The sequence below is a fragment of the Acidovorax sp. Root267 genome (genome assembly GCF_001429215.1).
Taxonomy (GTDB): domain Bacteria; phylum Pseudomonadota; class Gammaproteobacteria; order Burkholderiales; family Burkholderiaceae_C; genus Acidovorax; species Acidovorax radicis.
Genome location: NZ_LMJC01000008.1, coordinates 1 through 57,671, shown reverse-complemented (window position 1 = coordinate 57,671; position 57,671 = coordinate 1). Strand labels below are relative to the sequence as shown.

43 protein-coding genes and 1 tRNA gene (1 of these 44 running past the window's edge) are annotated in these 57,671 nt (G+C 62.8%); 14 read left to right on the top strand and 30 right to left on the bottom strand.

Annotation, left to right across the window (positions count from 1 at the left end):
- On the bottom strand, window positions 1-1,276 hold the 5' portion of the coding sequence (gene sbcB, locus ASE39_RS08740) for an exodeoxyribonuclease I (RefSeq protein WP_057270881.1). Its footprint begins 167 nt before the window's first position; 1,276 of the gene's 1,443 nt are visible here — the first part of the coding sequence; it begins with the start codon at window positions 1,274-1,276; the stop codon falls past the left edge of the window.
- Between the two features lie 213 nt (window positions 1,277-1,489).
- Between sbcB and ASE39_RS08735 the strand changes: the two genes are divergently transcribed.
- Window positions 1,490-2,860, top strand: coding sequence for a lytic murein transglycosylase (locus tag ASE39_RS08735; RefSeq protein WP_057270894.1), 1,371 nt, complete (start codon window positions 1,490-1,492; stop codon window positions 2,858-2,860).
- A 30-nt stretch (window positions 2,861-2,890) separates the two neighbouring features.
- Here the strand turns inward: ASE39_RS08735 and ASE39_RS27085 are convergent, their stop codons facing one another.
- The 4 genes from ASE39_RS27085 to dnaE form a co-directional block, all read right to left on the bottom strand.
- A complete protein-coding gene (locus ASE39_RS27085) occupies window positions 2,891-4,036 on the bottom strand; it encodes a hypothetical protein (RefSeq protein WP_010465496.1) in 1,146 nt (381 codons plus the stop codon).
- Window positions 4,037-4,336: 300 nt separating this feature from the next.
- The gene (gene clpA, locus ASE39_RS08725; RefSeq protein WP_010465500.1) at window positions 4,337-6,685 is read right to left on the bottom strand and encodes an ATP-dependent Clp protease ATP-binding subunit ClpA; all 2,349 of its coding nucleotides are present in this window, start codon (window positions 6,683-6,685) and stop codon (window positions 4,337-4,339) included.
- 57 nt (window positions 6,686-6,742) lie between these two features.
- Window positions 6,743-7,111, bottom strand: a complete 369-nt coding sequence (clpS, locus tag ASE39_RS08720) for an ATP-dependent Clp protease adapter ClpS (RefSeq protein ID WP_029414237.1) — start codon at window positions 7,109-7,111, stop codon at window positions 6,743-6,745.
- 97 nt (window positions 7,112-7,208) lie between these two features.
- Window positions 7,209-10,742, bottom strand: a complete 3,534-nt coding sequence (gene dnaE, locus ASE39_RS08715; RefSeq protein WP_057270880.1) for a DNA polymerase III subunit alpha — start codon at window positions 10,740-10,742, stop codon at window positions 7,209-7,211.
- 188 nt (window positions 10,743-10,930) lie between these two features.
- Here dnaE and ASE39_RS08710 point away from each other — a divergent pair, with 188 nt between their 5' ends.
- Window positions 10,931-11,728 carry an outer membrane protein assembly factor BamD gene (locus tag ASE39_RS08710; RefSeq protein ID WP_057224718.1) on the top strand — a complete coding sequence of 266 codons (798 nt, stop codon included), beginning with the start codon at window positions 10,931-10,933 and terminating at the stop codon, window positions 11,726-11,728.
- Here the strand turns inward: ASE39_RS08710 and ASE39_RS08705 are convergent.
- Both ASE39_RS08705 and ASE39_RS25760 read right to left on the bottom strand, forming a co-directional pair.
- Window positions 11,691-13,739: an ATP-dependent DNA helicase gene (locus ASE39_RS08705; RefSeq protein WP_057270879.1), complete on the bottom strand. Its 2,049-nt coding sequence runs from the start codon at window positions 13,737-13,739 to the stop codon at window positions 11,691-11,693. The genes ASE39_RS08710 and ASE39_RS08705 overlap by 38 nt on opposite strands.
- Window positions 13,739-13,942: a YdcH family protein gene (locus tag ASE39_RS25760; protein WP_081474686.1), complete on the bottom strand. Its 204-nt coding sequence runs from the start codon at window positions 13,940-13,942 to the stop codon at window positions 13,739-13,741. The genes ASE39_RS08705 and ASE39_RS25760 overlap by 1 nt, the downstream gene beginning before the upstream one ends.
- 105 nt (window positions 13,943-14,047) lie before the next feature.
- On the opposite strand from ASE39_RS25760, the gene ASE39_RS08695 reads away from it, so the two are divergent.
- Window positions 14,048-14,854 carry a protein phosphatase 2C domain-containing protein gene (locus ASE39_RS08695; RefSeq protein WP_010465509.1) on the top strand — a complete coding sequence of 269 codons (807 nt, stop codon included), beginning with the start codon at window positions 14,048-14,050 and terminating at the stop codon, window positions 14,852-14,854.
- Between the two features lie 155 nt (window positions 14,855-15,009).
- Here ASE39_RS08695 and ASE39_RS08690 read toward each other — a convergent pair whose 3' ends face one another.
- The 5 genes from ASE39_RS08690 to ASE39_RS08670 form a co-directional block, all read right to left on the bottom strand.
- Window positions 15,010-15,714 carry a hypothetical protein gene (locus ASE39_RS08690; RefSeq protein ID WP_057224722.1) on the bottom strand — a complete coding sequence of 235 codons (705 nt, stop codon included), beginning with the start codon at window positions 15,712-15,714 and terminating at the stop codon, window positions 15,010-15,012.
- A complete protein-coding gene (gene zapE / locus ASE39_RS08685) occupies window positions 15,711-16,808 on the bottom strand; it encodes a cell division protein ZapE (RefSeq protein ID WP_010465513.1) in 1,098 nt (365 codons plus the stop codon). The genes ASE39_RS08690 and zapE overlap by 4 nt, the downstream gene beginning before the upstream one ends.
- Before the next feature lie 85 nt (window positions 16,809-16,893).
- Window positions 16,894-18,321: a dihydrolipoyl dehydrogenase gene (gene lpdA / locus ASE39_RS08680; RefSeq protein ID WP_057270878.1), complete on the bottom strand. Its 1,428-nt coding sequence runs from the start codon at window positions 18,319-18,321 to the stop codon at window positions 16,894-16,896.
- 90 nt (window positions 18,322-18,411) lie between these two features.
- Complete coding sequence (odhB, locus tag ASE39_RS08675; protein ID WP_057270877.1) at window positions 18,412-19,686, bottom strand: 2-oxoglutarate dehydrogenase complex dihydrolipoyllysine-residue succinyltransferase; 1,275 nt, start codon at window positions 19,684-19,686, stop codon at window positions 18,412-18,414.
- A gap of 51 nt (window positions 19,687-19,737) precedes the next feature.
- A complete protein-coding gene (locus tag ASE39_RS08670; RefSeq protein WP_010465520.1) occupies window positions 19,738-22,617 on the bottom strand; it encodes a 2-oxoglutarate dehydrogenase E1 component in 2,880 nt (959 codons plus the stop codon).
- Window positions 22,618-22,861: 244 nt separating this feature from the next.
- On the opposite strand from ASE39_RS08670, the gene ASE39_RS08665 reads away from it, so the two are divergent.
- Window positions 22,862-23,920 carry an AI-2E family transporter gene (locus ASE39_RS08665; protein WP_057270876.1) on the top strand — a complete coding sequence of 353 codons (1,059 nt, stop codon included), beginning with the start codon at window positions 22,862-22,864 and terminating at the stop codon, window positions 23,918-23,920.
- Between the two features lie 142 nt (window positions 23,921-24,062).
- Here the strand turns inward: ASE39_RS08665 and ASE39_RS08660 are convergent.
- From ASE39_RS08660 to tolB, 5 genes are all read right to left on the bottom strand, one after another.
- Window positions 24,063-24,138, bottom strand: a tRNA-Lys gene (locus ASE39_RS08660).
- Window positions 24,139-24,182: 44 nt separating this feature from the next.
- Window positions 24,183-25,022 (bottom strand): tRNA threonylcarbamoyladenosine dehydratase, encoded by an 840-nt coding sequence (locus ASE39_RS08655; RefSeq protein WP_057270875.1) that lies wholly within the window; start codon window positions 25,020-25,022, stop codon window positions 24,183-24,185.
- Window positions 25,022-25,813: a tol-pal system protein YbgF gene (gene ybgF / locus ASE39_RS08650; RefSeq protein ID WP_057270874.1), complete on the bottom strand. Its 792-nt coding sequence runs from the start codon at window positions 25,811-25,813 to the stop codon at window positions 25,022-25,024. Before ybgF ends, ASE39_RS08655 begins: the two co-directional genes overlap by 1 nt.
- Window positions 25,813-26,352 (bottom strand): peptidoglycan-associated lipoprotein Pal, encoded by a 540-nt coding sequence (pal, locus tag ASE39_RS08645; protein WP_010465528.1) that lies wholly within the window; start codon window positions 26,350-26,352, stop codon window positions 25,813-25,815. The genes ybgF and pal overlap by 1 nt, the downstream gene beginning before the upstream one ends.
- 44 nt (window positions 26,353-26,396) lie before the next feature.
- A complete protein-coding gene (gene tolB / locus ASE39_RS08640) occupies window positions 26,397-27,716 on the bottom strand; it encodes a Tol-Pal system beta propeller repeat protein TolB (protein WP_057270873.1) in 1,320 nt (439 codons plus the stop codon).
- Window positions 27,717-27,903: 187 nt separating this feature from the next.
- Between tolB and msbA the strand changes: the two genes are divergently transcribed.
- Window positions 27,904-29,709 (top strand): lipid A export permease/ATP-binding protein MsbA, encoded by a 1,806-nt coding sequence (gene msbA / locus ASE39_RS08635; protein WP_057224733.1) that lies wholly within the window; start codon window positions 27,904-27,906, stop codon window positions 29,707-29,709.
- Between the two features lie 45 nt (window positions 29,710-29,754).
- Here msbA and ASE39_RS08630 read toward each other — a convergent pair whose 3' ends face one another.
- The 6 genes from ASE39_RS08630 to mltG all read right to left on the bottom strand — a co-directional run bounded on the left by ASE39_RS08630 (window position 29,755) and on the right by mltG (window position 34,530).
- Window positions 29,755-30,429 carry an ankyrin repeat domain-containing protein gene (locus ASE39_RS08630; RefSeq protein ID WP_057270872.1) on the bottom strand — a complete coding sequence of 225 codons (675 nt, stop codon included), beginning with the start codon at window positions 30,427-30,429 and terminating at the stop codon, window positions 29,755-29,757.
- A complete protein-coding gene (locus ASE39_RS08625; protein ID WP_057224737.1) occupies window positions 30,426-31,232 on the bottom strand; it encodes a TatD family hydrolase in 807 nt (268 codons plus the stop codon). The genes ASE39_RS08630 and ASE39_RS08625 overlap by 4 nt, the downstream gene beginning before the upstream one ends.
- A gap of 154 nt (window positions 31,233-31,386) precedes the next feature.
- Window positions 31,387-31,746, bottom strand: a complete 360-nt coding sequence (locus ASE39_RS08620; RefSeq protein ID WP_010465538.1) for a PilZ domain-containing protein — start codon at window positions 31,744-31,746, stop codon at window positions 31,387-31,389.
- 16 nt (window positions 31,747-31,762) lie between these two features.
- Complete coding sequence (locus tag ASE39_RS08615; protein ID WP_057270871.1) at window positions 31,763-32,773, bottom strand: DNA polymerase; 1,011 nt, start codon at window positions 32,771-32,773, stop codon at window positions 31,763-31,765.
- Window positions 32,770-33,447, bottom strand: coding sequence for a dTMP kinase (gene tmk, locus ASE39_RS08610; protein WP_057224741.1), 678 nt, complete (start codon window positions 33,445-33,447; stop codon window positions 32,770-32,772). The genes ASE39_RS08615 and tmk overlap by 4 nt, the downstream gene beginning before the upstream one ends.
- Window positions 33,448-33,507: 60 nt before the next feature.
- Entirely contained in the window at window positions 33,508-34,530 is a 1,023-nt protein-coding gene (mltG, locus tag ASE39_RS08605; RefSeq protein ID WP_199864258.1) for an endolytic transglycosylase MltG, read from the bottom strand.
- Window positions 34,531-34,539: 9 nt separating this feature from the next.
- Between mltG and ASE39_RS08600 the strand changes: the two genes are divergently transcribed.
- Complete coding sequence (locus ASE39_RS08600) at window positions 34,540-35,451, top strand: folate-binding protein YgfZ (RefSeq protein WP_057270869.1); 912 nt, start codon at window positions 34,540-34,542, stop codon at window positions 35,449-35,451.
- A gap of 64 nt (window positions 35,452-35,515) precedes the next feature.
- On the opposite strand, the gene ASE39_RS08595 is transcribed toward ASE39_RS08600, so the two are convergent.
- The 3 genes from ASE39_RS08595 to ASE39_RS08585 form a co-directional block, all read right to left on the bottom strand.
- On the bottom strand, window positions 35,516-36,373 hold the full coding sequence (locus ASE39_RS08595) for a YbgC/FadM family acyl-CoA thioesterase (protein WP_057270893.1): 858 nt from the start codon (window positions 36,371-36,373) through the stop codon (window positions 35,516-35,518).
- Window positions 36,374-36,381: 8 nt separating this feature from the next.
- Window positions 36,382-37,302 carry an alpha/beta hydrolase gene (locus ASE39_RS08590; protein ID WP_242421391.1) on the bottom strand — a complete coding sequence of 307 codons (921 nt, stop codon included), beginning with the start codon at window positions 37,300-37,302 and terminating at the stop codon, window positions 36,382-36,384.
- Between the two features lie 101 nt (window positions 37,303-37,403).
- Window positions 37,404-38,273 carry a fumarylacetoacetate hydrolase gene (locus ASE39_RS08585; protein WP_010465550.1) on the bottom strand — a complete coding sequence of 290 codons (870 nt, stop codon included), beginning with the start codon at window positions 38,271-38,273 and terminating at the stop codon, window positions 37,404-37,406.
- Window positions 38,274-38,472: 199 nt separating this feature from the next.
- Between ASE39_RS08585 and ASE39_RS08580 the strand changes: the two genes are divergently transcribed.
- Both ASE39_RS08580 and ASE39_RS08575 read left to right on the top strand, forming a co-directional pair.
- Window positions 38,473-39,609, top strand: coding sequence for an iron-containing alcohol dehydrogenase (locus ASE39_RS08580; RefSeq protein ID WP_057270867.1), 1,137 nt, complete (start codon window positions 38,473-38,475; stop codon window positions 39,607-39,609).
- Between the two features lie 515 nt (window positions 39,610-40,124).
- Entirely contained in the window at window positions 40,125-42,959 is a 2,835-nt protein-coding gene (locus ASE39_RS08575; protein WP_057270866.1) for an EAL domain-containing protein, read from the top strand.
- A 23-nt stretch (window positions 42,960-42,982) separates the two neighbouring features.
- Here ASE39_RS08575 and ASE39_RS08570 read toward each other — a convergent pair whose 3' ends face one another.
- The 3 genes from ASE39_RS08570 to ASE39_RS08560 form a co-directional block, all read right to left on the bottom strand.
- A complete protein-coding gene (locus ASE39_RS08570; RefSeq protein ID WP_057270865.1) occupies window positions 42,983-44,176 on the bottom strand; it encodes a phospholipase in 1,194 nt (397 codons plus the stop codon).
- 49 nt (window positions 44,177-44,225) lie between these two features.
- Window positions 44,226-45,053 (bottom strand): HDOD domain-containing protein, encoded by an 828-nt coding sequence (locus ASE39_RS08565; RefSeq protein WP_010465558.1) that lies wholly within the window; start codon window positions 45,051-45,053, stop codon window positions 44,226-44,228.
- Between the two features lie 71 nt (window positions 45,054-45,124).
- On the bottom strand, window positions 45,125-47,494 hold the full coding sequence (locus tag ASE39_RS08560) for a Tex family protein (protein ID WP_057270864.1): 2,370 nt from the start codon (window positions 47,492-47,494) through the stop codon (window positions 45,125-45,127).
- A gap of 364 nt (window positions 47,495-47,858) precedes the next feature.
- On the opposite strand from ASE39_RS08560, the gene ASE39_RS08555 reads away from it, so the two are divergent.
- From ASE39_RS08555 to ASE39_RS26865, 6 genes are all read left to right on the top strand, one after another.
- Window positions 47,859-49,523 (top strand): IPTL-CTERM sorting domain-containing protein, encoded by a 1,665-nt coding sequence (locus ASE39_RS08555; RefSeq protein WP_057270863.1) that lies wholly within the window; start codon window positions 47,859-47,861, stop codon window positions 49,521-49,523.
- Between the two features lie 233 nt (window positions 49,524-49,756).
- Complete coding sequence (locus ASE39_RS08550; protein WP_057270862.1) at window positions 49,757-50,167, top strand: hypothetical protein; 411 nt, start codon at window positions 49,757-49,759, stop codon at window positions 50,165-50,167.
- Window positions 50,168-50,208: 41 nt separating this feature from the next.
- Window positions 50,209-51,333: a DUF72 domain-containing protein gene (locus ASE39_RS08545; RefSeq protein WP_057270861.1), complete on the top strand. Its 1,125-nt coding sequence runs from the start codon at window positions 50,209-50,211 to the stop codon at window positions 51,331-51,333.
- A gap of 4,042 nt (window positions 51,334-55,375) precedes the next feature.
- Window positions 55,376-55,861: an RHS repeat-associated core domain-containing protein gene (locus ASE39_RS08535; RefSeq protein WP_242421388.1), complete on the top strand. Its 486-nt coding sequence runs from the start codon at window positions 55,376-55,378 to the stop codon at window positions 55,859-55,861.
- Window positions 55,764-56,444: an RHS repeat-associated core domain-containing protein gene (locus ASE39_RS27080; RefSeq protein ID WP_242421390.1), complete on the top strand. Its 681-nt coding sequence runs from the start codon at window positions 55,764-55,766 to the stop codon at window positions 56,442-56,444. The genes ASE39_RS08535 and ASE39_RS27080 overlap by 98 nt, the downstream gene beginning before the upstream one ends.
- Window positions 56,444-56,845 carry a hypothetical protein gene (locus tag ASE39_RS26865; protein ID WP_010465572.1) on the top strand — a complete coding sequence of 134 codons (402 nt, stop codon included), beginning with the start codon at window positions 56,444-56,446 and terminating at the stop codon, window positions 56,843-56,845. The genes ASE39_RS27080 and ASE39_RS26865 overlap by 1 nt, the downstream gene beginning before the upstream one ends.
- Here the strand turns inward: ASE39_RS26865 and ASE39_RS25745 are convergent.
- Window positions 56,758-57,357, bottom strand: a complete 600-nt coding sequence (locus ASE39_RS25745) for an RNA 2'-phosphotransferase (RefSeq protein ID WP_100199509.1) — start codon at window positions 57,355-57,357, stop codon at window positions 56,758-56,760. The genes ASE39_RS26865 and ASE39_RS25745 overlap by 88 nt on opposite strands.
- Between the last annotated feature and the right edge of the window lie 314 nt (window positions 57,358-57,671).

Genomic DNA, 57,671 nt, shown 5'->3' with positions numbered 1-57,671 from the left:
AGCGCTCTGCATCTTCGGGCGACAGCGTTTGCGGAAAGTTGCGCGCCCGGTAGCGCCAGAGCAGCTCTGCGAGGCGCGGGTCATCAAAATTCGCCCGGGCCTTGGCCAGCTTGTCGCCGCCCAGGGTGCGCAGGTCGTTCAGCAAACGCCGGTCGTTGTTGCCCACAAAACCGCCATACAGATCCTGGTCCACATCCGGTGCAGGTTCTTGCGGGCGGGCAAACACGGCGGGCCAGATGCCACTCATGTCGGGCAACGCGTGCGCCACCTCGGCGTGCTGGGCGGCCTGCGCCAGGTCGATGCCCCAGCGCTGCGCCAGCGCGGGCGTGAGCGTGTTCACATTGCCCACCACCATGGGTGACTTGTTCAGGTGGATGGTCTTGACCGGCAGACGTGTCACGCCCTCGGGCAACGCATCGGCCTTGCTGAACATGCGCAGGCGGATCTCGTCGGGGCCCATGGTGGCAAGGGGTGCGGGGTCATGGGCCAGGTCCCAGGCGATGAGTTCATTCTTGTTCGTGGGGTGGCTGGCCAGCGGCCACATGACAGCCAGGCAACCTCGTTCGGCAGGGAACATGCCGGACACATGCAGGAACGGTCGTGCCGTGATGGCGGTGGCAGGCAGGCGCAGTTCAGCCGCCACACGGTCCTTCTTGTGCAGGCTGAGTGCAAAGTCAAACAGTTTGGTGTTGTGCTGGCGAATGAGCCGTGCCAGCGCAATGGTGGCGCGCACATCCGACAGCGCATCGTGCGCCGCCTCGTGCAGCAGGCCGTTGGCTTTGGACAGATGCTCCAGCTTGAAGCTGGGCGAGCCGTCTTCTTTTTTGGGCCAGGTGATGCCGTCGGGCCGCAGCGCGTAGGTCATGCGCACCACGTCCAGCAGGTCCCAGCGCCCACACTGGTTCTGCCACTCGCGCGCATAGGGGTCAATGAGATTGCGCCAGAACATGAAGCGCGTGATCTCGTCATCGAACCGGATGGTGTTGTAGCCCACACCGATGGTGCCAGGCTGGGCAAATTCAGCTTCGATGCGCGCAGCGAACTGGTGCTCGGGCACCCCCCTCTCCAGGCAGAGCTGCGGCGTGATGCCGGTGATCAGGCACGAGACGGGATCAGGCAGGTAGTCGTTGGCGGGCTGGCAATAGAACATCAGCGGCTCGCCGATCTCATTGAGCTCAGCGTCGGTCCGGATGGCCGCGAACTGCGCAGGCCGGTCACGGCGCGTGTTGGCACCAAAGGTTTCGTAGTCGTGCCAGAGGAAGGTATGGGAGGCCATGGTCGGTGGGCAAACAGGGGCGGGACAAGGGCAAGGCAAGGAAGACATCGAACTGTAACCTGATTCGCAGGCATTTTTGGCCCCTAGCGCATACTGTTAAAGCGCTAGCAGCTATTGATTTTATAGCAAATGCACATTACCACCCTGGCAGCCCTTTCACGCAGTGATACACCTGCGGCAGGGCTCGGGCACCGCCGCGCAGGACAATGGCGCATGCAACGTACCCCTCCAGAAGATTCCTCGGTCCCACGGCCCTCCCCTTCCCTGGCGTTCTCGCTCCCGCTGGTAGCGTGGGTGGCGGCTTTGGCCCTGGCGGGCTGCGCCTCAGCCCCACCGCCCACCCCTCGCCCGGAAGCGGTAAAAGCACCCTTGCCACCCACCGCGCCACCTGCAACGGCTGGTGCACCGAGCCTGGATGCGCCCGCATCCACGGGCGGCCCAGTCATGGGCGTGGACCATGTTGCGGGTTTTGCTGCATGGCGCGACGCATTTTCGGCGCAGGCCTTGCAGGCAGGTATCCAGCCTCGCACGGTGCGCGATGTGCTGGGTCGGGCGCAATGGCAACCGCGCGTGGTGGAGCTTGACCGGGCCCAGCCCGAATTCACGCGCGCACCCTGGACCTACCTTGACAGCGCGGTCTCGCCACAGCGCATTGCCCAGGGGCAGGCCAAGCTGGCCGAGCACAGCGCCACGCTGGAGGCCGCGGCCGCCCGCTATGGCGTGCCGACCACCGTGGTCACCGCCATCTGGGGCATGGAGAGCAACTACGGCAGCAACTTCGGGACATTCCGCACCGTGGACGCACTGTCCACGCTGGCCTATGAAGGCCGCCGCCGTACCTGGGCGCAGACCGAACTGCTTGCCGCGCTGCGCATCGTGGACCAGGGCGACATCGCAGCGGACCGCATGCTCGGCTCCTGGGCGGGCGCCATGGGGCACACGCAGTTCCTGCCCTCGGTGTTTCTGGCCTACGCCGTGGATGCCGATGGCGACGGCCACCGCGACATCTGGGGCAGTGTCCCCGATGTGGCGGCATCCACAGCCCACTTTCTGGCTCGGTCTGGCTGGCAAGCCCACGAAACCTGGGGCGCCGAAGTGCTACTGCCGCCCTCGTTTGACCATGCCCGGGCAGACCCGGGCACGCGCCAAACCACGGCGCAATGGGAAGCAGAAGGCGTGAAGGCCACCGACGGCCAAGCGCTGCCGACCCTGAGCGGGGCTTTCATCGTGAGCCCCGCAGGCGCACGCGGCCCGGCCTTCTTGGTGGGAGCCAACTTCCGGGCCATCCTGCGCTACAACAATTCGGTCAACTACGCGCTGGCCGTGGCACTGCTGTCACGCCAGATCGGCGGCGGCGGACCGGTGGTTGCCGCATGGCCCCGCGACCTCGCGCCCCTGTCGCGGCAGCAACTGCAGGAGCTGCAGGAGGCACTCAACCGCAAAGGGTTTGCGGCCGGCACCCCGGATGGCGTGATGGGCCCCGCCACCCGCGCAGGGCTGCGGGGCTATCAGCGCAGCATGGGCGTCGTGGCGGACGGCTATCCCACCGTGGAACTGCTGGAGCGGCTTACGGCGCCCGAATAAACAGCGCGACGGCCTCCCCAGCAGGCGGCCTTACGGCGTCACCAGCCCGTCCATGCGCACAACCTCAAAGTCACGGCCCAACACCTGCCGCAGCTCGGATTTCAGGCGGTCGTTGTTCCAGCGCTCATCCGGCGCCCCGCTCAGGTACCAGTTGGAGCCGTTGTCGGCCACCATCATCCCGTGGGTCTTGAGGGCGGTGAGGATGGCGCGTGTCTCGGCAGAGAAACCTGCCGGGATCGCATAGCCCGCCTTCAGGCGCACGCGCATGCCCATGGGAGGAAGGTTGAGGCTGGTATTGCTCGACGCCCAGTGGGTGGCGGGCGGCACGTAGGCGCGTCGGGTCTGGCTGACGGTGAAGCGCAGCGCGTGGCGGATGCCACCGGGGCCCAGCGAAGCCTCGTCATAGCGCACCAGGCCCGGGAAGATCGGCAGGCCCGCGGCGTCCGCGCTGGTCCATCGCGGCTGCGCGGTCGGGCGCACGTTGTTGTTGTCCAGGTGAAAAACGGCACCACCTGACGCACGCCAGCTGCCATCGGGCTGCGGGTAGCTGTTGCCGGTTTCATACAGGCGGTTGTTGTCGCGGTCGATCACGATCACGTGTCTGTCACCCGCGCTGGAAGGGCCGCCTTCGATAGGCGCGTTGGGCGGAATCGGGTACGGGCCTGCATCACTCTCGTCGCCGTAGTCGGTGAACTGCACAGCCACACGTGGCTGGGTACCCGCCACCACCACATAGGGAATACCGATGGGCGCGCCTTCCCACAGGCCCGCGCCGAAGTCCGGAAACAAGCCCCGGGTGAGGCCGATGCTGGCGATGAGGTTATCGGAGTTGGGGTCCACCGCGCGCATGGTGACGTCCGCGTTCCAGGCATTGTCGGCAGGGAACGGCAGTGCGCCATTCAGCGGTGCGCCCACGCCCAGGGTTGCGCCCCGCACATCACCATAGACATTGACCCCAGGGGCTGGTGCGGGTGCAGGCGCGGGTGCGCCTGGCGCTGGCGAAACGGGAGGCGCCGAAACCGGCGACGCGTCACCCTCTCCGCCTCCACCACAACCGGCCACCACCGCGCCCAAACTGGCGATGGCGATGCACCGGCTGATCGCGCCCAGACGCTGCGCGCGAAAGGCGGCACCCTGGACAATCGGGGCGGAGGGTGTCGGGGTGGGAATGGTCATGGGTTGTCTCCTGAATGAGCTCGCAGTATCCCGCCCCGACCCCCTCAGCCTGCTGCAGAACTGTACGAAAACGTTTCAAAGACCTTGGGACTGCGCACGGCGTCCGCACCCACCGATTCGCTGACGCGGCGGATCAATGCCTGTCCCTGCAGGTTTCGCAACCAAGCTGCAGATGCAGCATGACGGATGGCGAAACCGGTGCGCGACGCAGGGGCGAAAAAAAGCCAGCCATCGCAATGATGGCTGGCTTCGGGAAGGGGCCGTTGCGTGTTGCCAAAGCGCCAGCGGCGCCAATGCCCATCAGTCTGCCGTGGCTTCCTCAGGCTCGGCGGGCTCGGACTTCGCGGAGCGCTCCTTCTTGGCCAGCGGCTGGATATCCAGCAATACCTCGGAGGTTTCCACGCCCTTGTCGTCGGTCTTCAGCTCGATATCGACCGTCAGGCGTCCACCTTCCGTCAGGCGACCGAACAGCAACTCATCGGCCAGCGCACGGCGGATCGTGTCCTGGATCAGGCGTTGCATAGGGCGGGCACCCATCAGCGGATCGAAGCCCTTCTTGGCCAGGTGCTTGCGCAGCGTGTCGGTGAAGGTGACTTCCACCTTCTTCTCGGCCAGTTGCGTCTCCAGCTGCAGCAAGAACTTGTCCACCACGCGCAGGATGATCTGCTCATCCAGCGCCTTGAAGTTAACGATGGCATCCAGCCGGTTGCGGAACTCGGGCGTGAACAGGCGCTTGATGTCGCCCATCTCGTCGCCCGCCTGGCGCGGGTTGGTGAAGCCGATGGTCGCCTTGTTCATGGTCTCGGCGCCGGCGTTCGTCGTCATGATGATCAGGACGTTGCGGAAGTCGGCCTTGCGGCCGTTGTTGTCCGTCAGCGTGCCGTGGTCCATGACCTGCAGCAGCACGTTGAAGATGTCCGGATGCGCCTTCTCGATTTCGTCGAGCAGCAGCACAGCGTGTGGCTTCTTCGTGATGGCTTCGGTCAACAGGCCGCCCTGGTCGAACCCGACATAGCCCGGAGGCGCACCAATCAGGCGGCTCACGGCATGGCGTTCCATGTATTCCGACATGTCGAAGCGCAGGAGCTCGATGCCCATGATGTAGGCCAGCTGCTTGGCGGCTTCGGTCTTGCCCACGCCCGTGGGGCCGCTGAACAGGAACGAGCCGATCGGCTTGTCGCCCTTGCCCAGGCCAGACCGCGCCATCTTCACTGAACTGGCAAGCACTTCCAGGGCTTTGTCCTGCCCGAACACCACGCTCTTCAGGTCACGTTCCAGCGTCTGCAACTTGCCGCGGTCGTCATTGGAGACATTGGCGGGCGGTATGCGCGCGATCTTGGCCACAATCTCTTCGATCTCGGCCTTGCCAATGGTCTTCTTGCGCTTGCTCGGCACCATGATGCGCTGCGCCGCACCCGCTTCATCGATGACGTCGATGGCCTTGTCGGGCAGATGGCGATCATTGATGTACTTGGCGCTGAGCTCAGCTGCCGCCTGCAGGGCCGCCGCCGCGTATTTGACGCTGTGGTGCTCTTCAAAGCGCGACTTCAGGCCCTTGAGAATGTCGATGGTTTCGGCCACGCTGGGCTCGACCACGTCCACCTTCTGGAAACGGCGCGACAGCGCTGCATCCTTTTCAAAGATGCCACGGTATTCCGTGAAAGTGGTCGCGCCGATGCACTTGAGCTGGCCGCTGGAGAGCGCGGGCTTGAGCAGGTTCGACGCATCGAGCGTGCCACCCGAGGCCGCACCCGCACCGATCAGGGTGTGAATCTCGTCGATGAACAAGATGGCGTTGGGTTTGTCCTTGAGCGACTTGAGCACGCCTTTCAGGCGCTGCTCGAAATCGCCCCGGTACTTGGTGCCCGCGAGCAGCGCACCCATGTCGAGCGAATACACCACGGCCTCGGCGAGGATCTCGGGCACGTCGTTCTGCGTGATGCGCCATGCCAGGCCCTCGGCAATCGCGGTCTTGCCCACGCCGGCTTCACCCACCAGCAGCGGGTTGTTCTTGCGGCGGCGGCACAGGATCTGAATGGTGCGCTCCACCTCGTAGTGGCGACCGATCAGCGGATCGATCTTGCCTTCCTTGGCGGCCTGGTTCAGGTTCTGGGTGAACTGCTCCAGTGGCGACGCTTTCTCGTTGCGCTCGGACGCGCCCCCCTCTTCGCTTTCAGACGGGTTTTCGGCCTTGGCCGGCTCCGGCGGCTCGCCCTTCTTGATACCGTGGGCAATGAAATTGACCACATCCAGGCGCGTCACGCCCTGCTGGTGCAGGTAGTACACGGCGTGCGAATCCTTTTCGCCAAAGATGGCCACGAGCACGTTGGCACCCGTCACCTCCTTCTTGCCATTGCCCGTGGACTGCACGTGCATGATGGCGCGCTGGATCACACGCTGGAAGCCCAGCGTAGGCTGGGTGTCCACCTCATCGGTGCCAGCCACCTGAGGCGTGTTGTCTTTGATGAAATTCGCCAGCGATGAACGCAGATCATCGATGTTGGCAGAACAAGCGCGCAGCACCTCCGCTGCGCTGGGATTATCGAGCAATGCAAGCAACAGATGCTCCACGGTAATGAACTCGTGGCGCTGCTGGCGGGCCTCAACAAAGGCCATGTGCAAGCTGACTTCCAGTTCCTGGGCAATCATGTGAACTCCTTTGTGCTTGCGTGGAAGGGATAACTGTAGATCGGGATCAAAAACCTGTTATTCAACAGGCTCACTGACACATTGCAGTGGGTGGCCCGCCTTGAGGGCGGCGTCAAGCACTTGTTCCACCTTGGTGGCAGCCACATCGCGGGAGTACACGCCGCAGACGCCTTTGCCATCGAGATGGATCTTCAACATGATCTGGGTGGCTTGTTCACGGTCCTTGCTGAAAAACTCCTGCAATACGACGATGACAAACTCCATGGGGGTGTAGTCATCATTGAGCATGACCACCTGGTACATCTGGGGCGGCTGGGTCTTCTGTGTGCGTCTTTCGAGCACGACCGAACCGCCATCATCCCGCGCTGGCCGGGTCACGGGCGGCGCGGTGGGGGGTGAAGGTGGTTTTGTTGCCATGAAAATCATTCTAGCGACCCACGCGAGGGGCTGCCGCAAGAGAAGTTGGTTGTTGACCCTGTATTTTTCAAGCCAAGTTGCCCCGGATATTTTGGGAAGCGCTGCCTTACTCGTAAACCACCGCAGCCGACCCCGACCCCACCTGCGCCGTCCAGGCAGCCAAAGCGGCGTCAGTAGGGAAAAAGCGTGCGTTTTCGCCCAATTGCAGTTCAGCGACGGCAGTTGCATCTTCGGCCTTGCAGCGCACGCCCATGCGCACGCGCAGGCCATGCATCAATTCGCCTTCGGCAACCTCCTCCCGCCGGGGAGGAAACTCCTGCACCAAACGCGGAACATCCGGCACCTTGTCCCCCACCATCACATGCAGGTATTTGCCAAACCGGCAGCGTGCCCCAGCCAAGTCCCACACCTGCTGCACTTTCACGCGCAGGCCACCGCTGAAGTGGTCAAGTTGCAGGCGTCCCATCATCACCACGAACTCATCTTCCTTGAGCTGATTTCGGTACGTGTTGAGCAAGGCCTCATCGGCAGACGCCTCAATGACGGCAGACTTGTCATCCAGTTTGAACAGGCCCAGTTTGCCCCGCTGTCCATTGATGACCCGGAAATCACTGATGATTCCGGCCAGAACCTGGGGTTCGCGGCTGTCCAGCAACTCGTCGATCTGGGTGCGCACAAAGCGGCGCACCTCGGTGGCCACTTCATCGAACAAATGGCCCGACAGATAGAACCCGACCGCCGTTTTCTCCAGGGTGAGTCGTTCCTTGATCCCCCAGGGAACCGCGTCCACCAGTTCAGGCTCCTGCGTGCTGGAACCATGGGCATCGTCGCCCATCATGTCGAACAACCCACCCTGGTTCACGTTGGCCAGCGTGGCGGCCGCAAAGTCAAAAGCCCGGTCGATGGACGCCACCATCGCTGCCCGGTTCATGTTGATCGAATCAAAAGCACCCGCCTTGATCAGCGCCTCCACCGTGCGTTTGTTCATGCGCGCCTTGTCCACACGCAGACAGAACTCGAACAAACTCTTGAAGGGCCCGGTAGTGGTGCCATGCGGCCCCTCACCGCGTCCTTCGCGCGCAGCCACCATGGCCTCGATGGCCTGCTGGCCCGTGCCTTTGACGGCGCCCAGGCCATAGCGGATGATTTTGTCGGTCACGGGCTCGAACCGGTAAAAACCTCGGTTGACGTCCGGAGGCTCGAACGAGAGCCCCATTTTCTGTGCGTCTTCAAACAGCACCTTGAGCTTGTCGGTGTCGTCCATTTCGACCGTCATGTTGGCGCAGAAGAACTCTGCGGTGAAGTGCACCTTGAGCCAACCCGTGTGATAAGCCAACAGGGAGTAAGCAGCCGCGTGTGACTTGTTAAAGCCGTAGCCTGCGAACTTCTCCATCAAATCGAACACTTCGTCAGCCTTCTCCTGGCTGATGTTCTTTTCGGCCGCACCCTTTCGGAAGATCTCCCGGTGCTCGGCCATCTCCTCGGCCTTCTTCTTGCCCATGGCGCGGCGCAACATGTCGGCACCACCCAGGCTGTACCCCCCGAGCACCTGGGCGGTCTGCATCACCTGCTCCTGGTACACCATGATCCCGTAGGTCTCGGCCAGCACGGGCTCCACCAGCGGATGGGGATACTCCACCACTTCCTTGCCGTGTTTGCGGTTCACGAAACTCGGGATCAGGTCCATGGGACCCGGACGGTACAGCGCGTTCAGCGCAATCAAGTCTTCCAGCCGGCTCGGCTTCGCCTCCTTGAGCATGCCCTGCATGCCGCGGCTTTCAAACTGGAACACGGCCTCGGTCTTGCCGTCGGAAAACAGCCGGTAGGTGGGGCCATCGTCCAGCGGAATGGTCTCGAAGGCAAAGTTCTCCTGGCCCTTGTGGCGCTTGATGATGAACTCACGCGCGATTTCCAGAATGGTGAGGGTGGCCAGGCCCAAGAAGTCGAACTTCACGAGGCCAATGGCTTCCACGTCGTCCTTGTCGTACTGGCTCACGGCCGATTCGCTGCCAGGCTGCTGGTAGAGCGGACAGAAATCCGTGAGCTTGCCAGGTGCAATCAACACCCCGCCCGCGTGCATGCCGATGTTGCGGGTCATGCCTTCGAGCTTCTGCGCCATCTCAATGATGGTCTTGACGTCCTCTTCCTTCTGCACGCGCTCGTAGAGCATGGGCTCCAACTCCAGCGCATAGTTGTTCTTGTCGCCGTCCTTTTTCACCTCGGGCGGGTATGCCAGGGTGTAGGACATGCCGGGCTTGCCCGGCACAAGCTTGGAGATGCCGTCGCAGAACATGTAGCTCATGTCCATCACCCGGCCCACGTCGCGGATGGCCGCCTTGGCAGCCATGGTCCCAAAGGTGGCAATCTGGCTCACGGCATTCTTGCCGTACTTGTCCTTCACATAGTCAATCACCCGATCGCGATTGGACTGGCAAAAATCGATGTCGAAGTCGGGCATGGACACCCGTTCAGGGTTCAAAAACCGCTCAAACAGCAGGTTGTATTGCAGGGGGTCCAGGTCGGTGATCTTGAGGGCATAAGCCACCAGAGAACCCGCGCCCGATCCCCGGCCAGGCCCCACGGGGCAGCCATTGTTCTTGGCCCACTGGATGAAGTCCCCCACAATGAGGAAGTAGCCCGGAAAACCCATCTTGAGAATGGTTCCGATCTCGAACTCCAGGCGTTCCACATAACGCGGGCGCTGCTGGTCCCGCTCAGCCTCTTTGGGGAATAGCAGCTTCAGCCGCTCCTCCAGACCGTCGAACGATGCCACGCGGAAATACTCGTCGATCGGCATCCCGTTGGGCGTGGGAAAGTCTGGTAACTGCGGCTTTCCCAGCACCAGGGTGAGATTGCAGCGCTGGGCAATTTCCACGGTGTTCGCGATGGCAGAGGGCACATCGGCAAACAGAGCCTCCATCTCGGCCGTCGATTTGAAATACTGATCCCGGGTGAACTTGCGAACCCGGCGCGGGTTCGCCAGGATCTCGCCCTCGGCGATGCAGATGCGGGCCTCATGGGCTTCATAGTCGTCCGCCGTGGCGAATTGCACCGGATGGGTCGCCACCACCGGCAAACTCAGGCGCGCTGCCAACTGGGTTGCGGCCACCACATGGCTTTCATCGTCCACGCGGTCCGCCCGCTGCAACTCGATGTAAAACCGGTGAGGAAACAACCCCGCCAGGCGCAGGGCAACCTGGGCGGCCCCCGACTCATCACCCTTCAAGAGTGCTTGCCCTACAGGCCCTGCCTGCGCTCCGGCCAGGGCAATCAGCCCCTCGGATAGCTCTTCCAGCCAGGCCCAGGTGCAGAGCGCCAGATTTTTGACGACATTGCGCGTCCACGCGCGCGCCAGCAGTTCGGACAGATTGAGGTAGCCCTGCCGACTCTGCACCAAGACTATCAAGCGCGAGGGCGCTGCGCCCGCCTCGCCTTCCAGAAAAATCTCGGCCCCGAGGATAGGCTTGACGCCCTTGCCCCGCGCCTCCTTGTAGAACTTGATCGCGCCAAAAAGATTGTTGAGATCGGTGATGGCCAGGGCAGGCTGGCCGTCTTTGGCAGCCGCCTTGGCCACCTCATCGATTCGATTGGTACCGTCGACGACGGAAAACTCGGTGTGCAGGCGCAAGTGAACAAACATGGGGCCATTGTAGAAAGCCCGGCACCTCTCCCCGGGCGAAAGCTCGCCGCGCAACGCCTCTTGACAGGTGCCGCCCCCGGTACAATGCTTTTTCGTGCCCCGGATACCAAGGGCGGTCGGTCCGCTGGACCAGCCCAGACATAGATATCCTGCACCCCTGTTTCCTCTTTTGCTGAAAGCTGCCTGCGATGCTGCGTGCCCCACTGCCCCTCGTTTCTGCCCTGCTGCTTGCCGGTCTGCTGGCAGGTTGCTCCAGCACGACCGAAGACAAAACGGCCAACTGGAGCCCCAACCGCATCCATTCGGAGGCACAGGACGAAATGAACAGCGGAGCCTACGACAAGGCCGTTCCCTTGCTCGAAAAGCTCGAAGGACGTGCGGCAGGCACTCCACTGGCCCAGCAGGCCCAGATCGACAAGGCCTACGCGCACTACAAGGCTGGCGAGAAAGCCCAGGCCATCGCGACGCTGGACCGCTTCATGAAGTTGCATCCTGCCAGCCCCGCTCTTGACTATGCGCTGTACCTCAAGGGCCTGGTGAATTTCAACGACAACCTCGGTCTGTTCTCGTTCATCTCTCGCCAGGATCTTTCCGAGCGCGACCAGAAAGCGGCCAAGGACTCCTTCGAAGCTTTCAGCGAGTTGGCCACCCGCTTCCCGGAATCCCGCTACGCGCAGGACGCACGCCAGCGCATGACCTACATCGTGAACTCGCTGGCGCAGTATGAAGTGCATGTGGCGCGCTACTACTTCCGGCGCGGTGCCTACGTGGCGGCCATCAGCCGCGCGCAGCTGGCCTTGGCGGACTACCAGGGCGTGCCAGCCCTGGAAGAAGCGCTGTACATCCTCATCCAGTCCTACGACGCGCTGGGCATGACACAGCTGCGTGACGATGCGCGCCGCGTGATGGACACCTCTTACCCCCAAAGCGCCTATCTGCGCGGCGGCCTCAAGGAAAAGGCTGAACCGTGGTGGAAGGTCTGGTAAGCACCTGAAGGGCGGCTTCAAACTCTGGCTCCGACTCCAGGCGCCGCATCGGAGGCAAGGCCGCCAGCAGGCGCTTGCCATAGCCCATGGTGACCAGGCGGGTGTCACCCACCACCAGAATGCCTTGGTCGGACTCACGCCGTATCAACCGCCCCGCCCCCTGCTTGAGCGCGACGGCCGCCTCGGGCAGCGCGTACGATTTGAACGCTTTTCCGCCAGATTTTTCAATGCGCTGCGTGCGTGCCTCCACCAAGGGATCTCCCGGAGGAGGAAAAGGAAGCTTGTCGATCACGACCAGTTGCAACGCATCGCCCGGCACGTCAAAACCCTCCCAGAACGTGGCAGACGCCACCAGCACGCAGCCTCGCTGCCCATGATCGCTGCCTTCGCGAAAGCGCTCCATCAGCCGGCGCTTGGGCCATTCGCCCTGCACCAGCACTTCCAGCGCCCCTGACGCGACAAACTGACTTGTCAGCGCGTCGCCAATCGTGCGCAGGGCCTTGAGTGTCGTCGTCAGAACCAGTGTGCGGCCGCCCAGCTGCGCTGCAGCATGTGCCACCCATTGCGCAAGCACCGCGCTGTGCGAAGGGTCGGCCGGAGGCGGCAGGTGGCGTGGCACATACAGGGCCGCCTGGGACGCATAGTCGAACGGGCTCGCGACCCGCAGGACCTGTGCGTCCTGCAAACCCGCCCGCTCCGTGAACCAGCTCAAGTGTTCGTCATCGCCCAAGGTGGCCGAGGTAAAAATCCAGGCCCTGCCGGGCCCTGCGGCAGGCTCCCCGGGCCATCCATCTTCTCCCACCGGTTCTGCGGGTGCAGCCAGCAGGCGCGTGCGCATGGCCTCGGCAATGTCGAGGGGGGATTCCGTCAAGCGCAATTGCGCCCCCACATCGACCCAGCGCACCGTATCCGGGTTGCCAGGACCAGAAAAATGGGCCAAGCGCGCCAGCAGCTCTGTCCCCCGCTCGTACAAGCGCACGAAGTCGGGCGCTATTTCGCTGACGGTGTCGAGTGCCTCCTGAGCCTGGGCGCAGGCTAGCGCCATGCGGCGGATGGCCACGAGCCATTCATCCTGCCCGACCCCCTCGGGTGTTTCATCGGTCCAGCGCAGCTTTGCACCGCCCCGCATATCTCCCGCCGCCAGGCGCAAATCCCTGGCAGACATATCTACCTGGCTGGCAAGCCCTGACCAATCGGCAAGGCCCCGCGCATGCTGGAGCCCGGCTGCCAGCAGATCCCTGCCAAAATCGATCAGCTGGCCCGTGGACAGCGTCAGCCCCAGAAACTGCACGCCCGTCTCGTTGATCTGGTGCGCCTCGTCAAACACCACCACGCGCACCGTCGGCAAAAGTTCGGCCATACCCGACTCGCGCACGGCTACATCGGCAAAAAAGAGGTGGTGATTGATGACCACGATGTCCGCAGCCAACGCCTCGCGCCGCGCCAGATGCACATGGCATTCACGAAAGCGGGGGCACTGCGAGCCCAGGCAGTTCTCGCGGGTGGAAGTAACCAGCGGTATCACGGGCGACCGTTCGTCCAGCCCCGTCAGTTCCGCAAGATCACCCGAGCGCGTGGCGTGCGACCAACCCTCCACCTTGGCCAGCACACGCGCCACGCCAGGCTCACGAGCGGATACGTCCTGGCGCGCCAGCTCCATCCGGTACAGGCACAGATAACTCGCCCTGCCCTTGAGAAGCGCCATGCGCACCGGCAGGCCCAGGGTCTGCGCCAGGCGCGGAAGATCGCGCGCAAACAGCTGGTCCTGCAGCGCCTTGGTGGCAGTGGACAGCAGCACCCGCTCGCCACTCAGAAGTGCCGGCACGAGATAGGAGAACGTCTTGCCCACCCCCGTCCCCGCCTCCACCACCAGCGCGCCACCCATTTCAATGGTGTGCGCCACGGCCATGGCCATTTCCGTCTGCCCTTCCCGGGGCTGGAAGTGCACATCCGCCCGCGCCAACACACCGCCGGGGGCAAACACCTCCTGCACCATCTCCATCAGAGCCATCAGGCGGGCTCTTGGGGCTGGAGATCCCGTTCCAGGCGATCCAGGGCATCGCGCAGAGCGAGGCGGCGCTTTTTCAGGCGGCGCAGCGTGAATTCGTCCGGCGCCCCCTCAGGTGCACACAGGTCGATCAACGCATCCAGATCAGCATGCTCGATGCGCAGCTCAATGAGTTGTCGCTGGGGGGAATGGAGGCTAGGGTTCAAGGCGGGGGCCGTGGGATGGCAAAAATGCCACAGGCGGGCGGATAATACGCGTTTGGCACCCTTTCCGCGACGGCCGTTTGCGTACGCGCCCCCACAATCACCAGCATGACCAAAGCGTTTCGCCTCATCGCGTCCACCGGCATCCACAAGGGTGACCGGGAGTACCAGCAAGATCAGGTGGCCTTGATCTCCCACGAGCGGCACAACGGCTGCGTGCTGGGTGTCATTGCCGATGGCATGGGGGGCCGAAGTGGCGGGCGCAAGGCGTCTGACCAGGTCATGATGACGGCCCGCCAACTCTTCGAGCGCTATTCGCCAGACACCGACGACCCCGTGGCGATGCTCAAGAGCATGGTGGAAGAAGCTCACATCGTGATCAGGCTCACAGCCATCTCTGCCGAGCAGGAACCACACAGCACCATCGCGGCCTTCCTCATCAACCCCCGGGGCGACTGCCACTGGGTACATGCTGGCGACTCGCGCCTGTATCACTTCCAAGGCGCGCGCATGGTGTTCCGCACCAGCGACCACTCCTATGTCCAGGCCCTTGTGGACCGAGGAGAGCTGACGGAAGCCGAGGCCAACAACCATCCACACTCGAACATACTGGTCGGCTGCCTGGGCACCGAAAGCGACCCGCCCATCACCACCCATGTGATCCCGCAGCTACAGCCCGGCGATGTGCTCATGGCCTGCAGTGATGGGGTATGGCACTACTTTTCCCCCACCGAACTCGGCTCCGTGGTGGACTCTCTCTCGCCACGGGAAGCCACGGAATTCCTGATCGAAAAAGCTCGTTCCCGCGCGCGAGGCGGTGGCGACAATCTTTCGCTGGTCATCGTGAAGATGGAGGCCCTGGCGGAAGAAAAAAAGGTCGTCCGCCTGGTGCCCGCTGACGCAGGCCGCCCTTGAAGTAGTTTTCATTCGTACGTGTTGGCCGGGCAAGCAAAAAGCTTGCACCCCCACCGAACAGAGCGGCGCAGGCGCCATTCCTTCCGGGCCGTTGCTTCTTCAGGCGTCTCTCCGACTCGACGCACCGTGCCAAGCGCCCTGGGACACACGCCCTGTCAGCGTGCTGCCGAGCCTGCTGGCAATGGCGCGGCGGGCAGGCGCCCCTGGGCGGCGGCCTCTGAGCGGGATTTCTCGACACGCGCGCGGCGTTCCTCTGCCGCTTGAAGTGTTTGCGCATGGCGTGCGCGAGCCTCTGCGGCACGCTCGGCATTGCCACTGGTGCGTGCTGCCTGCTCCTGTGCCTGCTTTTGCACCTTGCTGCGCTGCTGCTGTGCCCGCTGTTCAGCCTCATGGTCACGCTGTGACTTCAGGCCCTGGGGGTCTTGCGACGGCTTGCGCAACACGGCGCTGGCAGCGCTGCTGCCCTCTGCAGGACGACTCGGTACCGCCCCCTGCTTTTCTTCGATGGATTGGAGGCGTTCCGCAGCTTTTTCCTTGCGCTCGGCATCATTGAGCTCAATTTCCTGCGCGCGCAGACGGGCTTCTGCGTCGCGCACTCCGGCCCTCACAGTGCGCAGGCAGTCCTCCACGGAAAATCGTTGGTAACAGGCCGACTCATCCTGCTGGCGCTTGGCCTTGATGGTCTCGCGTTCGTGGCGGATGCGGTCGTGTTCTGCCTTGCGATGCGCCGCCGTGGCAGCCGCCTGCTGCTGCCGGTGGACCTCCGCGCCCGGGGCCGCCGGCTGCGCGATAGCCGAAGCGGTGAGCCCGCAGGCAAGCAGCGAGAAGATGGTGGAGAAGACCAAGCGCCTGAAGATCATGTCAGCCCCGTATCGACAGTGCGACGCTCTAGCGCCAGGAATTCCTTCGACTGCATCTCGTTGAGCCGCGAAATCGTGCGCGGAAACTCATGCGCCAGAGGGCCTTCGGTGTACAGCTGCTCGGGCGGTACCGCAGCAGACAGGATGAGCTTGACCCGCCGGTCGTACAGCACGTCCACGAGCCAGGTAAAACGCCGCGCAGGCGAAGCCATGCTCACCGGCATGTAGGGCACGTCCGAGAGCAGCACGGTATGGAACTGCGTCGCAATTTCCAGGTAGTCGTTCTGCGACCGGGGGCCGCCGCAGAGGGTCTTGAAGTCGAACCACACCACCCCGCCGGCCTTGCGGCGGGCCCGGATCTCGCGGGCCTCGATGTGCAGCACCGGATCTTCGTCGTGCACTTCGGCCAGCTGGTCGAACGCCTGGCCCATCTCGGCATCCGCCTCGGGGCCCAGCGGCGTGTGGTACAGCCTCACATGCTCCAGAGTACGCCGACGGTAGTCGGTGCCGTTGTCGACATTGACCACTTCGAGCTTTTCGTTGAGCAGTGCAATCGCTGGCAGGATGCGGTCGCGGTGCAGGCCGCCGGGGTACAGGTCGTCGGGCTTGAAATTGGAGGTGGTGACAAAACCCACACCGTTGTCGAACAGTGCCGCCAGCAAGCGGTGCAGGATCATCGCGTCGGTGATGTCCGCCACATGGAATTCATCAAAGCAGATGAGTTTGTAGCGCCGCGCAATGCGCTCGCCCAGCACATCCAGCGGGTTCACCGTGCCCTGCAAGGCTGCCAGCTCGCGGTGCACCTCGCGCATGAACTCGTGAAAGTGCAGGCGCACCTTGCGCTTCAGGGGCACGGCATCAAAAAAGCATTCCATGAGGAAGCTCTTGCCACGCCCCACCCCGCCGTACATGTACACGCCGCGCGGAATGTCAGGGCGGTTGATCAGCTTCTTGAGCGCATTGGAACGCCGGGCTTTGTAGGCAGCCCATTCGTCCGCGCAGCGCTGCAGTGCGTCCACGGCCCGCAGTTGGGCGGGGTCGCTTTGGTAGCCTTTGGCGGCCAGCTCGGCCAGGTAAGCCTGTTTGACAGTCACTGGATGGGCACCACTCTGATACTATGAATTTAATAGCTACCAGCGCTTGATTATCAAGCGCTGGAGCCCTTTTTTATTCAAGATATCAGAAGTTCAGCGTGCGCTTGTCCACCGCCAGGGCCGCTTCCTTGGTGGCTTCGCTCAGGCTGGGGTGCGCGTGGCAGATGCGTGCGATGTCTTCGCTGCTGGCCTTGAACTCCATGGCCACCACAGCTTCGGAGATCAGCTCGCTGGCCTGCGGGCCCACGATGTGCACGCCCAGGATCTCATCGGTGTCGGCATCGGCCAGCATCTTGACCATGCCGGTGGTGTCGCCCAGCGCACGTGCCCGGCCGTTGGCCAGGAAGGGGAAGGTGCCCGCCTTGTACTTGACGCCGTCGGCCTTGAGTTGCTGCTCGGTACGGCCCACCCAGGCGATCTCGGGGCTGGTGTAGATCACCCAGGGCACGGTGTTGAAGTTCACATGCCCGTGCTGGCCGGCAATGCGCTCGGCCACGGCAACGCCTTCTTCCTCGGCCTTGTGCGCCAGCATCGGGCCTCGCACCACGTCACCCACCGCCCACACGCCGGGCAGGTTGGTCTTGCAGTCGGCATCCACCACAATGGCGCCGCGTTCGTCCAGGGCCAGGCCCACGGCTTCGGTGTTCAGACCGATGGTGTTGGGCACGCGGCCGATGGAGACGATGAGCTTGTCCACGTCCAGCGACAGGGCCTCGCCCTTGGCGTTGGTGTAGGCAATGGAGACGCCCTTCTTGCCGGTCTTGATCTCGCCGACCTTCACGCCCAGCTCGATCTTCAGGCCCTGCTTGTCGAACGCCTTCTTGGCTTCCTTGGCGATCTGCTCATCCACCGCGCCCAGGAAGGTGGGCAGGCCTTCGAGGATGGTGACTTCGGCACCCAGGCGGCGCCACACCGAGCCCATTTCCAGCCCGATCACGCCCGAGCCGATGAGACCGAGCTTCTTGGGCACGGCGCCCACGCGCAGCGCGCCGTCATTGGACAGCACGAACTCTTCATCGAACGGCGTGCCGGGCAGCGCGCGGGCGTTGGAGCCGGTGGCGATGATGATTTGCTTGCCGGTGATCGACTCTTCAGCGGCGCCAGCCACCTTGATCTCGTAGCCACCTTCGGCGGCCTTGACGAACGAGCCACGGCCGTGGAAGAAGCTGACTTTGTTCTTCTTGAACAGGTACAGGATGCCATCGTTGTTCTGCTTCACGACGGTGTCCTTGCGGGCGATCATCTTGGCCACGTCCATCTTGACGCCGGTAGCCGTGATGCCGTGGTCGACAAAGTGCTTGTTGGCGTGCTCGAAATGCTCGGACGACTGCAGCAACGCCTTGGAGGGAATGCAGCCCACGTTGGTGCAGGTGCCTCCGGGTGCCGGGCCGCCCTTTTCGTTCTTCCACTCGTCGATACAGGCCACGTTGAAGCCCAACTGGGCAGCGCGGATGGCGGCAATGTAGCCGCCGGGGCCACCGCCGATGACGATCACGTCGAATTGTTTGCTCATGGTAAATCTCGCTCAGTCTGTTGGAGAAAGACCCACCGGCGGGCAGGACCAGAGGCCAGGCCACGCGGGTGGGTCAATAAGGTCAGGGGGTCAGATGTCGAACAACAGGCGCGATGGATCTTCCAGCGCGTCCTTCATCGCCACCAGGCCCAGCACGGCTTCGCGGCCGTCGATGATGCGGTGGTCGTAGGACATCGCCAGATAGTTCATCGGACGGACGACGATCTGGCCGTTTTCCACCACCGCGCGGTCCTTGGTTGCGTGCACGCCCAAAATGGCCGACTGGGGCGGGTTGATGATGGGGGTGGACATCATCGAGCCGAAGGTGCCACCGTTGGAAATCGAGAACGTGCCGCCGGTCATTTCTTCGATGCCCAGCTTGCCTTCGGCGGCCTTCTTGCCGAACTCGGCGATCTTCTTCTCGATGTCGGCAAAGCTCATCTGGTCGGCGTTGCGCAGGATGGGCACCACCAGGCCACGGGGCGAGCCCACAGCGATACCGATGTCGAAGTAGCCGTGGTAGACGATGTCGTTGCCATCGACCGAGGCATTCAGCACAGGGTACTTCTTGAGGGCGTGCACAGCCGCCTTCACGAAGAAGCTCATGAAGCCGATCTTCACGCCGTGTTCCTTGGTGAAGGTGTCCTGGAACTTCTTGCGCATGTCCATCACCGGCGCCATGTTCACTTCGTTGAACGTGGTCAGGATGGCATTGGTCGACTGCGATTGAAGCAGACGTTCGGCCACGCGGGCACGCAGGCGGCTCATGGGCACGCGCTGCTCAGGGCGGTCACCCAGGTCTTCCTTGGCGGCAGGGGCCGACACCTGAGGCAGTGCCTTGGTAGGCACGCCCGTGGGAATAGCGCTTGGGGCGGCCACAGCAGCCTTGGCAGCACCACCCGCCACGGCGCTGAGCACGTCGCCCTTGGTCACGCGGCCATCCTTGCCGCTGCCAGCCACGGCCGATGCGGACAGGTTGTTCTCGGCCAGCAGCTTGGCGGCGGCGGGCATCGCCACGTCACCCTTGGAGCCGCCAGCAGCGGCCACAGGTGCGGGGGCAGCAGCGACGGGTGCCGATGCGGCAACCGCTGGAGCGGCGGCAGGAGCCGCAGCGCCAGCCTTGCCTTCGGTGTCGATCTTGGCGATGAGCTGGTCGGCCACCACGGTGGCGCCGTCGCCCTGCACGATTTCGGTCAACACACCTGCGGAGGGTGCGGGCACTTCGAGCACGACCTTGTCGGTTTCGATCTCGATCAGGATCTCATCCACTGCCACGGCCTCACCGGCCTTCTTCTTCCACGTCAGCATGGTGGCTTCGGCCACGGATTCGGACAGCTGGGGGACTTTGACTTCTACGATAGCCATATCAATTCTTTCGGAATGGGGTTTTGTTCTGTTGTCGGGTCGCAGCTGGCCTTATTTGGTCAGGACAAAACCCTTGAGCTTGGCAAACGCGCCGTCCACCAGCGCCTTTTGTTGTTCCTGGTGCAGGTGCGAGTAACCGACGGCAGGCGACGCCGAAGCCGCGCGGCCGGAATAGCCCAGCTTCTGGCCTTCGAGCATGTTCTCGTGGATGTAGTGCTGCACGAAGAACCAGGCACCTTGGTTTTGCGGCTCGTCCTGGCACCACACCACATCCGTGGCGTTGGAATAGCGCTTGATTTCAGCGGCAAACGCCTTGTGCGGGAAGGGGTAGAGCTGCTCCACGCGCAGGATGACCACGTCATCGTCTTCGCGCTCGGTGCGCTTCTTGACCAGGTCGTAGTACACCTTGCCGGAGCAGGCAATGATGCGCTTGACCTTGGAAGCCTTTTTCACAATGGCTTCATCCTGCTCAGGGATCACGGTCTGGAAGCTGCCCTTGGTGAACTCGGACAACGGCGAGGTCGCGTCCTTGTTACGCAGCAGCGACTTGGGCGTCATGATGATCAGCGGCTTGCGCAGATCTCGCACCATCTGGCGGCGCAGCACATGGAAGATCTGGCTGGCCGTGGTGGGTTGCACCACTTGCATGTTGGCATCGGCCGACAGCTGCATGAAACGCTCCAGGCGAGCCGAGCTGTGCTCGGGGCCCTGGCCTTCGTAGCCGTGGGGCAGCATCAGCGTGATGCCGTTGACACGACCCCACTTCACTTCGCCCGAGGCGATGAACTGGTCGATCACAACCTGTGCACCATTGGCGAAGTCGCCGAACTGGGCTTCCCAGATCACCAGCGTGTTGGGATCGTTGGATGCGTAGCCGTATTCAAAGCCCAGCACCGCCTCTTCCGACAGGATGGAGTCGATGACAACAAAAGGAGCCTGGTTCTCGGCCACGTTCTGCAGTGGAGTGTAGGTACCGATGTCCCACTTCTCGCGCTTCTGATCATGGATGACCGAGTGGCGGTGCGTGAACGTGCCACGGCCACAGTCTTCGCCGGACAGGCGCACGGGGTAGCCGCTGGCCACCAGCGACGCGAACGCCATGTGCTCGCCCATGCCCCAGTCCACAGGGATATCGCCACGGCCCATGGCAGCGCGGTCGTCGTACACCTTCTTGACCAGCTGGTGTGGCGTCACGCTCTCAGGAATGGTCGTGATCTTCTCGGCCAGACGCTTCCACTCGGCCAAGGGGATGGCGGTATCACCTGCGTCCGTCCACTTCTTGCCCAGGAACGGGCTCCAGTCCACGGCGTACTTGCTCTTGAAGTTGGTCAGCACCGGATCAACCGTGTGCTTGCCAGCGTCCATGGCGGCGCGGTAGGCCTTGACCATGTCGTCGCCCAGCGTCTCGCCCAGGCCTTGCGCGGCCAGTTTGTCGGCATACAGCCTGCGGGTGCCAGGGTGGGCACCAATCTTCTTGTACATCAGCGGCTGGGTCAGCGCTGGGGTGTCCTGCTCGTTGTGGCCCAGTTTGCGGAAGCAGATGATGTCCACCACCACATCCTTCTTGAATTCCATGCGGAACTCGAGAGCGAGCTGGGTGGCCAGCACCACGGCCTCGGGATCATCACCGTTCACGTGCAGCACGGGCGACTCGATCATCTTCACGATGTCGGTGCAGTACAGCGTAGAACGCGTATCACGCGGGTCGGACGTGGTGAAGCCGATCTGGTTGTTGATGATGATGTGCACCGTGCCACCCGTGTAGTAACCACGGGTCTGGGCCAGCGCCAGGGTTTCCTGGTTCACACCCTGGCCGGCAAAGGCCGCGTCACCGTGCACCAGCACGGGCAGCACTTGCTTGCCATGGGGATCGGCACGGCGGTCCATGCGGGCACGCACGGAACCTTCGACCACAGGGTTCACGATTTCCAGATGGGATGGATTGAACGCGAGCGACAGGTGAACCGGGCCGCCGGGGGTGGTCACGTCCGAGCTGAAGCCCTGGTGGTACTTCACGTCGCCGGCAGGTAATTCTTCCGGGGCAGTGTGATCGAACTCGGCGAACAGGTCCTTGGGCATCTTGCCCAGCGAGTTGACCAGCACGTTCAGGCGGCCACGGTGGGCCATGCCGATCACGATTTCCTGCACACCCTTGGCGCCGGCAGACTGGATCAGTTCGTCCATGGCGGCAATGAAGCTTTCGCCCCCTTCGAGAGAGAAACGCTTCTGGCCGACGTATTTGGTGTGCAAAAAACGCTCCAGACCCTCGGCTGCCGTCAGGCGGTCAAGGATCTGCTTTTTCTTGTCCACACCAAAGCTGGGCTTGCTGCGGATCTTTTCCAATTTTTCCTGCCACCAGCGCTTCTGGTTCTGGTCGGTTGCGTACATGTACTCAGCGCCGATGGAGCCGCAGTACGTTTCGCGCAGCGCGTTGATCAGCTCACGCAGCGGCATCGATTCTTTGCCGAAGAACGTGTTGCTGGTGTTGAACACGGTTTCCTGGTCAGCATCGCTGAAACCATAGAAAGAAGGTTCGAGTTCAGGAATTGCGGGGCGCTCTGTGCGCTTCAGCGGATCCAGGTCGGCCCAGCGTTGGCCAACGTTGCGGTAGGCAGCGATCAGTTGCTGAACGGCAGTGCGCTTGCGGCCCAGTTCCGAATCAGCCCCCGTGGCGACCACGACCTTGGTACCGCCTTGTTTGGCACGCTCGGCAAAAGCATTGATGACGGGGAGGTGGGGTACGTCCTTGGCGTTGGAGCCATCAACGGCAGGCACATGCTGCAATGCATCGAAATACTCACGCCAGTTGTCAGGCACGCTGCCTGGATTGGCGAGATAGTTCTCGTACATCTCTTCGACATAGGGCGCATTGCCGCCGAAGAGGTAAGTATTGCCTTGGTAGGCTTGATAGACGGACGTCGTATCGCTCATATTCCGCTGACCTCCGCTTTCCTTGGGAAAGCATTAGCTGGTTGAGAAACCTTCCGCGACACGGCTGAACCGATTGGCGGATGCGACTGTGGCTGGGGAAGGGCCTTGGTACGGGCGCCATTGTGCCACTGAACAGCCAACCGCCCAACGGAAAAGGTTTGGCAGACGTGGCAGGGCTGGCGCAAAAATCAGATAGAAATCTGGGCTCGCGTACATTCCGGGTATCTCAATGACACCTACCCACATGACGCCACCTACCCTTCAGAACAAAGTCTTTTTGCTGCTGCTGGCCCTGGTCACCATCGCCTTCGGTGCCATCCTTTGGCAGTTCCATGGAGCCGTCTTCTGGGGCGTTATCCTGGCAATTTTGTTTGCCCCCTTGCACCGCAAACTGCTGCGGCGCATGCCCCGGAGGCACAATCTTGCCGCGCTGTGCACGCTGGGACTGTGCCTGATCGTAGTCATCCTGCCCATGACGGCCATCACGGTATCGCTGGCCCAGGAAGCCACCGTGATTTATGAGCGGATGCGTTCCGGCCAGCTCAATTTTGGACTCTATCTGCAGCAAGTGATCGCAGCCCTGCCCGCTTGGGCAGCCAATCTGCTGGATCGATTGAATCTCACGACCGTTGGCGAACTGCAACAAAAATTTTCATCCGTGGCCGTCCAGGCGAGCCAATTTATTGCAGCACAAGCACTGAGCATTGGGCAAAACACACTGCAATTCATCGTGAGCTTCGGCATCATGCTGTATCTGCTGTTTTTCCTGCTCCGCGACGGATCGAGCCTGGCCTTGCGCATTGGCCAAGCCACGCCACTGGACGAGACACACAAGCGCCAACTAGTGAGCAAGTTCACTACCGTCATCCGCGCCACCGTCAAAGGCAACATCGTTGTGGCCGCTTCACAAGGAGCACTGGGTGGCTTGATTTTCTGGATCCTGGGCATCCAGGGGCCCGTGCTGTGGGGCGTATCCATGGCATTCCTGTCACTCTTGCCCGCTGTGGGGGCCGGGCTGATCTGGGTGCCGGTGGCCATCTATTTTCTGGCTACAGGTGCTGTATGGCAGGGCGTGGTACTGACCGCATTTGGCGTTGGTGTGATCGGCCTCGTGGACAACGTCCTGCGCCCCATTTTGGTGGGCAAGGACACCAAAATGCCAGACTACGTCGTGCTGATATCCACCCTGGGAGGCATGGCGCTTTTTGGCCTGACCGGCTTCGTGATTGGGCCAGTTATCGCTGCCCTGTTCATTGCCAGCTGGGATCTGTTTTCCCCAGGCACCCACAATGAGACAACCTGATACAGCAGCTTGATTCGACCAAGTGCGCGCCAGGAACAACGCTGCATGGCAGCGTGCATCCCACCAAGCCGATCGCGCAAAAAACAAAGGCCTCCGCAAGGAGGCCTTTGTTTGCACCAGACGACTGATGCCTTGAACCGGGTGGTAGGACGTACTGGATTCGAACCAGTGACCAACGGATTAAAAGTCCGCTGCTCTACCAACTGAGCTAACGTCCCAACCGATTGCAGCCAATCTTGGCAGACTGCTGCAAAGCCTTGAATTATAGCGTCGTTTTTTCGGCCTTTTGAGAAGTTGCGGCGAGTTTGTCCAGCACCCACCCCGCAGCACACTGACCAAAGGTGGCCGTCACCGCAACGACCGAGCCATACCCATGACAGTTCAGGGAACCATCTCCTTCCAAATTACATGACGCATCGGGCGGCGCCACCGCTTCCCGGCTGAAGACGCAAGTTACTCCTATCTTTTTGCCATCGCGTGCTGCGCGGTGGTGCTTGCGCATGCGATAGCGAAGTTGCGCCAGCAAAGGATCGTGGGTCGTCCGGGCCAGATCGTCCACATCCACTTGGTGCGCATGGCGTTTGCCCCCAGCCGCGCCAACCGTGATGTGCAAAACCTTCTGGGCTTGGGCCCAGACCGCGATGGCCGTCTTGGCTTGAACTTGATCACATGCATCAATCACCGCATCAATCACCGCATCAACGGGCAGGGAAAGCAGACTGGGCCAGTTCCCGGGCTCCACAAAATCCTCTATGCAGTGGACCTTGCATTGGGGGTGTATTTGAGCAATCCGGTCGCGCATTGCCAGAACCTTGGCCTGACCGACCGTTTCGGTAAGCGCGTGAATCTGGCGATTGATGTTCGACTCGGACACATGGTCGAGATCGATCAACGTGACCTCCCCCMCCCCACTGCGCGCCAAGGCCTCTGCGGCCCACGAGCCCACCCCCCCGATACCCACCACCGCCACATGCGCCCTGCGGATGCGGCGTGATCCTTCTACGCCATACAGTCGCTCCAGCCCGCCAAAACGGCGTTCAAGCGCTACATCTTCGAGCACCCCCACGGGTGGTGCTGCCTGCAAACGCGCTTCGCTGACCATTACTTCAAGCGCGACAGGCGTTCCTTGGCCGCCATAGCAGCTTCGGACTGCGGGTAAGCGCGCACGAGATCCTCCAGGGTCTTGCGAGCCGTTCGCGTATCTTTGAGTTCAATCTGGCAGTTGGCAATGGACAAGGCTGCCTCTGGCGCCCGAGCGTGACTCGGAGCATCAGACAACATCAGCTTGAAATTACCAATCGCTTCCTTGTACTCGCGGGTAGCGTACTGTGCGTTCCCGAGCCAGAAGCGCGCGGAAGGCACAAAGCCGCTGCGTGGATACTGTCGGACAAAGGCTGCAAAAGCCGCACCGGCTTCTGGAAACTTGCCCGAACGAAACACGGCCAACGCCGTCTCAAAGTCCTTTTTCTCCGCAGGATCTGCCTGGAACTCCTGCCCATCCAAGGTCACCTTGACCGGTTCAAACTGCCGCAGACGGTCGTCTACCCCTTGGGCAATGTCTTTCTGGCGCCGCTGCAGATCAGCCGCATCGCGCAACAGCTGTTCATTCTGACCACGAAGCGTTGACTGCTCCGCGCGCAGTGCATCGATCTGACTTTGCAGATCCAGCAGGCTGCGCCGCAGCTGGCCATTCTCTTCGCCAAGCCTGCGCATTTCTTCCGCAGTCCGTTGTTGAGACAGCTGCATGCTGTCCACACGCTGCCGCATTTCGAGGATCGCACGGCGAGCTTCGCCATCCTCGAAAATTGCGGCGTGGCCCGTAGACACCAATGCGGCCGACAGCGTTACTGCCGCCAACGCCTTGAGACGATAGGACAAAAAAATCGCGCGCATCAACGGTAGGACAGTTCTGCCCGGCGATTCTGCGCATGCGCGTCCTCGGAGTTACCCTGGGCTGCAGGCTTTTCCTTCCCAAAGCTCACGGCTTCCACCTGGCTGTCTTGCACGCCCAACAGAGCCAGCGAACGGCGCACCGCTTCGGCACGCTTTTGGCCCAGCGCCAGGTTGTACTCGCGACCACCACGGTCATCCGTGTGGCCTTCAATCATCACCTTGCGGTTGGTACCTGCCTTGATGAAGCGGGAATGCGCTTCGATCAGCGACTGGAATTCCGGCTTGATCACATAGCTGTCGTAGTCAAAATAGACAATGCGGCTCACGCCGACAGGCCCCGCAGCATCACGGCCCGACTGGCCAAGATCCACACCAGCCACACCACTCTGTGCGGTATTGCCAGAGTTGGCGCCACTGTTACCGCCCATGGTGGAGGTGGCGTTCTTGTCTTCGACAGGCACATCGTCCAGCTTCACGCCAGAGCTGCATCCGGCAACCAGTGCGACGACGGTAAGGGCAAGGGTAAAACGTTTGATCATCCAAAATTCTCCTGAAAACTTGATATTTGAAAGTGCGGATAAGTTCATTGCTTTTGAAACGGACCCCAGTCGGGCTCGCGGATATCACCCGCCTGACCGGCAAGCCGGGCCTTGATCTTGCCGTCCAACGTAGTGGTCATGAGCGCCTCACGACCTTGCTGCTGGGTGGCATAAACGATGAGGCGGCTATTGGGCGCGAAGCTGGGGTTCTCGTCGGCCGTCGTGTCCGTGACCGCATTCACGGTGCCAGAGGACAGGTCCATGACGTGCAGCTTGAAAGCCCCACCGACACGGGAGACGTAGGCCAGCCAGCGACCATCGGGACTGACGCTGGGGGAGATGTTGTAGCTGCCGGTAAACGTCACACGCTCCGCATTGCCGCCGGATGTGGAGACCTTGTAGATCTGCGGTGCGCCACCACGGTCACTGACAAAGTAGATGCTGCGACCGTCACCGGAGAACATGGGCTCCGTATCAATGCCGGCGCTCTGCATGAGGCGGCGCGGCTCGCCGCCGTTGGCGTCGATGGTGTAAAGCTGGGAACCCCCGTCGCGGCTGAGCGTCACGGCAAGGGAGCGGCCATCCGGAGCCCAGGCCGGGGCACTGTTGGACCCCCGGAAGTTGGCAATCAGGCGCCTGCGGCCGGACGCCACATCATGCACATAGACAACCGGCTTGCGAGATTCAAACGACACATAGGCCAGCTGCCCGCCATTGGGCGACCATGCGGGAGAAATGATGGGCTCGGGGCTTGACAGTGCCGATTGGGCATTCTCGCCATCAGCGTCTGCCACCCAAAGGCTGTACCGGGAACCTGTCTTGGTGACATAGGCGATGCGTGTCGAGAAGATGCCGCGCTCGCCCGTCAGCTTTTCATAGATGAAATCCGCAATGCGGTGCGACACCAAGCGCAGATCGCCTTGGGTGACCACAAAGCTCTGGCCACCCAGGTCCTGTCCCTTCACCACATCCCAAAGGCGAAACCGCACATCGAAGCGCCCATCCGCAAGGCGCGTGACACTGCCGGTGGCCAGAGAGTCCGCACTCTTCTGGCGCCACAGGGCTACATCCGGGCGGGCAGTTTCATCCAGCACCGCACCGGAGGCATCCACAGCGCGGAACTGGCCGCTGCGCTCCAGGTCAGCCTGGACGATGGCCGCTATCTTCTGGGGTGACTGCGCCTCGCCCCTGAACGGTGCAATCGCGATGGGCAACTGGGTCAAGCCAACACCTGTGACCTCAACGCGAAATTGCGCAAGGGCTGGCAGTGCGGGGGTCGAGAGCAGCGCTGCCAGCATGTGGCGGCGCAAGGGATGCGGCAAAGCCGCAGGAGATGGGTATGTAGAGATTCGATCTGTGGTCATTGGCATCCAGCGGTAGCCGAACAAATGCCGAAAGGCAAACCCGAATGTTACACACAGCAGGGAAACCCCTGTGACAAAACGTGCGACCTCAGGACATATCCGTGCCGATTTTTTGAAGCGCACAACCTGCTGCGAAGAAATGTCTCACCGGCACCGTCACAGCCCACAACCGTAGAATCCGGGCCACATGCAAGCCACAGACACGGGCACCGCGCCTCCCAATACTCCCTCCCCGCCCGCTGCAAGCCTGGCCACTCGCCTGCGTCGGCTGTCCGTTTATTTTGGCAACCAGCGGATGGCCTGGAGCCTCGCGGTGGTAGCCACCCTCGTGGGCGCGATCACCGAGCCACTGATTCCAGCATTGCTGCAACCTCTGCTCGATCGAGGCTTCACCCAGGGAACCCTGCAGCTGTGGATGGTGCCACTGGCCATCCTGGGCGTGTTCTTCGTGCGTGGAGTTGCCCAGTTCGTCGGCCAGTACGCGCTGGCACGCATTGCCAACGAAGGCATGCTGACGCTGCGCCAGTCGCTGTTCGACAGAGTGCTGGCTGCCGAGATGGGCCTGTTCTCGCGGCAGTCGGCCAGCACGCTGTCCAATACGGTGGTGTACGAGGTGCAAACCGGGGCAACCTTGCTCGTGCAGGCACTGCTCGGGGTATCGCGCGACGGATTCACGCTGGTGGCGCTGCTGGTGTATCTGCTGTACCTCAACTGGCAGCTCACGCTGATCGTTGCCGTGGTCGTGCCGGGCGTGGCCTGGATCATGAAAACGCTGTCCCGGCGCCTCTATCACCTGACCAAGAGCAGCCAGCAGGCCACCGACGAACTCGCCTACGTGGTGGAAGAAAACGTGCTGGCCCACCGCATGGTGCGGCTGCACGGCGCGCAGCCTGGGCAGGCCGGGCGCTTCGCCACCCTGAGCCAGAGCCTGCGGCGCCTGGCGATCAAGTCCACCATCGCCTCCGCCGCCATGACGCCGCTGACCCAGCTGCTGGCCGCTGCAGCGCTCTCCGTGGTGATCTGCATTGCACTGTGGCAAAGCCGCGGCACTGTGGACGCCAAGGATGTCACCGTCGGTGGCTTCGTGTCGTTCATCACGGCCATGCTGATGCTTATTGCCCCCATACGCCGCCTGGCCGATGTCGCCAGCCCCATCACACGGGGCGTCGCCGCCCTGGAGCGGGGGCTGGCACTGCTGGGAGACACCGGAGCCGAAGCGGGCGGCCAGTTCCGCAAGGACCGCGCCCAGGGGGCGCTGGAACTCAAGCAGGTCACGGTGTCGTTTGGCCCTGACCACGCCCCGGCGCTGGACCACATCAGCTTGCGCGTGGAGCCTGGCGAAATCGTCGCCCTGGTCGGCCCGTCCGGTGCGGGCAAGACCACGCTGGTCAACCTGTTGCCACGGTTTGTGACGCCCGCTTCGGGTGAAATTCTGGTGGATGGAAGCCCGCTGCCCGCGTGGGACCTGGGATCGCTGCGCTCGCAATTTGCCATGGTGAGCCAGGACGTAGTGATGTTCAACGATACCGTCGCGGCCAACGTAGCACTGGGCCATGAGGTGAATGAGGCGCGCGTGCAGGCGTGCCTGGCCGCTGCCAACCTGGCCGAGCACGTGGCAGCACTGCCCCGGGGCATGCACACCGTGGTGGGCCACAACGCCACACAATTGTCGGGAGGGCAGCGCCAGCGGCTGGCGATTGCGCGGGCACTGTACAAGGATGCCCCTATCCTGATTCTGGACGAGGCCACCTCGGCGCTGGACACCGAATCCGAGCGGCTGGTACAGGATGCCCTGCAGCGCCTGATGCAAGGGCGCACCACCCTGGTCATTGCGCACCGCCTGTCCACCATCGAGCATGCCAACCGGGTCGTCGTCATGGAACGTGGGCGCATTGCCGAACAAGGCACCCACACGGAGCTGATGGCAATGGGCGGGCTGTATGCACGCCTTCAGACGCGGCCTGCCTCGGGCGAAGCTGCCGCATTGCAATGATCTGAAAACACCGCGCCTGCTGCGCGATGGCCCATCGCAAGGCGCCTACCAACGGCCCCGGTTGGGCTGCCGCTTGCGTATGGCTGCGGCGATCTTGTCGGCAGATTCGGTACGGCTCACATGCAGGGCAAAGTCTGCAGCCGTGAGGCCCAGCTGGTTCTTGAGTGCTGGATCAGCGCCCTCGTCCAGCAAAAGCTGCACGGCCTCGCTGGAGCCGTAATGCGCAGCCATCATGAGGGGCGTGGTGCCGTTGGGCGAGGCTGCATCGATGTAGGCATGGTTCTCCAGCAGCAATGCGATGATGGCTGCATGCTGGCGCGAGCCTGCAGAGGCCGCATAGTGCAAGGGCGTCCAGCCCGTCTTGTTCACGTCGGCGTCACGTGCCAGCAGCGCCTTGACGGCTTCTACGTTGCCCTTGAGGGCCGCCATCATCAAGGGGCTTTCGTCCTGCGCATTGCGTGCTTCGACATCCACCTGGCGGGAGGCCAACAAGGCCGCAAAGGCCTTGACCGAACCATTTTGCAAGGCGATGGTGAGGCCCACCTGCCCTTTCGGATCGCGCGTATTCGGATCAAAACCCCTGCGCAACAGCGCGGCAATCGCAGCATCGTCATCGCGCAGGATGGCGACAAAAAAATCCTCGTAGGCTCCGGCCCAGATGCCAGGGGCGGCAAGCCCCAGCGCCAAGGTCGCCAACACACTGCGGCGATGGCAAATCATGCGGTCACCCCCTTGAACAGGATGTCAAAGTTGCGGCTGGTGGCCTCGGCCACTTCTTCCAGCGCCAGCCCCTTGGTCTCGGCCACCTGCCTGGCCACGTAGGGCACATACGAGGGGTTGTTGGTCTTGCCGCGATACGGCACGGGCGCCAGATAGGGGCTGTCGGTTTCAATCAGGGTACGGTCCAGCGGTACAAAGGCCACCACGTCGCGCAGCTCCTGGGCGCTCTTGAATGTCACGATGCCCGAGAACGAAATGTAGTAGCCCAGATCGAGCGCCGCACGCGCCACCTGCATGGATTCGGTAAAGCAGTGAAAAACGCCACCGGCCCGGTTGCCGGGGCCGTCCTCGCCCTCCTCGCGCAGGATGGCGAGGGTGTCGTCCGATGCGCTGCGCGTGTGGATGACCAGGGGTTTTTCGCACACCCGGGCCGCACGGATGTGGTTGCGGAAACGGTCACGCTGCCACTCCAGATCGGCAATGCTGCGCCCCCCTTTGCGGTCTTCCATGCCGTAGTAGTCGAGCCCTGTTTCGCCGATGGCCACCACACGTGGCAAGGCAGCACGGTCCAGCAGATCCTGCACCGAAGGCTCGGCGATGCCTTCGTTGTCGGGGTGCACACCCACCGTGCTCCAGAAGTTGTCGTGGGCCATGGCCAGGGCATGCACCCCGTCGAATTCTTCCAGCGTGGTGCAGATGCACAGGGCGCGGTCAACCTGCGCCTCGGCCATGGCCTGGCGGATGGCGGGCAACTGGCTCACCAGTTCCGGAAAATTGAGATGGCAGTGCGAATCAGTGAACATGCAGTTTCAAATTAATCGTTTCTGGGGCGCAACGCGTGCCATCGGCGGCGGCGCAGCGCTCCGGGGTAAAGATACGCCATCCGCGCCCTCGCCGTGGGCACCCATAAAAAATGCCGACCAGCCTGCGCGGGTCGGCACGGTCAGTGGGCCAGGCTCAGATGGTCTGGGTGGGCCGGTCGGACCCCAGGGACGTGCCCAGCAGTTCCTCGATCTTGGCCTTGAGCTGGCGCGACTTTTCGTCCTTGGGAAACTGGATGCCCACGCCCTGCGTGCGATTGCCCGCAGCCCGCGCCGGGGTAACCCAGGCCACGCGCCCGGCCACTGGATAGCGCTGCGTGTCATCCGGCAGCGTCAGCAGCACATAGACATCATCGCCCAGCTTGTAGTCCCGCTGGGTGGGGACAAAAATGCCCCCTTCGGCAAAAAAGGGAATGTAGGCCGCGTACAGGGCCCCCTTTTCCTTGATGGCCAGCTGCATGACGCTGGGGCGGGGGGCGGTGGATGGACTGCTCATGGATCTGTGGTGCGGCTCAGTGCTTGGAGTGTAGGGTGTTTCGCGCCTGGGCGACAAGCGCCTCCAGCATGAGGCCGGCATTGAAGGGATGGTCTGCCGTGCGCGCGGCCTTGGCCAGCGCGCGCGACCAGCGTGTCAAAGCACCCAACGATGGCCGCGCCTTGGGCAGGTCTGCGGGCGCAAAGTAGCGCGGTGCGCCGCCCACGCTGGCCGCCAGCAGGTCGTGGCAAAGCTTCTGCAGTGCGTCGATCACCTGCGCGGGCGACCAGTCTCCCAGTGCGGTCACATCGCCCTTGGCCACCGCCTGCGGCAAGGCCGACCAGGCTTGCGGGCTGCGGCCAGAGCGCGCCAGTGCCAGGGCATCGTCGGGCCGCCCGCCTGCGGCCCGCAGAAACGCCAAAGCGGCATCCGCAGCAATGCCCTGCCCTTGTAGCCACTGCAGCATCTGCTCCTCTGCGGGCCAGACCATGGAGTGGCCCAGGCAGCGGCTGCGGATGGTGGGCAGCAGCTGGTGCGCCGCCTCGCTGGCCAGCACAAAGCGCACGTCGCCCGGCGGCTCCTCCAGCGTCTTGAGCAGCGCATTGGCGGTGATGTGGTTCATCTGCTCGGCCGGGTACACCAGCACCGCCTTGCCTTTGCCACGCGCCGAGGTGCGCTGCGAGAACTCCACCGCATCGCGCATGGCTTCCACGCGGATCTCGCGACTGGGCTTGCGCTTCTTGTCGTCGATGTCGGCCTGGGCCTTTTCCGACAGGGGCCAGCCCAGCGCCATCATCTGCACCTCGGGCATCAGCACGCACAGGTCGGCGTGGGTGCGCACGTCAATGGCGTGGCAGCTGCCGCACTGGCCGCAGGCGCCCCGCTCTGTCGGCACGTCGCACAGCCACGCACGCACCAGCTCCATGCCCAGGGCGTACTGCCCCAGTCCAGAAGGCCCCTGCAGCAACCACGCATGGCCACGCTGGGCCAAGAGGCTGGTGCGTTGCGCCGCGATCCAGGGCGCCAGAACCACGGCTGGCTCGCTCATTGCGGCCCTCCCTGCGACGCCACCATGATCGCCAGCCAGCCCTTGCGCACAAACACGCTGGTGAGTTGCTGCCACACCCGGTGGCGCTCCTGCGCTGCATCCAGGCGCGCAAAGCGCTGCGGCGCTGCGGCGGCCCGGTCGGCATAGCCCTGGGCCACGCGGCGGAAGAACTCGACAGGCTGGGCCTCGAAACGGTCGGGCACCCTCGCACCGGCCAGGCGTTCGGCCGCCACCTCAGGTGCCAGGTCAAACCACACCGTCAGGTCAGGTTCACGCATCAAATCGGCCTCTGGCGCAAGTCCAGTCTGCGCAAGACGCTCCAATACTGATAGCACACCAAGATCAAAGCCACGCCCTGCGCCCTGGTAGGCAAAGGTGGCATCAGTAAACCGGTCGCACAGCACCACATCGCCCCGCGCCAGGGCGGGCTCGATCACATTGCGCAGGTGGTCACGGCGGGCGGCAAAGATCAGCAAGGACTCCGTGAGCGCGTCCATCGGGTCGTTGAGGACCATCTCGCGCAGTTTTTCAGCCAGCGGCGTGCCGCCTGGCTCGCGGCTGACAGTGACGGAACGGCCTTGCGCCCGAAAGGCGGAGGCCAGGCCCTCGATGTGGGAGGACTTGCCGGCACCGTCGATGCCTTCAAAGGTGATGAACAGACCGGGTCGTGACATGGAAACCTTGGGTTGAATCTGTGGCTCTGGCGAGAGACCGGAGTCTCTACCACCCTGCAACTACTGCTGGCCGCGCTGGTAGCGGTTAACGGCGCGGTTGTGCTCCTCCAGCGACGCGCTGAAGTGGCTGGTGCCATCGCCCTTGGCCACAAAGTACAGGGCACGTGTGGCGTCGGGCTGCACGGCCGCCAGCAGCGATGCCTTGCCGGGCATGGCAATCGGCGTGGGCGGCAGGCCCGCGCGGGTGTAGGTGTTCCAGGGCGTGTCGGTTTGCAGGTCGCGGCGGCGCAGGTTGCCATCAAACTTCTCGCCCAAGCCATAGATCACTGTGGGGTCGGTCTGCAGCAGCATGCCCACGCGCAGGCGGTTGGCGAACACGCCCGCAATCTGCCCACGGTCGCTGGCCTTGCCGGTTTCCTTCTCGACAATGCTGGCCAGGGTCAGGGCCTCTTCGGCCGACTTGAGGGGCGTGTCCGCAGCGCGCTGCGCCCAGGCGGCTTCGAGGCGGCGGTCCATGGCATGCATCGCCCGGCGCAGCAAAGCGATGTCGCTGGAGCCTTTGGCATAGGCGTAGGTGTCCGGGAAGAAACGTCCCTCGGGCGCCACGCCGGGGCGGCCCAACTGCGCCATCAGCGCCTCGTCGGTCAGCGTGGCGGCGTCGCGCTTGAGCTGCTCCTCCTTGGCGAGCGCCTGGCGCACCTGGCGCCAGTTCCAGCCCTCGACCAGGGTGATGGCGCGCAGGCTCTCTTCGCCGCGCACCAGCTTTTGCAGCAGGCTGCGGGGCGTGGTGCCGGGGGGGATTTCATAGTTGCCGGCCTTGATGGCACGGTCCTGGCCCGAGACGCGGAACCAGGCGTAAAGCACACGGGCATCCACACGCGCCCCTGCGGCCGCCACGTCGCGGGCGATGCCCCGGGGTGTGGTACCGGGCTCGATGGCAAGCTCCAGAGGCTCGGTGCCAGCCACCAGCGGCTGGTGCAGCCACCAGAAAGCCGCACCACCCGATGCGATCAGAACCAACACGATCAAAGCCAGTAAACGTCGCACAACCCTGATACCTGTATGAATGGGAGCGGGCATCATAATTCAGCGATGACTTATCCCTTGAACGGCATTGCCCCCCTGTCCCACCTCGGCGTGATTCGCGTGGAAGGCGAAGACGCTGCCAAGTTTCTGCACGGCCAGCTCACCCAGGATTTCGCCCTGCTCGGCATGGACCAGGCCCGCCTGGCTGCGTTCCTGTCGGCCAAGGGCCGCATGCAGGCCAGCTTTATCGGCTTCAAGCGCAGCGCCACGGAGGTGCTGCTGGTCTGCAGCAGCGACCTGCTGCCCCCCACGCTCAAGCGCCTGTCGATGTTCGTATTGCGCGCCAAGGCCAAGCTGACCGACGCGACCCACGACTTTGTCCTGTACGGCCTGGCCGGGGATGCCGTGCCCGGCGGCAGCCAACCCGCCTGGACCAAGGCCGATGTGGGCACCGCGTCGGTGGTCCACCTGTATCCCGCCGATGGCCAGCCCCGTGCACTGTGGGTGGCGCCAGTCTCCGAACCCGCCCCACCGGGGGCTCTTCTGGCGCCAGACCTGTGGCGCTGGAGCGAAGTGAAAAGTGGCGTGGCCACCCTGACAACGCCCGTGGCCGAAGCCTTCGTGCCCCAGATGCTCAACTACGAATCGGTGGGCGGTGTGAACTTCAAGAAGGGCTGCTACCCCGGCCAGGAAGTGGTGGCGCGCAGCCAGTTCCGGGGCACGCTCAAGCGGCGCGCTTATGTGGCCCATGCGGCGGCCGACGTGGTGGTGGGTGCCGAAGTGTTCAGCACGGCGGACCTGGAACAGCCCTGCGGCACGGTGGTGCAAGTGGCACCAGCCCCGGACGGCGGCTTTGATGCCATCGTCTCGCTGCAGATCTCGGCGGCGCAAGAGGCGACCAGCCTGCAGGTGGGTGCCACGGACGGCGTGGCGCTGTCCCTGCTGCCCCTGCCCTACGCCCTGCTCGACGATATTTGAATAAAAACAGGCCCTGGCGCCCTTCAGACAAGCGCCAGTAGCTCACTTTTCAATAGCAAATCAGCTACAAACGCTGCGCCATCGCAATGTGCGCAATGCCGGCCTCCTCGTAGGGCTCCCCCACCACCGAAAACCCGGCGCGGCGGTAGAAGCCTTCAGCACTGCGCTGGGCGTGCAGGTGCACCTCCGTATCGCCCCGGGCGCGCGCAGCGGCGACCAGCGCATCCAGCAATAACCGCCCCCATTGCGCGCCACGCACCGATCGGTCCACCGCCATGCGGCCAATACGGCCCAGGCCTGGCTGTGGCTGCAGCAGGCGGCCGGCGGCAATGGGCATGCCCAGCCGGTTGTAGAGCACCGCATGGCGGGCCGAGATGTCTTGCACGTCGGCCTCGATCTCGGCAGGAATGCCCTGCTCGTGCACGAACACCTCCGTGCGCACGCGGCCTGCATCGCGGCCCAGCGTGTTCCAGTCGCCCGTGCGCACCTCCGCCATGTCGGCGCCGGCCTCAAAGCCCTCAAAGATGGCGCGCAGCGAAGGTGGCACCGGGCGCGAGGTCTGCGTGGCCGGATCGGCGAACACATAGACCAGTTCGGCCGAGATCAGCAGCCGGTCGCCGTTGAAAATGCCCGCCGTGAACAGGCAGGACGAGTTGCCGATGCGCGTGCAGCGCAGGCCCACGTCCAGCGTGTCATCCAGCCGCGCCGAGGCGTGGTACTCGACCGTGGCTTTCTTCACATACATCTCGCCACCCAAGGTGAGCATGCTCGCCTCGTAGGGCAAACCCAGCGCACGCCAGTAGTCGCTCATGGCCGTGTCGATGTACATGAGGTAGTGCGCGTTGAACACGATTTTTTGCATGTCCACCTCGGCCCAGCGCACGCGCAGGCGGTGGAAACAGCGGAAGTCTTTGCGTTGCATGGTGGTCTTCACTCCATTCCAAAGGCCCGGCGCAACGCACGGGCTGCGTCGGCATGGGCCTTGCGCGCTTCGGGGATGGCGCGGCCCATCTTGATGAATTCGTGGGTGACGCCCCGGTAGATGTCGAGGTCTACGGGCACACCGGCCAGGCGCAGTTTGTCGGCGTACTCGATGCCCTCGTCCACCAGCGGGTCGCATTCGGCCAGGCCCACCCAGGCCGGGGCTACGCCCTCCACATCCGGTGCGAGCAGGGGGGCAAAACGCCAGTCCTCGCGCTCCTCGCGGCTTTGCACATAGTTGCCAAAGAACCAGCTGATAGCGGGCTCTTCCAGCACCAGGCCATGCGCGAAAGTGCTGTGGGACGGCGTGTCCTGGTGGGCCGCGCAGCCCGGGTAGATCAGCAGCTGCAGCGCCAGGGGCAGCCGCGCATCCCGCGCCAGGATGGCATTGACGGCAGCCAACGTGCCGCCTGCGCTGTCGCCACCCACGGCCAGGCGCGCCGGGTCCGCCCCCAGGGTGGTGGCCTGCGCTGCCAGCCACTTCAGCGCATCCCATGCATCGTCGCTGGCCGTCGGAAAGCGGTGCTCCGGCGCCAGCCGGTAGTCCAGCGACACCACCATGCAGCCGGCCAGGCGCGCCAGCTCACGGCACAGGATGTCGTGGGTGGCGATGTTGCCGATGGTGAAGCCACCGCCGTGGGTGTACAGCAGCACCGGCAGGCCAACTTCCGTGGTCGGTGCGTACAGCCGCGCGGGCAGCGCATGGCCATCGCGCGCGGGGATGTGCAGGTCCTCCACCCGCGCCAGGGCCGCCTTGGGCACCTCCAGCACATCGGCTCCCGCCTGGTAGGCAGTGCGTGCATCCTGGGGCGAGCGGGTGTGCAGCGGGGCGTGCCCCGCACGCGCCATGCGTTCGAGCACGCTGCGCATCTGGGGGGTGAGGCGGGTGTGGTGGATGTGCAGATCGGTCAACAGTCAAGGTCTCGGCAACAGGGGAACAGCCCGCACCGTGCGGGCAAGGCTTGGGTCGTTTACTTGAAGGTCACACGCACGGGCGCGGCGCCCGGCAGGCCGTCGTAGGTCGCGGTGACCACAAGGCCTGCCTTGGGCGGCAGCAGCGGCGAAAACGAGCCCAGGCTGATCAGGTCGCCCGGCTGCATGGCCAGCCCTTCCTGCGCCAATGCGCCAGCCAGCCACACCACAGCATTGAGCGGATGCTCCAGGATGTCGCTGCCCTTGCCGCCGCCCAGTCGCGCACCACTGCCATCGCTGAGCGAGACATTCATATCCGCCAGCGCCTTCAACATCACAAAACGCTCGCCGCGATAGGCTGGCACTGCAAGGGGCGCGCCGGCCACACCCAGGCGCGCGCCCACGTTGATGGCCGACACGCCCGCGCCGTTGAGCTTGGGTGGGGCCTGCACCATGAGATCGGGCAACTCCATGAAAGGGATGATCTGGTCCACCGCCTCCAGCACTTCCATGGGGGTCTTGGCGTGGTTGATGGCGGCGCTTTTCACGCGCACCAGCATGTCCGCCTCGTACAGCGGACGGGCACCAAACGCCGCGTCCACCGTGGCACCGTTCTCCAGCACCATCCCCTCATACAGCTTGCCCCACACGGGCTTGTCGGTGTTGAAGCGTTTTTGCACGGCAGGGTTGGTGAGGCCCGCCTTGTAGCCAATCACCTTGCCCAGGCGCTGCGCCAGCAATGCGTTGACCTTGCCGCGCGTGCAGGCGCCATCGGCGTCCGAGAGGTTCTCGGGGTTGGCTGCGGGGGTCTTGGCGATGTAGCTGGCCACCATGTCGGCGGCCTGCGCATCGGTGAGGCACTGGGCCTGGGCGTTTGTCACAGATGCGACGGCCATCAGGGCTGCCATCAGGGTTTGCTTCGTATGCATGCGTGTCTCCTCCTTATAAAGTGGGATTGGAGCGGCCAACAAAACTCTTCTGGTGTCGTTGCCGCGTCTTGTCGTACTACCCGTACTGCCTGCGACGCAGCGCCTAGCCAGAACCGGTTCGCTGAGTTTTGTTGACCGCTCTGAAGGCTGGCGGGCTATCGTAATCGCTGGCGCTTTTATTCACACATCCTGTTGCACCATGGCATTCATCTACTACGTCACCCAGATCCAGTTCGAATTCGGCGCGGTCAAGCTGCTCCAGCAGGAATGCGAGCGTGTCGGCATCACACGCCCTCTGATCGTTACGGACCCCGGTGTGAAGGCCGCAGGCGTGCTGCAAAAGGCGCTGGACGCTCTGCCCGGCCTGACCGTGGCGGTGTTTGACCAGACGCCGTCGAACCCCACCGAAGCCGCCGTGCGCGCCGCCGTGGAGATGTACAAGGCCCAGGGCTGCGACGGCCTGATCGCCGTGGGAGGCGGCTCGGCCATCGACTGCGCCAAGGGCATTGCGATCGCCGCCACGCACGAGGGGCCGCTGACCCACTACGCCACCATCGAAGGCGGCTCGCCGCGCATCACCGACCGCGCAGCGCCGCTGATCGCGGTGCCCACCACCAGCGGCACGGGCAGCGAGGTGGCGCGCGGCGCCATCATCATCGTGGATGACCACAGAAAGCTGGGCTTTCACTCGTGGAACCTGGTGCCCAAAACCGCCATCTGCGACCCCGAACTCACGCTGGGCCTGCCCCCCATGCTGACAGCCGCCACCGGCATGGACGCGATTGCGCACTGCATGGAGACCTTCATGTCGGCAGCCTTCAACCCCCCGGCCGATGGCATTGCGCTTGATGGCCTCACGCGCGGCTGGGCCAACATCGAGCAAGCCACCAAAACCGGCAGCGACCGCGACGCGCGCCTGCACATGATGAGCGCCAGCATGCAGGGCGCCATGGCGTTCCAGAAGGGCCTGGGCGCCGTGCATTCACTCAGCCACAGCCTGGGCGGGGTGAACCCGCGCCTGCACCACGGCACCCTCAACGCCATGTTCCTGCCCGCTGTCATCCGTTTCAATGCAACGGCCGAATCGGTGCAAAAGGAAAAACGCCTGGAGCGCATGGCCCACGCCATGGGCCTGGCCAGTGCGGGCGACATCCCTGAAGCTATCCGCGACATGAACGCCCGCCTGGGCCTGCCCACCGGTCTGGCAGCCATGGGGGTGACCGAGGGCATGTTCGACGACATCATCAAGGGCGCGATGGCCGACCATTGCCACAAGACCAATCCGCGCATCGCCACGCCCGAGGAGTACCGCGACATGCTGGCCCAGTCGCTGTAAGAGCCTGTTCAGAATATTTTTTGGAGTCTCACAAGTGCCTTGCCGGGATGGGATGCCAGGCGCGGGGTGCAGCCAATAACTCGGCTATTGGCAAACGCCGCAACGCCGCAGACCGCCCTGCAAGGCACTTGCCCGCAGGGTTGGAGTGAAATCGGGCCGATGAGCTTGAGTGGTTTGACGCCCCGGCTGCTTGCATGGGCACGATTCCATGCGGCGCATCCGAGGCATCCATTCATCCCGATTGCACTCCAATGCGATCTCCAAAAAGACTTTGAACAGCCTTTAAGCACACCGGCGATCTTTGAGGGTTGAGAGGCGACGCCGGAGCGTCCGGCGCGCTGTGTTCCCCATTCCCCACACGGGCCTTCCTGCTGTCACCACACCGGGCAGGATTGCGCTGTCCAAACCCATCCGACGCACATCACTACGCGCTAGACTCCGACCAATCAACAATTAATTAACAATTTATTACCCTGGGTACTGGAGCGTGTTCCAAGGGGGGAGGGCCACTGTCCATGCGCACCGGAAATCTCAGCACCTGGCTCCTGCGGGGCACCTATCCCCGGCTGTATGTGCCCATCGCGCTGATCATCGTGCTGGTCAGTGCAGTGCGTTACCACTACCTAGTGGCCACGGAAACCGACGAGGTGCGCCGCCACGCCGCCACCGAGCTGCGGCGCGCGGCCGATGTACTGCTGCCCTCGCTGGTGGCCCTGCCCCCTTCCCACCGCGAAGCCCAGGCCACGCTGCTCAGCCAAGGGCTTGCCAGCTTCGGGCCGGGCATCCATTCGCTGAAATGGCAAGTGGGCAACGAGCCCGCCACCGAAGCCCGGGCGCCCCGCATGGCCGCCGCTGCCCCGGACTGGTTTGCCCAATGGGTCAACATCACGCCACCCTCGCAGCAGTTCGGCCAGGCCCTGGCCGATGGCGGGTCGCCTGGGCGCCTGACGGTGACGTTGCAAGCAGCGCCCCTCGTCAGCCAGGTCTGGAGCACGGTGGTAGTGCAGTTGCGCATCTCGGCGCTCAATATTTTCACCATCCTGTTTCTGCTCACGCTGCTGCTTCGGGCAAATGCCCGTATGCTGCGCCGCCTGGCCGAAGCGACGGATGCGTTCCGCCAGGGCCGCCTGGACACGCGCATGGAGGTCACGGGCACACTCGAATCGCGCGCCATGGCGGCCACCTTCAATGACATGGCGGGCAAGGTCCAGTCGCTGGTGCTGTCGCTGCGCGAAACCCAGCACCAGCAGAGCGAGCAACTGCATTTCACGCGCCAGCTGATCGACGCCCTCCCCCTGCCGGTGTTCGTGCGGGATGCCAGCGGCGTCACCCTCGAAGTCAACCGTGCCTGGCAGCGAATTTTTCACGCACCTGCCAGCGCAGGCAGTGCACAGGCCTCGCCACCGGCGTATCCGGAGGAGCTGTCGCCCGAGCGTTCTACCCAGATCGCGCAGGCGCAGGACAACGAGATCCGCGTGCAACCCGCCAACCACCAGCCCCCACGGGACATGGCCTATTACGAGGCCCCCTTCACCACCACCCGGGGCACGCTGGCCGGCACCATCGGCACCCTGGTCGATGTGACCGAACGCAAACGCGCTCAGGAGGCCCTGCGCGCAGAGAAAGAAAGGGCTGAGGTCACGCTCGCCTCCATCGGCGATGGGGTGATCACCACCGACCTTTCGGGATGCATCGAAACCATCAACGAGGCCGCACAGCTCATGACCGGCTTCACGGCCGACCAGGCCCTGGGGCGGCAGCTGGACGACGTCTTTCGCCTGTACGAAGAGCTTGCCAGCCGCAACGCCAGTTCGGCCGCCGAGCGGGACACCGTGCCCGGCGCCCTGCAGCAGGTCACGTACGAGGTGTTGATCCACCGCTCGGGCGAACGCTACGCCATCGAGTACACCGCGTCGGCGATCCGCAAGGGCGACGGCATGGCCGTGGGCTGCGTGCTGGTGTTCCGCGACGTGACCGAAACCCGCAACCTGCGCCACCAGATTTCGTGGCATGCCCGGCACGATCCGCTCACCGGGTTGTACAACCGCGCCGCATTGGCCGAGCGCCTGACCCATGCCATCTTCGTGGCACGGCAAAAGGGGCTGCTGCTGGCAGTGTGCATGCTCGACCTGGACCATTTCCAGACCGTGAACGACACCCATGGCAACCGCGTGGGCGACCGCCTGCTCAAGGAAACCGCGCGGCGCCTGGGTGCCTTCATCACGCCACAGGACGCCGTGGCGCGCATGGGGGGCGACGAATTCGTGCTGCTGCTGGGCGAACTGCCCGATGTGCCCGCCATCGAGGCGCGCGTGGGCGTGCTCATGCAACAGCTGGCCGCCCCCTACGCCATTGACGACCGCGTGCTGCACACCACCGTGAGTGTGGGCGTGGCCGTGTTTCCGCAGGACGACGCCAACCCCGACACCCTGCTGCGCCACGCCGACCAGGCCATGTGCCAGGCCAAGAGCTTTGGCCGCAACCAGATGCATGTGTTCGACGTGCAGCTGGACCACGCCGTACAGACCCAGCACACCCGCCAGACCCGCGTGGCCCAGGCGCTGCATGCGGGCGAACTGGTGCTGCACTACCAGCCCAAGATCCACCTGCGCACCGGCGAGATCCTGGGGCTGGAGGCCCTGCTGCGCTGGCAACACCCCGACCAGGGCCTGCTGGGCCCGCAGCATGTGCTGCCGCTGATCGAGGATGCCGAACTGGAGGTGGAAGTGGGCGAATGGGTGCTGCGACAGGCCCTGGCGCAGATGCGGCAGTGGACGGACGCCGGCATGCTGTGGGAGGTGAGCGTGAACATCTCGGCGCCCCATTTCCACCGACCCAATTTTGTCGAGCGGCTCAAGGACATCCTGCACACCTGCCCCGAGGTGTCGCCCACCCGCCTGGAGCTGGAGATCCTCGAATCTGCGGCCCTGCAAGACATGCAGTACATGCGCCACATGATGCAAAGCTGCCAGGCGCTGGGGGTGCGTTTTGCGCTGGACGACTTCGGCACCGGCTTCTCCTCGCTGTCCTACTTGAAGCGCCTTCCCGCCGAGACGATCAAGATCGACCAGTCGTTCGTGCGCGGCATTCTGGAAGATGGCGACGACCTCACGCTTGTGAGCGCCATCGTCGCGCTGGCCGCCGCCTTCCACCGGCATGTGGTGGCCGAAGGCGTGGAGACGGCCGCGCAGGCGGCCCGGCTGCTCGAGCTGGGCTGCGAGCGCGCCCAGGGCTTTGGCATTGCGCGGCCGATGCCGGCGCACGAGGTGCTGACCTGGGCCCGCGAACACGCCGCCCGCCACGCGGCCCGGGCCGTGCAGGAGGCGGCACGGCGGCCTGCATCGACCTGAGTACGTCTGAGCGTGGCCGCCTCCTACAGCGGGTGTACGGCGTTCATGTCCGGCCGCGCCAGCCATGCCTGCCACTCGTCCACCAGTTGCTGGCTGGCCCGCGTGGCCGCAAACCAGGCCTTGGCGCGTGCGGAGCCGTCGGCGCCGTAGTGGGTGAAATCGTTGCGGTCAGGCAGCTTGGCGTTGGGCAGGCTTTGTACCCAATCGGGGCTGGGTGACAGCACCACCATGTTGTCCAGTGCGGGCGTGGAATGGTGGCGCCACTTGAGCCCCTTGTCCAGCCAGCCAGGCACCACGCGGTGCTGAAAATGCGGGTACAGCACCAGGCCGGGCGATGCAGTGGGGCCAGAATTTAAGTCTTTTTGACCGCCAGCGCTGGATGGATAAGCGCCATCAGCTATTAATTCAATAGCATCCTGTTTTTGCCGGCCGTAGGCCAGGTGCAGGTGGTAGTCGGTGATGCCCCCGTCCCAATATGCCCCACGGGGCGCGCCCGGAATGTTGTGCACCGCCTGCAGCACAAACGGAATCGAGCAGCTGGCCTGCAGCGCCTGCATGAAGTTGCCGCCGTGCAGCAGCACCTGGCGGGTGCGGTAGTCCGAGGTGCCAAAGGGCAATGCAGCACACGCAGCCCCCTCGGCGGAGATACTGGACGCGTCGGACGAGGAGAACACCACCCGCTCCAGCCACGCCCCCATCGCCTTGCGGTGCACCGTGTTCGTCAGAAAGGCGCCCAGATAGCCCAGCGGCGTGGCCACGCGGTGCTCGCGCCCCAGCAGATGCCGCCCGCGCGAGGTGACGATGTGCAGGCGGTAGCGCGGGTGGTTCAGCACCTCGTCGATGCGCCCGCCGTAAAACGCCTGCAGGTTCTGGCCAAACCGCTCGCTCACATGCGCGGCCGTGGGGCGCTTCTTGCCAGGCGGCAGGTCGTAGTTCTGGTGGATGTAGTCGTGCTCCAGCCGCTCGAAGGCCGCCACCGACTGCTGCAGGCAGGCCGTGGCCATGCGCCAGGCACCAATCGAGGCGCCCACCAGGTGCACCGGCTGGCTGGACTGGGGCAGCCATTCACCAAAGATGAAACGGTCCAATGGCCCCAGGATCAATCCCTTCGGCCCTCCAGCTGCAGCAGGGATCACGCCCACATCGCCGGGCTGCAGGCCGTGGTTTTCAAGGTGTTGGCGGGCGCGGGGGCCGGCATGGATGCGCAGGGCTTTCATGGGCGGAATTTTCGCAAAGCCACAAGGGCTGCGTCCTCAGAACCGGTTCTCAGACCACGTAGTCGGCAGCCTCGGGCTTCGCTGTCCAGTCGATAGGGTCTTGCTGCAGCACCATGTCGATGTCCAGCCCCAGCGCCAGGCCCACTTCGCCGGGGAAGGACACGGCCAGTTCCTTTTCGCCCAGCTCCGCCTCGCGGGCCCGGGCACGCCAGGCGGCCAGATGGATCACGCCCGCCAGGGGCTCGTAGGCATTGTTGTCAAACGGCGCGCTCTGGTGCTGCAAGGCGTCCACCACCACCTCCGGCAACCGCCAGCGGCGTGCCAGCCCGGCCGTCACATGGCCGTAGCCGTAGCCAAAGATGCGTTCTTCGATCTTGCCGCGCCGCAGGTCGAACGGCGCCACCAGGGTGTTGACCGACTGGGCCTTCTCCGGGTCGGCCAGATGAATCACCAGTTCGCCCAGCGCATGCAGCAGGCCGGCTGTGTACGCGGCGATCTGGTTCTGGTGCACGATGCCCGCCAGCGACCGCGCCAGCTTGGCGGTGTTGAGGCTGTAGCGCCAGAACTGCTGCATGTTCACCCCAGGCACGGAGCGTGAGGTGGTGCCCAGCGGCGCCGACGTGACCAGCGCGCGCACCTGGGCCATGCCCAGCAGCGTCAGCGCTTCGGGGATGCCCGCAATCTGGCGCGGTACCTGGAAAGTGTGGGAATTGGCCAGCTCCAGCAGCCGCCCGGCCAGTGCCGGGTCGGTGCCAAAAAGCTGGTTGAGGCGCCGCAGGCTGGGTTCTTCATGGGCCAGCTCGCTCATCAGCAGTGCCACCGTGCGCGGAAGGCTGGGCAGAGCCACGGGTTGGGCGAGCAGTGCGTTCAGCTCCATGGGGTCAGGCACCAGAGTTGGGGTTGCTGGCGATTATGGCCCCCATACCGCCGCAATCCCGCCCCAATTGGTCAACGGCCCTTGGCCTGTTGCAACTTGGCAAATGCCGATGCCATGGCCGACTGCTGTGTGGGCTCGGGCGCGCGGCGCTGGGGCTGGGCGTAGCCCCGGCCCGCGCCCTCGAAGCGGTTGTCCCGCGGCGCGCCCCGGTCGCCACCCTGGCGCGGTGGCGCGTCGCCCAGCTTCATCGACAGGCCGATGCGCTTGCGCTCCACGTCCACCTCCATGACCTTGACCTTGACGATGTCGCCGGTCTTGACCACTTCGCGTGCGTCGTTCACGAACTTGTGCGCCAGCTGGCTCACGTGTACCAGGCCGTCCTGGTGCACGCCCAGGTCGATGAAGGCGCCGAACTGGGCCACGTTGCTCACGGTGCCTTCCAGGATCATGCCTTCCTTGAGGTCCTTGATGTCCTCGACGCCGTCGTTGAAGCGCGCCACCTTGAAGTCCGGGCGCGGGTCGCGGCCGGGCTTTTCCAGCTCGCCCAGGATGTCCTTGACGGTGATGACGCCGAACTTGTCGTTGGCGAACAGCTCGGGCTTCAGCGTCTTGAGCATGTCGGCGCGGCCCATGATCTCGGCCACGGGCTTGCCCGTCTTCTCCATGATCTGCTCGACCACGGGGTAGGTCTCGGGGTGCACGCCGGTCATGTCGAGCGGGTTCTCGCCGCCGCGGATGCGCAGGAAGCCCGCGCTCTGCTCGAAGGTCTTGGCGCCCAGGCCCGCCACGTCCATCAGCTGCTTGCGGCTCTTGAACGCGCCGTTGGCCTCGCGCCAGCGCACCACGGCCTTGGCCACGCTGCCCGACAGGCCCGACACGCGGCTGAGCAACGGCACGCTGGCCGTGTTCAGGTCCACGCCCACCGAGTTCACGCAGTCTTCCACCACCGTGCTCAGGGTGCGGGCCAGCTCGCTCTGGTTCACGTCGTGCTGGTACTGGCCCACGCCGATGCTCTTGGGGTCGATCTTGACCAGTTCGGCCAGAGGGTCCTGCAGGCGGCGGGCGATGGACGCCGCACCGCGCAGGCTCACGTCTACATCGGGCATCTCTTGCGACGCGTATTCGCTGGCGGAATAGACGGATGCACCGGCTTCGCTCACCACCACCTTCTCGATGGCGCGCTCGGCTTTGGCGGCCATCTTGATCAGGTCGGCAGCCAGCTTGTCGGTCTCACGGCTGGCCGTGCCGTTGCCAATCGCGATCAGGTTCACGCCGTGTTTTTCGGCCAGCTTGGCCAGCGTGAACAGAGAGCCGTCCCAGTCGCGCTTGGGCTCGTGCGGGTACACCGTGGCGGTCTCCACCAGCTTGCCGGTGTCGTCCACCACGGCCACCTTCACGCCGGTGCGGATGCCCGGGTCCAGCCCCATCACCACGCGCGGCCCGGCAGGTGCGGCCAGCAGCAGGTCGCGCAGGTTGTCGGCAAACACCTTGATGGCGACCTTCTCGGCGTCGTCGCGCAGGCGGGCGAACAGGTCGCGCTCGGTCGAGAGCGACAGCTTCACGCGCCAAGTCCAGGCCACGCACTTGCGCAGCAGGTCGTCGGCCGGGCGGCCTGCGTGGCTCCAGCCCAGGTGCAGGGCAATCTTGCCTTCGGCCAGGCTGGGCTTGCCGGGCTCGGGCTCGACGGGCAACACCAGCTTGGCTTCCAGGATCTCCAGCCCACGGCCCCGGAACACCGCCAGCGCCCGGTGCGATGGCACGCGGCCAATGGGCTCGTCGTATTCGAAGTAGTCGCGAAACTTGGAAACCTCGGGGTCGTTCTCGTTCTTGCCCTCCACCTTCTTGCTGCGCAGCAAGCCCTCGGTCCACAGCCATTCGCGCAGCGACTGCACCAGCACGGCGTCCTCGGCCCAACGTTCGGAGAGGATGTCACGCACGCCGTCGAGCACGGCCGGCACGGTGGAGAAATCGGCGCCCGTCTTTCCATCGTCCAGCACTTCGGGGGGCTTGGTGAAGGCGGCGGCCTCGGCCGCAGGGTCCAGCGTGGGATCGGCAAACAGCTTGTCGGCCAAGGGTTCGATGCCGAATTCGCGCGCCATCTGGCCCTTGGTACGGCGTTTTTGCTTGAAAGGCAGGTAGAGGTCTTCCAGTTCCTGCTTGGTGGGGGCCGCGGCGATGGCGGCGCGCAAAGCGTCGGTCAGTTTGCCCTGCTCGTCGATGCTCTTGAGCACGGCGGCACGGCGGTCTTCCAGCTCGCGCAGGTAGGACAGGCGCGCTTCCAGCTCGCGCAGCTGGATATCGTCCAGCCCATTCGTCACTTCCTTGCGATAGCGGGCGATGAAAGGCACTGTGGCGCCACCGTCGAGCAGCTCCACCGCTGCGCGCACCTGTTGTTCACTGATTTTGATTTCTGCGGCCAACTGCCGGACGATCTGCTGCATGGGTGGGCGAACTCTCTGAAACTCGAAAAAATACGCGAAGCGCGCGAGTTTGCCACAGGCATTTCGGGCTACACGGGCGCAATAGCCCGGATGGACGCACCGGGCCGATATTCAAAAGCCTCAGAAATGACCGCAATGCAACTGGCCCCCTTCTGGCCTGTACCTATTGCGCGGGCTACAGATAAGGCGCATCCTGTAAAAGCCCCGTAAAAATTGCTTTTGTATGTGAACTGGTAGACAGCCTCCTTTCTCATTTACACATCCACTTGCGGCCTTAAACCACGCACTTTGTGCCGGAGGATGTATGAGATTCGACTGTCTTGTTCGAAGTTTTTTTTCTTTGGTGCCTCGCCGCTTCAGTGCGATGGCCTTCATCCTGCTGTGCATCGCAGCGCCCCAGGCTTCTGCACTGATCATCGGGGAATTTCGGGTGCGCGGCCCCAGTGGCGCCAATGATGAATTCATCAAGCTTTACAACGAAACTGCTTCACCGCTGACGGTGGCGGGCGGCGGCACGGGTTTTGCCGTCGCTGCCTCGGATGGAGTCGCGCGCTGCGTGGTCCCCAACGGCACGGTGATTCCAGCCTTCGGCTACTACCTGTGCGTCAATAGCGTTGCCTACTCCCTGGCCGCGTACCCTGCGGGCAATGGCGCCACGGCCACTGGCGACGCCACGTACACCACCGACATTCCCGACAATGCAGGTATCGCGCTGTTCAACACCAGCGTTGCGGTGGACTTCACGCTGCCAAACCGCCTTGACGCCGTGGGCTCCACGTCGGAAGCCAACACGCTGTACAAGGAAGGTACGGGCTACCCCGCGCTCACGCCTTTCTCCATCGACTACGCGTTCACCCGCGACATCTGTGGAAAGCAAGGGTCCATCACCACCTTCACGGCCTGCCTGTCGACCGGCGTGGCGCTGGACACAAACAACAACGCGGTCGATTTCATCTTTGTAGACACCAATGGCACATCAGCCGGCGCCGGACAGCGGCTGGGCGCACCGTCGCCAGCCAACCTGTCCAGCCCCGTCATCGGCAGCATCGCAACCCCCGCCCTGCTGGACCCTTGCGTGGCCCCCTCTTCGCCCCCCAATACGGTGAGAGACTTCACCAGCGACCCCCCCAATAACTCCACCTTCGGAACACTGGACATTCGACGCACCCTCACCAACACCAGCGGAAGCAACTTGACACGGTTGCGTTACAAGATCATTGATCTGACGACCTTCCCCGCACCTTCCGGCATCGCAGACCTGCGCCCCCGCACATCCAGTGCCGTTGTGGTCACGGTGGACCGCGCGCCGTGCGGATCCGGCACCAGCAACGTCACGGTGCAAGGCACCACGCTGGAACAGCCGCCCTCGCAGCCGAACGGCGGCGGCTTCAATTCGACGCTGTCGTCCGGCACCGTGACCCTTGGCACGCCCTTGGCCGCGGGTGCCACCCTTGATCTGCGGTTCCTGCTGGGCATTCAGCAGACGGGTGCCTACAAGCTGGGTGTCATCATCGAAGGCCTGCCGGAAGGCGGCACCATGTTTGAAATAGCAGGCTGCACGGACTCCGACTGTGCTCCGACCGTGCAATCTATTGTGCGGGCTGATCCCAACCCCACCACGGCGGCGGCCGTCAACTACACCGTCACTTTCAACCAATCTGTCACTGGGGTGGATGCTTCGGATTTCGTGCTGACATCGACCGGAACCATTGCAGGCGCTTCAGTGACTGGCGTCAGCGGTTCAGGATCCGTCTACACCGTCACTGTCAATACAGGAACCGGCAGCGGCACCTTGAGATTGGATGTGGTGGACAACGACTCCATCGTTGGCCCGGTTCCCGCAAACTTGCCCCTTGGAGGTCCGGGTGCTGGCAACGGCAACGTCACCACGGGCGAGTTCTACACACTGACCCGTGGCGGCGCAGTGGTCAGCAACATCCCGACCCTGAGCGAATACGCCATGATGCTTCTGGGCCTGGCACTCATGGGTGCTGTGTGGCTGCAGCGCAAGCGGGGCAACCTTCGCTGATCTGCATCGTCTGAAATAACTGCATCCGCAGGGACTCGACTGGCGCGCCTTCTGGGCGCGCTAGTCGTTTCTGGCAGCGGTATTGAAGCCTGCCGCCAAAGCCTTCCTTCAACCTGATGGGTCGCGCGCGTGAGCCACTGCCCGGCATTGGATCCAGAGAGAGCGAGGCGACCGAGCGACAACGTTTCCCTCGCGCTCTTAAAATGCGCAGGCCACCGAGCCCCCGCCCCTGCATGGACGCCCCCTCCCTCTCCTTCCCCATCCGCACAGAATGCCCACCCGGCGCCTGTGTCTGTGACCGGGACGCCCTCCTGCAATCGCCCGGTGGCGACACGCGCATCCTGCAACTCACCCAGGCCGAAGAGAAAAAGCTGCTGCAGCGGCTGGAAAACGTCAGCAGCCTGAGCGAGCTGCGCCGCATACAGGAACGCATGGAGCAGCAACTGGGCCTGCGCCTGACCATCGCCCCCAGCCCCAACGAAGTGCGCACCCTGCGCGGCATCACCATCCTGGTCCATGAGCAGCGCGGCCTGTGCCGCAAGACGCGTCAGGCCATCCCGGCCGCCATCAAGAAGGGCATGGACCAGCGGCCGGAGATCACGTACGAGCTGCTGAACGAGGGCGGGTTGTTCTCGGGGTTGTGACCCCGCACAGCCGCCCTTCACCCACCCGCCCTGCCCGCCGCATGCAAGACGATCTGTTCGGCAGTCCCGAAGCCCCGACACCTCCCGCGCCTTTCCGTCATTCCACCCGGCCCACCAAAGCCGCTGCGCCCGAAGCCGCAGAACACGCCGCACCGCCTGCCCAGCGCAAACGCTCCAGCCAAGTAGCCGCCATGGCTCCCGACGGCGCGCTCACCGCCCTTGCCACCACCCTGCCCCCGCAGCTACGCCTGGGCACATCCAGCTGGACCTACCCCGGCTGGAAAGGCCTGGTGTGGGAGGGCGAACATTCCGACACGCAACTGTCCAAGCAAGGCCTGGCGGTATATGCCCAGCACCCGCTGATGCGCACCGTGAGCATTGACCGCAGCTTTTACCGGCCGCTCACCGTCAGCCAGTACGAGCGCTACGCCTCGCAGGCGCCCGACGACTTCCGGTTTGTGGTGAAGGCGCCGAGTGTGGTGACCGACGCCCTGGTGCGCAGCGAAGACGGCCGGGGCCGCCAGGCCAATCCAGCATTCTTGAGCCCCGAACTGGCCCGCAGCGAGTGTGTGGAGCCTGCCCTGCAAGGCCTGGGGCACAAGCTGGGCGCACTGGTGTTCCAGCTCAGCCCGCTGCCGCTGGCGCAGCTGGACCGCCTGCCGCTGCTGCTGGAGCGCCTGCGCACCATGCTGCTCGCCCTGCCAGCCCTCGCGCCCACGGCGCCCGATGGGGTGATTGCGGTGGAAGTGCGCGACCCCGAATGGCTGACCCCCGACTTTGCCGCCGTGCTGCGCGAAGCCGGTGCCACCTACTGCCTGGGCCTGCACGCCAAGATGCCGCCACTGCAGCAACAGCTGCCCATGCTGCGCGCGCTGTGGCCAGGCCCCCTGGTGTGCCGCTGGAACCTGAACCCGGTGCACGGCCCCTATGGCTATGAAGAGGCGGAACGGCTGTACGACCCGTATGACCGCCTGCACCACCCCGACCTGCCAACCCGCGCCGAGCTTGCCAGCGTGATTGCGGGCATCACCCGCCGGGGGCAGAACGCGTTTGTGACCATCAGCAACCACGCCGAGGGCTGCGCGCCGCTGACGGTGCGGGGCGTGGCAGAAGAAGTGGCTGCGGTGCTGGCGACGCATGTACGGCAGGGACGTCCAGGCGTTTGAAAGTGGGCACGATGGAGGCCCGAAGCCGCAGCCAGCTTTGTGCAGCCAGCTACTCACATATTCATAGCTGCTAGCACTCGCACCATAAGCGTCAGGGCCAATTTTCATCCGAATTTTTGGGGGAAACGCCCTAGGTTGTGTTCGCTCAGCGTGACTCCAAACGCCCGACTGTACTGCCCAGGCATCAGGCCTTAGGCAGACAGGCCCAAACGGCCATACGACCGAGAACAAGTCATCGCAGTTGCTCGGGCCTATTGAAAGAAAGGCCGGCACGATCACGTCATTGCCCGGTGATTTTTTGGGGGGGACTTAGCGAGCATCGTCTAGACCCCAGACGTCAACACCGAAAGGACCTAACCTCAATGCCAGCAAACAACACCTACCAGAGTTGGTAGTTACAAACTCTTGATGGGGATTCTCTAATTGGCACCCGCTTCTGCGCATGCGCCGCACCACCTATATTTTTGATGACCATTAATTTTATCGATGAAATTGACTTCACTACAAGGCGGTGAAGCAAAACCATCCATCGATAGCAAGCACCAAGCAATATTAATCACAGGGAGGAAATTTTGAAAAATAAATCCGCAAAATGGCTATGGGCCATTTTATTTTCCACAACCGCTATCGGACACGCACAAGAGGCGATTCCAGACTTCTACAAAGAACCTGGCATTCAGCCCAACAGGGCATTCGTCAATCAAAGCCAAAATGAAAATATCGACCCGTTTACGGGTGCACTCCAGCGACACTACATAGACCTCAGAATTCCTGGCAACGGTGGAATGGATTTAACCATTGTCCGCTCTTACAACAGCAGCAGTGTCGATCCTGCCAACCCGACACAGCCCAGAATGAGCGCTGGCTTGGGATGGACCCTGCATTTTGGTCGCATTCTAAAGTCTCGAAACTCATACCCTTGTCTGAATCAAAATCTTGAGTCCGTTTCAGACAACCCCATCCTAGAACTTCCAGATGGCAGTCGGCAGCTGCTTACCTTCACCGGCCAAAATTCTCCGCTGATGATTACCACGCAGCGATGGAAAGCTATGTGCAGCACCAGTGGCATAGGCTTGGTAGTTACCTCACCCGACGGGATGGTTTATGACATGACCCAAGCGTTGGGATCCGGGTCGACCGCTAATCCAATGTATGAGTGGCACACCAAAAAAATCACGGATCGCAATGGAAACTACATCAACATTAATTATGCATCGGCATCTAGCGCAGAGATACGCAGCATTAGCACCAGTGATGGAAGATCTGCCTCATTTACATACATTGACTCAGGAAAAACAACTGCACGGATTAGCAGCATAACCAGTGCTGGACAAACCTACGATTATTCTTACAAGCCCTCTGGTATCGCAGGAGTCTATCAACTGAGCACCGTTACCAGGCCAGACAATGCTACCTGGGAGTACGATTATTCGGAAAATAATGGTGCCTCTGCCGGGAGCTATCTCATGCGTTCCGCCACAACACCACAAGGCGGGAGCATCACCTACACCTACGATTTCGTATTTTTTGACTCACAGTCCAATCCAGCCAGCAAATCCAATGTTGTGAGCAAGAAGTCAATGAGTACGGGAGGAATCTGGTCATTCGACTATTCCCCCGGGGGCAATAGCTCCTTGGATACGACTCGAGTCACCTCGCCAGAAGGAACGACGACCTATAAGCACGTAGGCCCCAACTATGCTGGCGCTGGCAGCATCTGGAAGGTCGGTTTGTTGATCCAGAAACGCATTGGCGACGAACAAACTGAACAATACACCTGGAGTGGACAGAGAATTTCCACGGAAACCTATGTTCGGCCCGGAGCATTTGTGACCAGATTCGATTATCTTGAAACCAATGCACCGTTGCTCACACGCAAAACCATTACTCGCGACGGCGCAAGCTACGATACTGCCTATAGCAATTTCGATAGTTATGGAAACCCTCGCACCATCACCGAATCAGGCACAAGGGGTGGCGACAGAACAACTACCGTCAGCTACTATACAAATACATCGAAGTGGATCATCAGGCAGCCGCAAAACGAAAGTTCCTCGGGTCACTCGATCACCCGGGATTTCGATAGCAGCGGCAACATGACCAATGAGACAAAAAATGGTGCCTCGATCAGCCGAACCTACGATAGCGCCGGCAATGTAAGCAGCGCCACCTTCCCAAGGTCGCTAACGCATAGTTATTCCAACTACAGCCGTGGTGTTGCACAAAACGAAAGCCAGCCTGAAGGAATTTCCATAACACGAGAAGTGAGCAACGCTGGCAATGTAACCTCCGAAACCATTGGAGGTGAAACAACTCGCTATGGATATGACTCCATGAACAGGATCACCTCTGTGGACTACCCAGAGGGCAATAACGTCAACATCAGCTACACCAGCCGAAGCCGCACCGCAACGCGTGGATCACTGACAGAAACGATCAACTACAACTCCTTCGGAAGAGTATTCTCAGTCACCCGAGGGGGTATCAGTACCTCATACTCCACAGATGCACTGGGGCGCACTACATTCATATCCAACCCCGGCAGCAGCTCGGGCACATCGTACTCCTACGATATTCTGGATCGCGTCGCTCAAATCCGGAATCCAGATGGAACATCCAAATTCATCAACTATGGATCTTCCTCCAAATCGGTCAGAGATGAAAATGGCAATACCACCATTAATTACTATCGCGCATATGGCGACCCTGACAAAAAATTCCTGATGGCCATCACTACGCCTGATTCCAGCGCGAGCATGGACTACGACCGCAACAGCAAGGACCTTATTACGTCTGCCAAGCAAGCTGGGATAACAAGGCACTATTCTTATAACAGCAGTGGATATATGATTTCCGCAACCCATCCAGAAACGGGCACGACATCCTACGGCCGGGATGCAGCGGGCAATATGACATCCAAGAATGTGGGATCTTCAGGCACCACCACGTACAGTTACGACAGCCAGAATCGGCTGAGAACCATCAATTACACAGGCGCCACGCCTTCTGTTACCCACACTTATGATGACAGGCACCGTTTACTGCGAACATTCTCGACAGATGCTACCCGCAGCTTTTCCTATGATGGAAACGGAAACCTCCAGTCTGAAACATTGAATGCCAATGGAATGACCTGGACGGCCAGGTATGGATACAACGAAAATGACCACCTGACTTCCATTACCTACCCTTTCTCCGGTGAAATTGTGCGCTACGGCGTGGATGCGCTCGGGCGCCCTACTTCCGTCTCCGGGTATATCACCAGTGTCAGTTATTGGCCATCAGGGCAGGTCAACAGGATTACGTATGCGAATGGCGTCTCCTCAGAGTACAGCCAAAATTCTCGCCTGTGGCCCAGTTCATTTTCTACAGTTCGGTCATCAACCCCCTACAGCCGGTCCTCACTGTCCTACGACGGCGTTGGCAATCTGACCGGCATTTCAGACAGCATCGACAATGCTTATGACCGCACCTTTGGATATGACAACCTGGATCGCCTGACCAGCCTGAGAACACCGCAAGGTTCCGGAAGTATTTCCTACGATGGCGCTGGCAATATCACGTCGCAGACTATTCCAGGATTACGACTTTCCTACCACTACGACAGCAGCAATCTGCTCAGTAGCATGACGGCAACGCCAGGCAACACCGCAAATCACTCATACGACGCCATGGGCAACATCATCGTGCNCTACCACTACGACAGCAGCAATCTGCTCAGTAGCATGACGGCAACGCCAGGCAACACCGCAAATCACTCATACGACGCCATGGGCAACATCATCGTGCGCGGCCCCCGAACATTTGAGTACGACAGCGTTCCCAATCTCAAGTGCATCAACTGCTCCACCGCCGCCACCCGGGTGCAGTACGCCTACGACGGTGGCCAAAAGCGCACCCAGGTCATCCAGGGAGGCATCACAACGCATGAGTTCCACGGCGCCCACGGCAACCTGCTGGCCGACTACTCCCCCAGCTCCCGCAGGCTGGTTCAGTACATCTACCTGAACGGCAAGCGGATCGCCCAGAAGGAGTCCGCACAATGATCTCGATCTCCACGCTCCACTCCTTCTGGTTGCGYCTTCTGGCACGCCTTGCTCTGCTGCTGGCCTTCGGCGCCTTTGCAGCCAGCGCTGGCGCCCAGACCACCRTCACGTTCTTTCACAACGACATTCTGGGCAGCCCCGCCATCGCCACCGATGCCGATGGCGCCGTGGTCTGGAAGGAGAACTACCTGCCCTACGGGCATCGCCTGCAAGCGCCCGCCGCCGGTGCCAACAACAAGCTGTGGTTTGCGGGCAAGCCGTACGACCAGACGAACTGGATTACCTACATGGGGGCGCGCTACTACATCCCTCTGATAGGGCGTTTTACGGGGTCTGCCCTATGGGCACCGGCTGCAAGCGCCCGCCGCCGGTGCCAACAACAAGCTGTGGTTTGCGGGCAAGCCGTACGACCAGACGAACTGGATTACCTACATGGGGGCGCGCTACTACATCCCTCTGATAGGGCGTTTTACGGGCGTTGATCCGGTTGACTTCAAAGAAGAAAACACTCACTCGTTCAACCGGTACGCCTACGCCAATAACAACCCCTACAAATACGTGGACCCGGATGGGCGGCAGGCCGAAGTGAACGTGTTTCCAAACTTCGACCCGATGGGGTACCTAAAGGGTCTTGCAGTCGAATCGATAAAATTTACGGCGATGGCTGCAGGCGGGGCAGGCGGTGCGGCGGAAAAAGTAGTTGCCGGATCAGTTGCGGCGAAGGGAATAGCCGCCGATGCTCAGTTTGCACAGAAAACCTATGGCGCGATGTTCAGCAAGGACGGTATTTTTGCAGGCAAGAGTGTTGATGAAGTGGCTGCTGCACTCCGCTCTGGTGCCATGAAGCCATCTGAAGTTCCGATCGACTACATCGTTCGAGATAGCAAGACCATCATCTTGAATACACGTTCTTCGCAGGCGCTTGATTCGGCAGGGGTCGCAAGGTCAGAGTGGAATACGGTTAATCGAACTGGCAGCGGAGAATTTGAGAAGAGGCTCACTGATCAACTATCGCACAACCCTGGCGGCCCATTTGACACGGTTCGTCGTTCCGGAGGGCAATGATGGAAAAGCTACCGATCTTCTCACTCCCGTGCCCTTCTACTGCGGCGGTTCGTGAGCCGAAAATTATCGATGAAGACAGAGGGCTTTTGCTCTCGATGGTTTTCGATGACGATGGACACGAGCGCCAGATGGACGTGCTATTCGTCAAGCCACGGGCCTTCCGCAAACGCGCGGAGATTTATTGCACCCTTTGGCATCTCACTGATACTTACGACACGGTCTGCGAGGTCACGGAGTCCGATTGGGTGGCGGAATTACGAAACGATGCAGTGCCTGAATGGCGAGACAGATGGGTCATGCGCCACTTTGTGATCTATGTCGATAGCTTTGGCTGCTTTGAGGTCATCGCGGAATCCGCCGTGCTAAATGACGAGTGTGCCAAGAATTCGGGCGGCACCTGATCAGTCAGCCATACGCCGTTATCTGCCAAGAAGAAAGCGAAACCCCTTACATGCATGCAAAGGGCTTCGACCTTAAAGACAATTGGCTTGCCGTGACGCTGTCCAATGCGATGGGCAACTGCTTCGTCTGCGGACAGGTGAACCTGCTGTCGAGCCTGCGGCTTTAGCCCGATAGATAGGATCGATTCGGCGAATCGCGTTGCGGTCCCGTGGTATAGGAGGCTCGGCGGCTCCTTGGGTGACAACCCTAGTTCTACGACCACCGAATGCCCTTGTGCCGCTCGGATGCGTTGCCCGTCTTTAGAAAGGGAAAATCTTTTCTTCTCACTGGTCTTGACGACACACAGCAAATCCTCCTGTGTGAACTGGGTACCGGCGGTGCGGCTCTGGACGATCAACTCATCGATTAAAGCCCAGCCCTGGGGGTCTAGAGCCAACCCGATGGCATCAGGTTTATGCCTAAGGACAAGGCTTAGAAACTTGCTGAGCTGTACAGAGCTGGGGGGGGTCATCTTTATTGGGTCACTTTTGGCATCGTACATTCCTCACTGGCGAGCACATCGACGACATTTGCGATGCGAATTAATGCTGACTGGGGAAAATTTCCCACAGTATCGATCTGTTGCAGCGAGAAGCTATTGTCTATGCAAACCAATATACCTGAACCGCTTCCGCCCACTCAAAGGGCATCACAACGCATGAGTTCCATGGCGCCCACGGCAACCTGCTACCACTACGACAGCAGCAATCTGCTCAGTAGCATGACGGCAACGCCAGGCAACACCGCAAATCACTCATACGACGCCATGGGCAACATCATCGTGCG

Bases quoted from the DNA above. Each gene is read 5' to 3' on its own strand.
- ASE39_RS27085 (WP_010465496.1), bottom strand. From the start codon at position 4,036: ATGACCATTCCCACCCCGACACCCTCCGCCCCGATTGTCCAGGGTGCC.
- ASE39_RS08585 (WP_010465550.1), bottom strand. From the start codon at position 38,273: ATGCATACGAAGCAAACCCTGATGGCAGCCCTGATGGCCGTCGCATCT.
- ASE39_RS08670 (WP_010465520.1), bottom strand. From the start codon at position 22,617: ATGAGCGATACGACGTCCGTCTATCAAGCCTACCAAGGCAATACTTAC.
- ASE39_RS08665 (WP_057270876.1), top strand. From the start codon at position 22,862: ATGACGCCACCTACCCTTCAGAACAAAGTCTTTTTGCTGCTGCTGGCC.
- dnaE (WP_057270880.1), bottom strand. From the start codon at position 10,742: ATGTTTGTTCACTTGCGCCTGCACACCGAGTTTTCCGTCGTCGACGGT.
- ASE39_RS08600 (WP_057270869.1), top strand. From the start codon at position 34,540: ATGACTTATCCCTTGAACGGCATTGCCCCCCTGTCCCACCTCGGCGTG.
- ASE39_RS08735 (WP_057270894.1), top strand. From the start codon at position 1,490: ATGCAACGTACCCCTCCAGAAGATTCCTCGGTCCCACGGCCCTCCCCT.
- ASE39_RS08570 (WP_057270865.1), bottom strand. From the start codon at position 44,176: ATGAAAGCCCTGCGCATCCATGCCGGCCCCCGCGCCCGCCAACACCTT.
- clpA (WP_010465500.1), bottom strand. From the start codon at position 6,685: ATGATTGCCCAGGAACTGGAAGTCAGCTTGCACATGGCCTTTGTTGAG.
- ASE39_RS08590 (WP_242421391.1), bottom strand. From the start codon at position 37,302: ATGCGCAGCGTGCTCGAACGCATGGCGCGTGCGGGGCACGCCCCGCTG.
- ASE39_RS08690 (WP_057224722.1), bottom strand. From the start codon at position 15,714: ATGATCTTCAGGCGCTTGGTCTTCTCCACCATCTTCTCGCTGCTTGCC.
- ASE39_RS08630 (WP_057270872.1), bottom strand. From the start codon at position 30,429: ATGATTTGCCATCGCCGCAGTGTGTTGGCGACCTTGGCGCTGGGGCTT.
- ASE39_RS08615 (WP_057270871.1), bottom strand. From the start codon at position 32,773: ATGAGCGAGCCAGCCGTGGTTCTGGCGCCCTGGATCGCGGCGCAACGC.
- ASE39_RS25745 (WP_100199509.1), bottom strand. From the start codon at position 57,357: ATGACCCCCCCCAGCTCTGTACAGCTCAGCAAGTTTCTAAGCCTTGTC.
- pal (WP_010465528.1), bottom strand. From the start codon at position 26,352: ATGATCAAACGTTTTACCCTTGCCCTTACCGTCGTCGCACTGGTTGCC.
- ASE39_RS08555 (WP_057270863.1), top strand. From the start codon at position 47,859: ATGGCCTTCATCCTGCTGTGCATCGCAGCGCCCCAGGCTTCTGCACTG.
- ASE39_RS08565 (WP_010465558.1), bottom strand. From the start codon at position 45,053: ATGGAGCTGAACGCACTGCTCGCCCAACCCGTGGCTCTGCCCAGCCTT.
- lpdA (WP_057270878.1), bottom strand. From the start codon at position 18,321: ATGAGCAAACAATTCGACGTGATCGTCATCGGCGGTGGCCCCGGCGGC.
- ASE39_RS08695 (WP_010465509.1), top strand. From the start codon at position 14,048: ATGACCAAAGCGTTTCGCCTCATCGCGTCCACCGGCATCCACAAGGGT.
- ASE39_RS08595 (WP_057270893.1), bottom strand. From the start codon at position 36,373: ATGCAACGCAAAGACTTCCGCTGTTTCCACCGCCTGCGCGTGCGCTGG.
- msbA (WP_057224733.1), top strand. From the start codon at position 27,904: ATGCAAGCCACAGACACGGGCACCGCGCCTCCCAATACTCCCTCCCCG.
- tolB (WP_057270873.1), bottom strand. From the start codon at position 27,716: ATGACCACAGATCGAATCTCTACATACCCATCTCCTGCGGCTTTGCCG.
- ASE39_RS08625 (WP_057224737.1), bottom strand. From the start codon at position 31,232: ATGTTCACTGATTCGCACTGCCATCTCAATTTTCCGGAACTGGTGAGC.
- ASE39_RS08560 (WP_057270864.1), bottom strand. From the start codon at position 47,494: ATGCAGCAGATCGTCCGGCAGTTGGCCGCAGAAATCAAAATCAGTGAA.
- ASE39_RS08545 (WP_057270861.1), top strand. From the start codon at position 50,209: ATGCAAGACGATCTGTTCGGCAGTCCCGAAGCCCCGACACCTCCCGCG.
- odhB (WP_057270877.1), bottom strand. From the start codon at position 19,686: ATGGCTATCGTAGAAGTCAAAGTCCCCCAGCTGTCCGAATCCGTGGCC.
- ASE39_RS26865 (WP_010465572.1), top strand. From the start codon at position 56,444: ATGGAAAAGCTACCGATCTTCTCACTCCCGTGCCCTTCTACTGCGGCG.
- ASE39_RS08575 (WP_057270866.1), top strand. From the start codon at position 40,125: ATGCGCACCGGAAATCTCAGCACCTGGCTCCTGCGGGGCACCTATCCC.
- ASE39_RS08620 (WP_010465538.1), bottom strand. From the start codon at position 31,746: ATGAGCAGTCCATCCACCGCCCCCCGCCCCAGCGTCATGCAGCTGGCC.
- ASE39_RS08580 (WP_057270867.1), top strand. From the start codon at position 38,473: ATGGCATTCATCTACTACGTCACCCAGATCCAGTTCGAATTCGGCGCG.
- mltG (WP_199864258.1), bottom strand. From the start codon at position 34,530: ATGATGCCCGCTCCCATTCATACAGGTATCAGGGTTGTGCGACGTTTA.
- clpS (WP_029414237.1), bottom strand. From the start codon at position 7,111: ATGATTTTCATGGCAACAAAACCACCTTCACCCCCCACCGCGCCGCCC.
- tmk (WP_057224741.1), bottom strand. From the start codon at position 33,447: ATGTCACGACCCGGTCTGTTCATCACCTTTGAAGGCATCGACGGTGCC.
- ybgF (WP_057270874.1), bottom strand. From the start codon at position 25,813: ATGCGCGCGATTTTTTTGTCCTATCGTCTCAAGGCGTTGGCGGCAGTA.
- ASE39_RS08705 (WP_057270879.1), bottom strand. From the start codon at position 13,739: ATGGCTCTGATGGAGATGGTGCAGGAGGTGTTTGCCCCCGGCGGTGTG.
- ASE39_RS08710 (WP_057224718.1), top strand. From the start codon at position 10,931: ATGCTGCGTGCCCCACTGCCCCTCGTTTCTGCCCTGCTGCTTGCCGGT.
- ASE39_RS08550 (WP_057270862.1), top strand. From the start codon at position 49,757: ATGGACGCCCCCTCCCTCTCCTTCCCCATCCGCACAGAATGCCCACCC.